The 57,671-nt window shown below is 65.1% G+C and carries 35 protein-coding genes (2 of these 35 running past the window's edge); 20 read left to right on the forward strand and 15 right to left on the reverse strand.

Going from position 1 to position 57,671, the window contains the following annotated elements:
• The 4 genes from kdpC to ABIC17_RS13685 all read left to right on the forward strand — a co-directional run.
• Nucleotides 1-375, forward strand: partial view of a potassium-transporting ATPase subunit KdpC gene (gene kdpC, locus ABIC17_RS13670; RefSeq protein WP_354282582.1) — the 3' portion only. Its footprint begins 216 nt before the window's first position; only the last 375 of its 591 coding nucleotides appear in the window; its start codon lies beyond the left edge, outside the window; the stop codon is at nucleotides 373-375.
• A complete protein-coding gene (locus tag ABIC17_RS13675; RefSeq protein WP_354282584.1) occupies nucleotides 375-3,050 on the forward strand; it encodes a DUF4118 domain-containing protein in 2,676 nt (891 codons plus the stop codon). Before kdpC ends, ABIC17_RS13675 begins: the two co-directional genes overlap by 1 nt.
• Complete coding sequence (locus ABIC17_RS13680; RefSeq protein ID WP_354282586.1) at nucleotides 3,051-3,737, forward strand: response regulator transcription factor; 687 nt, start codon at nucleotides 3,051-3,053, stop codon at nucleotides 3,735-3,737.
• A gap of 102 nt (nucleotides 3,738-3,839) precedes the next feature.
• On the forward strand, nucleotides 3,840-5,648 hold the full coding sequence (locus tag ABIC17_RS13685) for a DUF885 domain-containing protein (RefSeq protein ID WP_354282588.1): 1,809 nt from the start codon (nucleotides 3,840-3,842) through the stop codon (nucleotides 5,646-5,648).
• A 27-nt stretch (nucleotides 5,649-5,675) separates the two neighbouring features.
• On the opposite strand, the gene ABIC17_RS13690 is transcribed toward ABIC17_RS13685, so the two are convergent.
• Both ABIC17_RS13690 and ABIC17_RS13695 read right to left on the reverse strand, forming a co-directional pair.
• The gene (locus ABIC17_RS13690; protein ID WP_502958464.1) at nucleotides 5,676-7,202 is read right to left on the reverse strand and encodes a S10 family peptidase; all 1,527 of its coding nucleotides are present in this window, start codon (nucleotides 7,200-7,202) and stop codon (nucleotides 5,676-5,678) included.
• Nucleotides 7,202-9,022, reverse strand: coding sequence for a DUF885 domain-containing protein (locus ABIC17_RS13695; RefSeq protein ID WP_354282837.1), 1,821 nt, complete (start codon nucleotides 9,020-9,022; stop codon nucleotides 7,202-7,204). The genes ABIC17_RS13690 and ABIC17_RS13695 overlap by 1 nt, the downstream gene beginning before the upstream one ends.
• A 169-nt stretch (nucleotides 9,023-9,191) precedes the next feature.
• On the opposite strand from ABIC17_RS13695, the gene ABIC17_RS13700 reads away from it, so the two are divergent.
• On the forward strand, nucleotides 9,192-9,638 hold the full coding sequence (locus ABIC17_RS13700) for a VOC family protein (protein WP_354282591.1): 447 nt from the start codon (nucleotides 9,192-9,194) through the stop codon (nucleotides 9,636-9,638).
• 96 nt (nucleotides 9,639-9,734) lie between these two features.
• On the opposite strand, the gene ABIC17_RS13705 is transcribed toward ABIC17_RS13700, so the two are convergent.
• The gene (locus tag ABIC17_RS13705) at nucleotides 9,735-11,912 is read right to left on the reverse strand and encodes a beta-galactosidase trimerization domain-containing protein (RefSeq protein ID WP_354282593.1); all 2,178 of its coding nucleotides are present in this window, start codon (nucleotides 11,910-11,912) and stop codon (nucleotides 9,735-9,737) included.
• A gap of 260 nt (nucleotides 11,913-12,172) precedes the next feature.
• On the opposite strand from ABIC17_RS13705, the gene ABIC17_RS13710 reads away from it, so the two are divergent.
• From ABIC17_RS13710 to ABIC17_RS13735, 6 genes are all read left to right on the forward strand, one after another.
• Complete coding sequence (locus ABIC17_RS13710) at nucleotides 12,173-13,303, forward strand: FIST signal transduction protein (RefSeq protein ID WP_354282594.1); 1,131 nt, start codon at nucleotides 12,173-12,175, stop codon at nucleotides 13,301-13,303.
• Between the two features lie 134 nt (nucleotides 13,304-13,437).
• Nucleotides 13,438-15,207 (forward strand): putative bifunctional diguanylate cyclase/phosphodiesterase, encoded by a 1,770-nt coding sequence (locus tag ABIC17_RS13715; RefSeq protein WP_354282596.1) that lies wholly within the window; start codon nucleotides 13,438-13,440, stop codon nucleotides 15,205-15,207.
• 114 nt (nucleotides 15,208-15,321) lie between these two features.
• Entirely contained in the window at nucleotides 15,322-16,044 is a 723-nt protein-coding gene (locus tag ABIC17_RS13720; RefSeq protein ID WP_354282598.1) for a Crp/Fnr family transcriptional regulator, read from the forward strand.
• Nucleotides 16,045-16,574: 530 nt separating this feature from the next.
• A complete protein-coding gene (locus ABIC17_RS13725; protein ID WP_354282599.1) occupies nucleotides 16,575-19,571 on the forward strand; it encodes a TonB-dependent receptor domain-containing protein in 2,997 nt (998 codons plus the stop codon).
• A 401-nt stretch (nucleotides 19,572-19,972) separates the two neighbouring features.
• Entirely contained in the window at nucleotides 19,973-20,533 is a 561-nt protein-coding gene (locus tag ABIC17_RS13730; RefSeq protein ID WP_354282601.1) for a gluconate 2-dehydrogenase subunit 3 family protein, read from the forward strand.
• A 56-nt stretch (nucleotides 20,534-20,589) separates the two neighbouring features.
• On the forward strand, nucleotides 20,590-22,266 hold the full coding sequence (locus ABIC17_RS13735; RefSeq protein WP_354282603.1) for a GMC oxidoreductase: 1,677 nt from the start codon (nucleotides 20,590-20,592) through the stop codon (nucleotides 22,264-22,266).
• Nucleotides 22,267-22,387: 121 nt separating this feature from the next.
• Here the strand turns inward: ABIC17_RS13735 and pcaF are convergent, their stop codons facing one another.
• The 5 genes from pcaF to ABIC17_RS13760 form a co-directional block, all read right to left on the reverse strand.
• A complete protein-coding gene (gene pcaF / locus ABIC17_RS13740) occupies nucleotides 22,388-23,590 on the reverse strand; it encodes a 3-oxoadipyl-CoA thiolase (RefSeq protein WP_354282605.1) in 1,203 nt (400 codons plus the stop codon).
• Nucleotides 23,587-24,234 carry a 3-oxoacid CoA-transferase subunit B gene (locus ABIC17_RS13745; protein WP_354282607.1) on the reverse strand — a complete coding sequence of 216 codons (648 nt, stop codon included), beginning with the start codon at nucleotides 24,232-24,234 and terminating at the stop codon, nucleotides 23,587-23,589. The genes pcaF and ABIC17_RS13745 overlap by 4 nt, the downstream gene beginning before the upstream one ends.
• Nucleotides 24,234-24,944: a CoA transferase subunit A gene (locus ABIC17_RS13750; protein ID WP_354282609.1), complete on the reverse strand. Its 711-nt coding sequence runs from the start codon at nucleotides 24,942-24,944 to the stop codon at nucleotides 24,234-24,236. The genes ABIC17_RS13745 and ABIC17_RS13750 overlap by 1 nt, the downstream gene beginning before the upstream one ends.
• A 170-nt stretch (nucleotides 24,945-25,114) precedes the next feature.
• Entirely contained in the window at nucleotides 25,115-26,176 is a 1,062-nt protein-coding gene (locus tag ABIC17_RS13755) for a HAMP domain-containing sensor histidine kinase (protein WP_354282611.1), read from the reverse strand.
• Nucleotides 26,176-26,862, reverse strand: a complete 687-nt coding sequence (locus ABIC17_RS13760) for a response regulator (protein WP_354282613.1) — start codon at nucleotides 26,860-26,862, stop codon at nucleotides 26,176-26,178. Before ABIC17_RS13760 ends, ABIC17_RS13755 begins: the two co-directional genes overlap by 1 nt.
• A 149-nt stretch (nucleotides 26,863-27,011) precedes the next feature.
• On the opposite strand from ABIC17_RS13760, the gene ABIC17_RS13765 reads away from it, so the two are divergent.
• From ABIC17_RS13765 to ABIC17_RS13790, 6 genes are all read left to right on the forward strand, one after another.
• Nucleotides 27,012-28,439 carry an efflux transporter outer membrane subunit gene (locus ABIC17_RS13765; protein WP_354282615.1) on the forward strand — a complete coding sequence of 476 codons (1,428 nt, stop codon included), beginning with the start codon at nucleotides 27,012-27,014 and terminating at the stop codon, nucleotides 28,437-28,439.
• The gene (locus ABIC17_RS13770) at nucleotides 28,436-29,512 is read left to right on the forward strand and encodes an efflux RND transporter periplasmic adaptor subunit (RefSeq protein ID WP_354282617.1); all 1,077 of its coding nucleotides are present in this window, start codon (nucleotides 28,436-28,438) and stop codon (nucleotides 29,510-29,512) included. Before ABIC17_RS13765 ends, ABIC17_RS13770 begins: the two co-directional genes overlap by 4 nt.
• A complete protein-coding gene (locus ABIC17_RS13775) occupies nucleotides 29,509-32,604 on the forward strand; it encodes an efflux RND transporter permease subunit (RefSeq protein WP_354282619.1) in 3,096 nt (1,031 codons plus the stop codon). The genes ABIC17_RS13770 and ABIC17_RS13775 overlap by 4 nt, the downstream gene beginning before the upstream one ends.
• Before the next feature lie 335 nt (nucleotides 32,605-32,939).
• Nucleotides 32,940-36,149, forward strand: coding sequence for a TonB-dependent receptor (locus ABIC17_RS13780; protein WP_354282621.1), 3,210 nt, complete (start codon nucleotides 32,940-32,942; stop codon nucleotides 36,147-36,149).
• A 118-nt stretch (nucleotides 36,150-36,267) separates the two neighbouring features.
• The gene (locus ABIC17_RS13785; RefSeq protein ID WP_354282623.1) at nucleotides 36,268-38,658 is read left to right on the forward strand and encodes a glycoside hydrolase family 95 protein; all 2,391 of its coding nucleotides are present in this window, start codon (nucleotides 36,268-36,270) and stop codon (nucleotides 38,656-38,658) included.
• A 39-nt stretch (nucleotides 38,659-38,697) separates the two neighbouring features.
• On the forward strand, nucleotides 38,698-40,626 hold the full coding sequence (locus ABIC17_RS13790) for an alpha-L-fucosidase (protein WP_354282625.1): 1,929 nt from the start codon (nucleotides 38,698-38,700) through the stop codon (nucleotides 40,624-40,626).
• A gap of 134 nt (nucleotides 40,627-40,760) precedes the next feature.
• Here the strand turns inward: ABIC17_RS13790 and lysA are convergent, their stop codons facing one another.
• From lysA to ABIC17_RS13825, 7 genes are all read right to left on the reverse strand, one after another.
• The gene (gene lysA / locus ABIC17_RS13795) at nucleotides 40,761-41,993 is read right to left on the reverse strand and encodes a diaminopimelate decarboxylase (protein WP_354282627.1); all 1,233 of its coding nucleotides are present in this window, start codon (nucleotides 41,991-41,993) and stop codon (nucleotides 40,761-40,763) included.
• Between the two features lie 17 nt (nucleotides 41,994-42,010).
• Nucleotides 42,011-42,274 carry a hypothetical protein gene (locus ABIC17_RS13800; protein WP_354282629.1) on the reverse strand — a complete coding sequence of 88 codons (264 nt, stop codon included), beginning with the start codon at nucleotides 42,272-42,274 and terminating at the stop codon, nucleotides 42,011-42,013.
• On the reverse strand, nucleotides 42,271-42,792 hold the full coding sequence (locus tag ABIC17_RS13805; RefSeq protein WP_354282631.1) for an SAM-dependent methyltransferase: 522 nt from the start codon (nucleotides 42,790-42,792) through the stop codon (nucleotides 42,271-42,273). The genes ABIC17_RS13800 and ABIC17_RS13805 overlap by 4 nt, the downstream gene beginning before the upstream one ends.
• Nucleotides 42,793-42,805: 13 nt before the next feature.
• Nucleotides 42,806-43,069, reverse strand: coding sequence for a hypothetical protein (locus tag ABIC17_RS13810; protein WP_354282633.1), 264 nt, complete (start codon nucleotides 43,067-43,069; stop codon nucleotides 42,806-42,808).
• 390 nt (nucleotides 43,070-43,459) lie between these two features.
• Nucleotides 43,460-50,683, reverse strand: coding sequence for an autotransporter outer membrane beta-barrel domain-containing protein (locus ABIC17_RS13815; protein ID WP_354282635.1), 7,224 nt, complete (start codon nucleotides 50,681-50,683; stop codon nucleotides 43,460-43,462).
• A gap of 110 nt (nucleotides 50,684-50,793) precedes the next feature.
• Nucleotides 50,794-53,964, reverse strand: coding sequence for an efflux RND transporter permease subunit (locus tag ABIC17_RS13820; RefSeq protein WP_354282637.1), 3,171 nt, complete (start codon nucleotides 53,962-53,964; stop codon nucleotides 50,794-50,796).
• Nucleotides 53,961-55,226 carry a TolC family protein gene (locus ABIC17_RS13825; RefSeq protein ID WP_354282639.1) on the reverse strand — a complete coding sequence of 422 codons (1,266 nt, stop codon included), beginning with the start codon at nucleotides 55,224-55,226 and terminating at the stop codon, nucleotides 53,961-53,963. Before ABIC17_RS13825 ends, ABIC17_RS13820 begins: the two co-directional genes overlap by 4 nt.
• 124 nt (nucleotides 55,227-55,350) lie before the next feature.
• Here ABIC17_RS13825 and ABIC17_RS13830 point away from each other — a divergent pair, with 124 nt between their 5' ends.
• The 3 genes from ABIC17_RS13830 to ABIC17_RS13840 form a co-directional block, all read left to right on the forward strand.
• Nucleotides 55,351-56,028, forward strand: a complete 678-nt coding sequence (locus tag ABIC17_RS13830; RefSeq protein WP_354282641.1) for a response regulator transcription factor — start codon at nucleotides 55,351-55,353, stop codon at nucleotides 56,026-56,028.
• Nucleotides 56,006-57,370: an ATP-binding protein gene (locus ABIC17_RS13835; protein ID WP_354282643.1), complete on the forward strand. Its 1,365-nt coding sequence runs from the start codon at nucleotides 56,006-56,008 to the stop codon at nucleotides 57,368-57,370. Before ABIC17_RS13830 ends, ABIC17_RS13835 begins: the two co-directional genes overlap by 23 nt.
• A gap of 70 nt (nucleotides 57,371-57,440) precedes the next feature.
• Nucleotides 57,441-57,671, forward strand: the beginning of a protein-coding gene (locus tag ABIC17_RS13840; RefSeq protein ID WP_354282644.1) for a polysaccharide deacetylase family protein. Its footprint extends 651 nt past the window's final position; the window shows 231 of its 882 coding nt (coding positions 1-231); its start codon is at nucleotides 57,441-57,443; its stop codon lies off the right edge, out of view.

Here is a 57,671-nt window from a genome sequence, read left to right on the forward strand (position 1 = left end):
ACCCGGCCATCGGCGGCGGGCAAGGGCTATGACGGTCTTGCGTCGTCGGGGTCCAACCTCGGCCCGGCGAGCCAGGCGCTGGTCGATCGCGTGAAACCCGACATCGCCAAGCGCCGTGCCGAGGGCGTGACCGGTCCGATGCCCGCCGATCTGGTCACCGCCAGCGGTTCGGGGCTCGACCCCGACCTCTCTCCCGCCGCCGCTTTGGCGCAGGCGCCGCGGATCGCGCGCGTCCGCAGCGTGCCGGTCGAGCGGGTTCGCACTTTGGTCACCGATGCGACGGATGCGTCGATCCTGGGTGAGCCGCGCGTCAATGTCCTCGCGCTCAACCGCGCGCTCGACGCTCTGCCAGCCTCCGGCGAGCCTGCGCGCTGATGCCGGTCTCGGGCGACGGCAGACCTGATCCCGACGCCCTCCTGCGCGCCGCCGCGCAGGAGGGCCGAGGGCGTCTCAAGGTCTTCCTCGGTGCCGCGCCCGGAGTCGGCAAGACCTTCGAAATGCTATCCGAAGGCGCGGCGCGCCGGCGCGACGGGGCGGATGTCGTCGTCGGCGTCGTCGAAACGCACGGGCGCACGGAGACCGAGGCGCTCACTCGCGGGCACGAAATCATGCCGCGTCTTCCGATCCCCTATGAAGGGCGGACGCTGTACGAGATGGATCTCGACGCGATCCTTGCGCGCGCGCCGGGCCTCGTCCTCGTCGACGAACTCGCGCACACCAATGCAAGCGGTAGCCGTCACCCCAAACGCTATCAGGACGTCGAGGAACTGCTCGCCGCGGGGATCGACGTCTATTCCACCGTCAATATCCAGCACGTCGAGAGCCTCAACGACGTGGTCGCCAGCTTCACCCGAGTCCGCGTCCGCGAAACGGTGCCCGACAGCGTGCTGGAAATGGCCGAGATCGAGGTCGTCGACATCCCGCCCGACGAGCTGATCGATCGGCTGAAGGCGGGCAAGGTCTATCTGCCGCAGGAAGCGACGCGCGCGCTGTCACATTTCTTCTCCAAATCCAACTTGTCGGCGTTGCGCGAACTCGCGCTGCGGCGCGCGGCACAGGCGGTCGACGCGCGGATGCTCGACGACGTCCGCGCGCTCGGGCTCGGCGGCACCTGGGCGGGCGGCGACCGGATCGTCGTCGCGATCAACGAACTGCCCGGTGCCGACACGCTGGTGCGCGCGGGCAAGCGCGTCGCGGACGGCCTGCGGGGGCCGTGGACCGCGGTGTTCATCGAAACCCCGCGCGCGGCGCATTTCACCGACGCGCAGCACCAGCGCGTCGCCGCGGCGATGACGCTCGCGACGCAGCTCGGCGCGGCGGTCGCCACCGTGCCCGCGACCGATGTTGTCGCCGGACTCCAGAGTTTCCTGATCGACGCGCGCGCGACGCAGCTCGTTATGGGCAAGTCGCGCCGGTCGCGCTGGTTCGAATGGCTCCACGGCTCGGTCGTCGACCGCGTGATCCGCGATACGCCGGGGGTGACGGTTCACGTGCTGCCGATGGTGGCCGAAGGGGCGGCACGCGAACGTGGCCGCCGCCGTCCCGCGCGCTGGGGCACGCCCGGTGGCTATGCGGTGACCACCGCGATGATCGCGGGCATCACCGGCATCGCCAGCGCGCTGCTCCACATCCTCGATCTCGGCAATGTCGCGTTGCTGTATCTGCTGCCGGTAATGACCGCGGCGAGCCTGTATGGCCTGCGCACCGGCCTGTTCGCGGGGATCGCCTCCAGCCTTGCCTATAACTTCTTCTTCCTGCCGCCGGTCGGCACGCTGAGCATCAGCAACCCCGAGAACCTGGTCTCGGTCGTCGTCCTGCTCGGCATCGCGATCGCGACGAGCCAGCTGACCTCGCGCGTCCGCGCGCAGGCCGATCTTGCCGCGGCGAGCGCGCGGACCAATGCGACGCTCGCCGGTTTCCTGCGGCAGATCACCAGCGTCAACGATATCGACGTCGCCGCGCAGATGATCTGCGACGACGTCGGCGGGCTGCTCGACGTACAGGTCATCCTGCTCGTCGCCGGGACGGGCACCAACCTCGAGATCCTCGCGGCGAGCGATGCGGCTTACCATCTCGACACGATGGATACCGCCGCCGCCACCTGGGCGCTCGACACCGGAATGGCGGCGGGAAAGGGCTCGGGCACGCTCGCGGCATCGGAATGGCTGTTTCAGCCGCTGAAAGCCGGTGGCCGCGTGCTCGGTGTGCTCGGCGTCGCCAAGGAGACGACTGCCGACCCGGTCCGCGCGGACCAGCTGCCGTTGCTCAGCAGTTTGCTCGACCAGTCCGCACTGGTGCTCGAGCGGTTGCGGCTCGAAGTCGAGATGCGCGATGTCGAGACCGTGCGGACGCGCGACCGGTTGCGCGCGGCGCTGCTGTCCTCGGTCAGCCACGACCTGCGCACCCCGCTCACCGCGGTCATCGCCGCGGCGGACCAGCTCGAACATGGCGCGACGCCAGAGCTGATCGGGACGATCAAGGCCGAGGCCGCGCGGCTCAACCGCTTCGTCGCCAATCTGCTCGACATGGCGCGAGTCGAGGCGGGGGCATTGAAGCTCAACGTCGAGCCGACCGACCTCAGCGATGCGGTGACCGGCGCGGCGCACGATGCGCGGCGTGCGCTGGAAGGCCATGCGGTCCGGCTCGACGTCCCGCCCGATTTGCCGTTGGTCTATACCGACCCGCAGCTGCTCCACCATTGCCTGCTCAACCTGCTCGACAATGCGGGGCGCTACGGCGATCCCGGCACCGAGATCGTGATCGAGGGGCGGCACCGCTTCGGCGAGCTTCGCCTCGCGGTGAAGGATCATGGCCCCGGCTTGCCGCCCGGCAGGGAAACCGAAGTGTTCGAGACGTTCCGCCGCCTCGAAGGGTCCGATCGCGCGATCGGGGGAACGGGGCTCGGCCTCGCGATCGTCAAGGCGTTCGCCGAGGCGATGGACATGACGGTCGAGGCCGGGAACCGCGACGACGGTCCGGGCGCTGCCTTCACGCTGATCTTTCCGCCCAAGCTCATCGTCCGCGATCCCAAACCCGAAAGCCTTGCCTGAATGCCCGCAAAGATCCTCGTGGTGGACGACGAAGCCGCCATCCGTCGCCTGCTCCGCAATACGCTCACCCGCGCGGGCTATGCCGTGGTCGAGGCGGAGGACGGGCGGCAAGCGCTGCACCAGGCGGCGGTCGAGCATCCGAGCGCGGTGCTGCTCGACCTCGGTTTGCCCGATCGCGACGGGCTGAGCCTGATTCCGCTGCTGCGCACGCACGGCGATGCGGTGATCCTGGTCGTGTCGGCGCGCGATGCGGTCGACGAGAAGGTCACCGCGCTCGATCTGGGGGCGGACGATTTCATCACCAAGCCGTTCGACAGCGAGGAACTGCTGGCCCGCCTGCGCGTGGCGCTGCGGCATCGCGGACTGTCCGAAACCACGCCCAAGATCGTGCGCACCGGCGACGTCAGCATCGATCTCGATCGCCGTGTCGTGTTCCGTGGCGAAGAGGAACTGCATCTGACGCGCAAGGAGCATGACGTGCTCGCGGTGCTCGCGCGGCATGTCGGTCGCGTGGTCACGCACCAGCGCGTGCTCGCTGCGGCATGGGGCGGCGAGGAGGACCCGCGCGTCGAATATCTCCGCATCGTGATCCGCAACCTGCGGCAGAAACTGGAACATCCGGGGCCGGTCGGCAGCGTCATCGCCAATGAACTGGGCGTTGGTTACCGCCTGCGTTCCGACGCCTGACGTTCCGCAAAACGCCCGTCACAATCCTTAAATGCAAACAAATCGCTTAAATTCCAGCGACAGAATACAGTAAGCCGGTCGCCATCATCATCGGGAGCGATCATGCACCGCCGTCAATTCCTTGCCTCTACCAGCCTGCTGTCTGCAGCTGCGGCAACACTGCCTCAGGCGGTTTTCGCAGCCTCGCGCAATCAGGACGCAGACTTCCGCGCGATGCTCGATCGTTTCTTTTACGCCCGCCTCGAGGACAGCCCCGAACAGGCAACGTCGCTCGGCCTGGATACCGGCACGCGCACGCAGTTGAAGACGAAACTGGACGACACATCGCGCGCTGCGCAAACACGACAGTTCGCGCGGGCCAGGCAGGAACTCGCCGCCTTGAAGACAGTACGGCGCGACGCGCTGAGCGAAGCAGCACGCCTCGACTACGATGTCGTCCGCTATGGCGTAGAGCGGGTGCTAGACGGCGAGCGCTATGCCTATGGGGCCAGTGCCAGTCGATACGCGCCCTATGTCCTGTCGCAGCTGACGGGCGCGTACCGGAATGTCCCTGACTTCCTGGCCAACCAGCACAGGGTTCAAAACGCTTCCGACGCCGACGCCTATGTCGCGCGGGTGGAGGCATTCGCCGGCGCGATCGATGCGGAAACCGAACGGCAGCAGGAAGACGCTGCCAAGGGCGTGTTTGCCCCGGATTTCATCCTCGACACCACGCTCAAACAGCTGGCGGCGGTACGCGACAAGACACCCGGCGCGAGCGGTCTCGTGGCGGACCTTTCTGCCAAGCTCAAGGCGGCCAACCTGCCGCCGCAACGCGCGATGCTCGTCGAGAAGCTGATTGGGGATCGGGTCTACCCTGCGCTGGACCGGCAACGCGCGCTGGTGACCGAGCTTCGCGGACGTGCACGCCATGATGCCGGCGTCTGGCGCCTGCCCGATGGCGACGCCTATTACGCTGCGGCGGCCAGCGCAGCGACCACGGTGGACATGACCGGCGACGAGATCCACAGGCTCGGCCTCGCACAAGTGGCGGAGATTGGAGCGCGGATCGACACCATCCTCCGGTCACAGGGACTGACCCAGGGTAGCGTCGGCGACCGATTGGTGGCCCTCAACAAGCGCCCCGATCAACTCTATCCCAATACCGATCCGGGGCGCGAACAGCTTCTCCTGCAACTGCGCGGGCAGATCTCGGCGATGACGAAGCGCCTTCCCGAGCAATTTGCCGTTCTCCCGCGGGCGCCGGTCGAAGTCCGTCGGGTGCCCGAGGCCATTCAGGCAGGTGCTCCCGGAGGATATTACCAATCCGCCTCACTGGACGGCACGCGACCGGCGATTTACTTCATCAACCTCCGCGATACGTTCGACCGTCCGAAATTCGGACTGGCGACGCTCAGCTATCACGAGGCAGTACCGGGTCATCATCTCCAGGTCATGTCCGCGCTGGAGAGCCAGGACATCCCGCTGATCCGCCGCCGCGAGTTCTATTCGGGCTATTCCGAAGGGTGGGCGCTCTATGCCGAGCAGCTTGCCGACGAGATGGGCCTGTATGAGGGCGATCCGCTAGGCCAAGTCGGTTATCTGCAGTCGCTGCTCTTCCGCGCGACGCGCCTCGTGGTGGACTCGGGGATGCACGCCAAACGGTGGAGCCGCGAGAAGGCGACCGACTATCTGATCGCCACCACCGGCATCGCGCGTGGCCGTAGTCAGGGCGAGATCGACCGCTACACCGTCTGGCCGGGCCAGGCGTGCAGTTACAAGATCGGCCACACCGTCTGGGTCCGCTTGCGTGACGAGGCCAAGCGGAAGGCGGGCGCGCAATGGGATCCGAAGGCGTTCCACAAGATTCTGACGATGGGCGCCATGCCGCTCACCGTTCTGGAGGAAGTCGCCCGCCAGCAAATGACGTGATGCGCAACCGGGCGACGGTGCCATTGCCTAATTGGCTGGCAAGGCACCGCCTCCATAGATCGTGCGGGCATCGCGTTTGAAGGCCGCGCCGCTGTCTTCGCGGCTGTAGAACATGTGGCCGCCGGGATAGACGGTGAGCTTTACCCGTTCCACCGCACCGAAACTCGGCAGTTGGTCGACGATCAGCCGCGAGGCGAAGAACGGACAGGACAAATCGTCCCAGCCGTGCACGATCATCACGGCCATTCTGGGATCGTTGGCGATCGCCTTGCGCAGGTCGGTGACCGGCGTGTCGTCCGGCTTGCCACGGTCCCATGCCGCATTCACCTCGTACGACAGCGCATGATACCTGGCGTCGGTCTTCCACCCCACTTCGCGCGTCATGAAATCGACCACCGCGCTGGTCGTCGGCGCGATCAGCGCGTCAAGGATCGGATCGCTCGACTGGCGTGCGGCAGACCAGGGAAACGGATCGAACGCGGTCACGTTGGAATCGTAGATGCTGCCGATGGTCCCGTCTGCACGGTGGATTTCACGGAGGAACGTCGCGGAGTCGACCCGCCCGCCCAATTTCTGGACCAGCCCCGGATCGAGCCCCGTCAACCGGCTGACATTGGCCACAAGCCGCGACACCGCCTGCGGATCGGTCCGCCCGCGCAGCAGGTCCGTTGCGAATGCTCCGCGGGTGTACGCTTCGACGTCGGCCATCGCCGCAGGCGTCAATAGCTTCTGTTGCTCGAGATGCGCGGCGGCCATCGACGGTAAGGCGATCATCCACGGCAACGGCGACAGCGCCGTCGCGCCGTCGCCCGACGCGGGGTCGAGATACGGCGAGACCATCACGATCCCGTTGACCCCGACCCCGATCTGAGACTGGAGTTCATAGGCGATGCGCGGCGCGCGGTAGCCGCCGTAGCTCTCGCCCATCACGTACTTCGGCGACCGCAACCGGCCCGCCGTAACGAGCCAGTCGTAGATCACCTTGGACAGATATTTGATGTCGGGGTCATTGGCGTAGAACGCCTTCTTGGTTTTCTCTTCGTCGACCAGACTGCGGCTGAACCCCGTGCCGACGGGATCGATGAACACCAGATCGGTAAAATCGAGCCAGCTGTTGGGGTTGTCGGTCGTGATCGGCGCATCGGACGGTGCGTTGCCCTGGGCGCCGAACTGGACCCGCTTGGGGCCTACCGCGCCAAGGTTCAGGAACACCGACGACGCGCCGGGACCACCGTTGAACGCGAACGTCACCGGCCGATTGGGTGCGGCACCCCCCTTCCCCGAACCGGCCGCGACATAGGAGGTGTAGACGACCTGACCGATTTCCTTACCCTTGTCGTCCCGCACGGAGATCTTGCCGACGGTAGCGTCGTACGCGATGCGGCGACCACCGATCATCGCCGACTGACGCACCGTCTTGTCGGCGGGCAGCGGCGGCAGCTTGACCTCGTCGTCGACCTTCTTCTCGACGGTCGAGGTTTCCTTCTTGTCCTGCGCCGCGATCGGCGTTGCGACCAGGCTTGCCACAGCGAGCAAAGGGATCAGGCGCAGCATCATTTCGCGGGGCCCCCGCCGATGGCAATCCAGGCGTCGATCTTGCGTTCGAGGACCGGCATCGGCAACGATCCCGTGTCGAGCACCTGCGCATGAAAATTGCGCGGGTCGAACTTCGCACCCAGCGCCGCCTGCGCTTTCGCCTTGGTCCGCGAGATCGTCAGCTGCCCGATCTTGTAGGCAAGCGCCTGACCTGGAATTGCGATATACCGTTCGACCTCGGCGGTCGCATCGGTGCGCGACATCGGCGAATTGGCGAGCATGTAATCGATCGCCTGATCGCGCGTCCAACCCTTGGCATGGAGGCCGCTGTCGACCACCAGCCGCATCGCACGCAGCATCTCGTCGTTCAGCCCGCCCATCCGCTGATACGGATCGCTCTCCACCCCAAGTTCTTTCCACAGGGTCTCGGCATAGAGCGCCCAACCCTCGACATAAGCGGTGTTCCCGCCGAACCGCATGAAGGCGGGCAGCGCGGTGTTTTCCTGCGCAAGGCTGATCTGGAAATGATGCCCCGGCACGCCTTCGTGGAGGAACAGCGTCTCCATCTCCCACATGTAGCGCGAAGGCAGGTCGTAGCTGTTGTAGTAGAACACGCCCGGCCGCGACCCGTCGGGCGTGCCGCCGTTGTAGGAGCCCCCCGCCTCGGTCTTTTCCTTGAACGCGGGGACCGGACGGATGTCGAGCGCGGTCTTTGGCGTCAGCGAGAATTGCTCGGGAATGCGCTGGTAGATGCGCTTTTCGATCGCCTTGTAACCGTCGCGAAGCTGGTCGACCGAACACGGCTGGAACTGTTTGTCGGTGCGCAGAAAGGTAAAGAAGGCGGGCAGATCCCCGGTGAAGCCGACCGCCTGTTTCTGCGCTTCCATCCCCTTCAGGACCCGCGCAACCTCCGACAGCCCAAGCTGGTGCACCTCCTCCGCAGTCATCGGCAGCGTCGTATTCTGCCGGATCAGATACGCGTAATAGGCGTCGCCGCCGGGCAGCGCGGACAGCCCCACCGTGTCGCGCGCGACCGGCAGATACGTCTTCGCAAGGAAGTCGCGCATCCGCTGATGCGCGGGCGTGATGACGTCGCGGATCTGCGCCGCATAGGCCGCCTTCAGGCGCGCCTGGTCGGCGGCGGCAATCGTCCCGGGAAAGGTCTTCACCGGGGCGTAGAAGGTAGACCCCTCGACGCCTTCGGCGATGAGATTGTCGAACTCCTGAATCATGTTGGTGACGATCAGCTTCGGATGGACGATCCGGTCCGCCATGCCCTGACGAAACAAGCCGATCGCGCGGTCGAGCACCGCGGCATATTGCGCGTTGCGCTTGAGGTTGTTCTCGTAGTCCGCAAGCGTCTTGAACGGTGCCGCGCCCTTTCCCGAGGCGAAGTCCGGGTAGAATGTCTGGAACCCGTTGAAATGGTCGATCGGCAGGACGCGCTGGACCTTGAGGATCCCGGGCGCGTATCCGGCGAGATCGGTCTCGTTGCTGGTCTTGAACACGTCATAGGCGATCTGGTCGATCGGGGTCAGCCGGTTCCGATCGATCGTCTTGAGCGCAGCGAGATTGCCCTCGATCGCGGCGCGTTCGCCCGCCAGATACGCATCGGTCAGATAGTCGCCGAGCCGGTCCGCATAGCGCAGGTCGCCGCGAAAGATCGCCGTGATCGGGTTGCGTTTCAGGCTCGCCTCATCGCTGTCGTAGAAAAGCCGTTTGAGGCGGGTGTCGTCTGCGCCCTCCCCTGGCTGTGCGACCGGCGGGGGCAGTGCCTGCGCCGTGGCTACGGTCGCGCCGAGCGTGGTGGACAGTAAGGCGGCAATCAGCAGTTTCAGCGACACCAGGCGTTCCTTCAGGTGGGACGGAACGACGTAGAATAGCGCAAGTGCCCTCGCAAGCTCGGGCGGTCCTGTCGGCGCAGGCCAACCAATCTGCGATCGCAACGCTGGCGGTTAACCGCGAATAGGCTAGCGTGCGCATCCCCTGTCGCGGAGCGAGTCATCCATGATCCTATACCCAGTTCTGCTCACCCTCGCCGCGGCCCAACAGACCGAGGTCGCGGCGCCGGCGCAGGCCGAGCACGTTGCAATCCAGGCCACGGACATCGATCGCAGTGCGGCCTTTTATCACGAAGCGTTCGGACTGCGGATTATTCCCACACCCCTGAAGAACCGCCGGTGGCTCGACCTCGGCAATGGGCTGGCACTGCACATCCTCGACGGACGCGTCGCTCCCAAGCCGTCAAACCGGAACGAACACCTCGCGCTCCACGTCAACGACCTCGCGACGGTCACGGCATGGCTGGACCGGCACAAGCTTGTCTGGACCGACCTCGCTGGTACGCCGAGCACGATGCAGAACCGTTTTGACGGCGTCCGGCAAATCTACGTGCAGGATCCCGACGGCTACTGGCTGGAAATCGGGGACTCCCGGGGCGTTCGGACGCAGTGATGCAGCGGCCGCAAAGCGGCTGACGATTGCGCATTCGGGGTGATCAGGCTTTCCAACCTTGTGGCAAAACCCCGCTGTGTTTGAGACCTGAGTGCGTCAGATTTCGAAGGCTGCGACTTCGTATTCCATCAGCCCGGGGACCGTAAAGCTCAGCCTACGTCCGTCCTGTCTGAACACCAGATCGGTATCGGAGCGCAGCAAGCGAGCACGCCGGATCCTGGTATCGGTGGGCAAGGTCATGCGGACAGTCTGCGGCCCCAGGGGGTAATGTTTGCGCACCGTGTACGCGAGCGCATTGGGGTTCGTGTAATTCAGCAGGTGAACTGCGTAGCCCGGTTCGGTTTGCCACGCGAAAACCTCGATCAATCCATCGCCATCCACTACCGGCCCGATGTCGTCCCGCATGATCCACCGCACCGTATTTGCGACAAGCGTGGCAAGATCATTGTCACCGGTGCGCCAGAAACTGCCCTCTACGTCGCCCGCAAAGTGCGCCAAACGCGATTTACCCCGTTCGCGCAGGACAATGGCGGGCTTGCTGGTCCGGTCTGCGCGACTGTAGGTCTGCTCCGTCGGGTAGATCGGCCACGGATCGATCAGCGTCAGAATGGGGTCCCCACCCGCTTCGATCGGGATCGTCCAGTTCGGACCCGCAAGCCAGTTCGTATCGTCGAAACCCTTGAGGATCGCGTGGGTCGCTTCGATCCGGTGGTAGCTGGCAAAGGTCGGCGGATATGGCACCGTGTTGCCCGGCAGCGGCTCATGGGAAGAGGCCCGGTCGCCCACCCGGCGCATCCGCAGCAAGGGGCCGAGCGCGAAATCGGGTCGCATGATCCCTTTCGTATCGTAAAGCCCCGTCTCGAAGCTCGACATTAGCGAGCCCCCGTTCTCGACGAAGGCGCTGATCATCCCCAGTTGCGCGTCCGTGAGGATCGCAACGTTGGGCAGGAGGACGGCACTGTATTGCACCAGCTTGTCGCGCGTCAGGTTTTCGGCCGTCAGAACGTCAAACGGAATGCGTGCTTCCAGCAGGATCGAATACAGTCCCTGAACCGAATCCGTTGCCTCGCTGCCATCGGGTTTGGGATAGACCCGGTTCGTCAGCGGGGAGACGATCATCGCCACCTTGTGCAAAGATCGCACTGTATGGAAATGCGCGTCGTTTCTTGCCTGCCAGGCGAGGTATTCGCGACCGATCGCCTGCCAGCGGCGATCCTCCTTGAATCCCTGATGCGCGCCAAGCCAATGATAGTGGATCGCCCCGCCAGCGGCTGCAGTTTGCGCCATGCGGGTCTGGAGCTCCGCAGGGTTCTGGGTCGCGTTGCGCCACCAGATGCTGTTCCCGCGCGCCCATCCCCCGGTCAGGTTCAAGACGGTACGCTGGCCCATGACATCGCGGGCAATGCGCGCCTGCTGTGCCGAATCCCACACCGGAAGGTTGGCCCCGCGGTTCTGGTTATCGCACAGCAGGACTTCCGCGTTCTTGGTAAGCGAGGTCAGATCGAGTTCCCCGCCGCGCAGGCCACCGGTGATATTGCCGGTGTAGAAGCGGTCGCTCCGGCCGGTCTTGGCGATGCCGGTGTATAGGTTCCACAGCTTGATCGCGCGGGCCTGATAGGCACCGACATAGGCCGTGCTGTCGGCGTCCGCGACTTTCTGACAGGCAGCACACCAGCATTTGCGAACTTCGGTGTTCGGCCAGCCGTTCGTGTAAAGTCCATCGACGTCGTATCGCGTGACCAGCTCGCGCATGATCGCGGGAATCTGCTGGTCGTAATACGCCGTGAACTGGCATGTCTCGCCGTAAGTGGGCGGCAGCACGCCGCCGCCTGCGCCGTGCCGGGCAATCGTGCCGTCGCGTTCGCGCCGAAACCAATCCGGGTGCTTTTGCGCGGCCCTCAGCTGAACGATGTCGGGGCTGAACCGCCCCACGACCCGGATGTTGCGCTTGCGCAGCGCACTGACGCATTCTCCGAAGAGATCGCGGCCATTCAGGCCCGCCGCCGGGTAGAAATCCGGGACCGCAGAGGGATAGAAGGACACCGAACCGGTCACGCTCAAGAAAGTAACTTGTGCCTGCGCAGCCGCCAACACGTCGGCATAAGCTTCCACATCCATGTCGAGCGGATCAAGTTCATTGAAGTTGATGTGGAGAACGCGCTTGATGCGTTGATGCCAAGGGGCCTTCACAGCGGCAGCCTGACCAGCCGCGGGTAGCGCTAACAGCGCGGTCGCTGCTGTTCTGGTCGCGAACTCGCGACGGTTGATCGCCATGCCATCCCTCCAGGAACTTCGTTATGCCCTCAGCCTAGCTGGCTTTTCTGCACGCGGAAGACCAAATGTTTCCGCGTGTCGGTAGCGTCATCACAACGGCGCGTCTGATCGCAAACGTCGTACCGCCAACCACCTGCCATGCCAGCAGCACTATCCCGACAAACGCTCGGACTAGGGGTTTGCCCGTAATCGCCAAATAAAGCGGCCGTAACGAATATCCCGATACGACGGAGGCTACCGCGTTCTGGGGGTCGTGAGTCATGTGGTCGAAGCGTATTAACGGAGAAGATCCCGCCGAGACGTTCCCGGCAATCCCCGATCTGGTCGTTGTCTTCGGCCCGACCGATCGTCTGGCCGACCGGGGCTTGACAGACCGGCTGATGTCCAGCTGCGGCGACGCAATCGTGATCGGCTGCAGTTCGGGAACGATGGTCGATGGCGACGGTCTGGACGATGATGCCGTCGTCTTGCTCGGCATGGGGTTTGAACGAACCAAACTCGCCCTCGCGGTCCAGCCGCTGCCTTCGGCGGATGGTTCGTTTGCAGCGGGCGCGGCCATCGGCATGGACCTGGCCGACGATAGCCTGTCCGCGATATTCGTGTTGTCCAACGGGTTGAACGTCAACGGCAGTGCGCTGGTCGCCGGCATTCGGAGCGGGACGGGTGACGCCGTTTTGCTGAGCGGCGGGCTTGCGGGCGATGGAGCACGCTTTGGCGACACGCGGATTCTGGCGGGCGGGGACTGTCTGTCTAACGCGGTGGCTGCCATCGGTTTTTACGGGGAACATGTCCGCCTTGCCCATGGCAGCGCGGGTGAATGGCAGCCGTTCGGACCGGTACGCACGATCAGCGATGCGAACGGCGCGGAATTGTGCCGCCTCGATCATGAACCGGCGCTCGCGCTCTACGAGCGCTATCTGGGGGACGAAGCGGCGGACCTGCCGGCGTCCGGACTGTTGTATCCGCTCGAGATCTGGGATCCCGCAAAGCCCGACGACCGCGTCGTTCGGACGTTGCTCGCGATCGACCGCGACCGGGGCACGCTGACCTTTGCAGGAGACATGCCCCAGGGATGGAAAGCACGGCTGATGCGCGGCATCTTCGACGACCTGGTCGACGGGGCATCGACCGCGGCGCAGCATGCGCTCCACCAGGCCTCGACTTGGGGCGTCGCCCCCTCAGCCTGCCTGGCGATCAGCTGTGTCGGCCGCCGGTTGCTCATGGGACAGCGTACGGAGGAGGAGATTGCAGCGGTTGCGGCAGCGCTGCATCCGGATATCGCTCTGGCGGGCTTCTATTCCTATGGCGAGATCGCACCCCAGAACGTCACCGGCGTCCCGTGCCTTCATAACCAGACGATGACGATCACGTTGATCGGCGAGCGCGTATGAGCCCCCCCACCTCGGTCGTATCCACAATCGGGCCCCCGATCGAACCGCCCCGGCTGCACCCGATCGCGCTACGACAGGCCCGCCGCGCCCGCATGCCGGACGGAAGCATTGACGTCGATCGCCTGTTAGCCCTGATGTCCGAAACCTACACCGAGACCGACGTCGATCGCCGACGCACCGATCATGCCAACCGGTTGATGGCGACGGAACTGGAAGCGGCCCTGTCGGAAAGCGCGTTGCAAAACCTGCGCTTCAAGGCTGCACTGGACAACATGAACCAGGGCCTTGCGCTGTTCGACGTCTTTGGGCGGCTGGTGCTGACCAATCAGCGGTTTCTCGACATTTACTGCCTCGACGACGCACCGCCGGGCAACACGGTGGATCAAGTGCTGGGCCGCAGCCCCTGCCTGTTGCTCGGAACGGCTGTCGAGCATTGTCGGCTGATCAACGAATATCGTGATGTTACATCGGTTGGCGGTGCCAAGATCGAACAACGCCTGCCGGATGGCCGGACCATCACGATCGAACGGACGCGACTGGCCGATGGCGGCTTTCTCGACACGGTTGCCGATGTGACCGAAGCGCGTAACGCATCTGCGCAGATTGCGCATCTTGCGCGACACGATGCCTTGACCAACTTGCCCAACCGAACGCTTCTGCATGAACGGCTAGCCGAGATGGTGCGTAACGCGCGCCGCGGCGACCGGTGCGCCATGCTGGGCCTGGACCTCGACCGGTTCAAGCTGGTCAACGACACGCTTGGCCATCCCGTTGGCGATGCCTTGCTGGTCGCGGTGGCCGAGCGGCTCGTCAAACTCGTGCGGCCGCATGATGTCGTCGCGCGGCTGGGGGGTGACGAATTCTCGATCCTCGTGCAGCACGTGACGTCGGACGACATGGTCGAGCAGCTGAGCCAGCGGATCATCGACACGCTGACGCAGCCATTCGAGATCGCCGGCAATCATATCCAGATCGGCGCGAGCATCGGCATCGCGCTGGTCGAGGTCGACACGATCGATCCCGATACGTTGCTGCGTGACGCCGACCTCGCGCTCTACCGTGCGAAGCGCGGAGGGCGCGGAAGCTATCGCTTCTACACCCCTGACATGCACGTCTTCGCGACCCGGCGACGCCAACTCGAGATCGAATTGCGCCAGGCGTTGTCGTCCAACCAATTCGAAGTCCATTACCAGCCACAGGTCGACATCACGACGCATACGGTCATCGGCTTCGAAGCCCTCGCGCGCTGGTATCATCCCGAACGCGGGGTCGTTCCGCCGGGCGACTTCATCGGGGTGTGCGAGGAAATCGGCCTCATCGGCGCCGTCGGCGAACTCGTCCTGAAACAATCGTGCCGCGATGCTGCGCTTTGGCCAAAAAGCATCAAGATCGCGGTGAACCTGTCCCCGCTCCAGTTCAAGTCGGGCACCCTGCCCGCAATCGTTTCGCAAGCCCTGTCCGAAAGCGGTCTTGATCCAAAGCGGCTCGAGCTCGAGATCACCGAAGGTGCCATGCTCGAGGACACGGCCAGTGTGATCGAGCAATTGCAGCGATTGAAAGAACAAGGCGTCCTTATCTCGCTCGATGATTTCGGCACCGGCTACTCGTCGCTGAGCCACATCCGCAATTTCCCGTTCGACCGCGTCAAGATCGACCAATCGTTCGTTCGCGACCTCGGCACCAACAACGACAGCCTTGCCATCGTTCGCGCGGTGACGGGATTGTGCGGCAGCCTCGGGATCATGTCGATCGCGGAAGGGGTCGAGACGCTCGACCAGTTGAACATCCTGATCGCCGAAAAATGCGACAGCGCGCAGGGGTATTTTTACAGCCGCCCCGTCCCGCTTGCCGAAACTCTCCCCTTCATCTCACGCATGCTCGAACCCCAGCCAAAGGCGGCCTAGCAAAAGGAGTGCGCGCAAACGGGGTGATGCCAGGTTCCGCCCGCACCGGTCGGTTCTATTTCGCGCAAACACCGGGTAGAGGACCCTCCCGCACGATGGCAAAGGGAGGGCGGCTTGCGCACTTTTATCGACCGATTACTGGTTCGTTCCGATTTGACGGAAGGTGAACAGCTCGCGTTGCTGGGGCTCCACACGCGCGAAGCGGTCATCCCCGCAGGCCGGGATCTGCGCCGATATGGCGAACAGTCCGACTATGCTGCGATCATCTCTGCAGGGGTGGTCGGTCGCTATCACCAGGCGAGGGACGGACGCCGGAATTTCGTTGCCATGCACCTTCCGGGCGACATGGCGGACCTGTGCACCACCGTTCTGAAGGACGTGTCGTTCGGGCTCGAGGCGATGACCGACGTCACGGTCGAACTGGTTTCCAAGGCGGACTTGCTCGCCCTTGCCCATCTCCATGCGGCAATATCCCAGGCCTTCTGGCGCGATTGCGTTTCTGACACGCTGTTGATCGCCCAGCACGTCGTCCGGGTCGCCGGGTTATCCGCCCGTCAGAAGATTGCCCATCTGCTGTGCGAGATGGCGTACCGGTTGAGCGTATCGGACCATCAACCCCGGCTGCAATTCAACCTGGGTCTGACGCAATCCCAGTTGGGGGACTTCCTCGGGCTGACTGCCGTTCACGTGAATCGCATGGTCAGGGAAATTCGCGACATCGGACTGGCGGTCGTCGACCGGAGGTCTGTCTCGATCGATGACTGGGCCGGCCTGAAGCGGCAGGGCGACTTCGATCCGAAATATCTTTCCATTCCGCACGCCAGCGAACAGATCTGACGGTCCAAGGCAGGCGCTCGTTTGCGACTAAGCCGCCGCCGTCGCTCTAACGCTTCACTCGAATCGCCGTCAGGCTTGGTGCCCGGGCAAACTAAAGAATAGCCCAAAGCTGAAATAGTCGCCCCGGCAGTTTCGCTCCAGGCATACCTTTAGAGAACCAACGCGGTACAGTCGGCGTCTCCCTTCCCGGTTTCCGCGCGCCGACGATAGAATGCCCGTCCCGCTGCCGTCGCAGTCCGACGCGTCTCAACTCGGTGGCCGAAAACGCTGCAAAGCAGGCGTTACTGCCGTGGAGGTGCGCTTCGCAAAATCCGCACGGCGCATCTTGCGGTCGTAGTGTGTAAACGTGCCTCCGGGGCATGCCGCCTTGAGCATCGTACGCCCGTTCCTACATTACAACATTTTGGTAATGTTTTGGTATTTCCAGTTCGCAATATTGCTGGTACCAGCCCGGTATGTTGCTGAGCGTGAGCGCACGCCATCTGGATGAGGTTGCTATGATTGTACGGAACGTTGCGTCGCAAGCTGTATTGGCTGCCGTTTTCCTGTTGAATGCGGCACCTGCCGCTGCGCAGGAAACACCCGAACAGGCCAAGACCGAGGCAGACGCCACCACGGCGACCGTCGCAGCAGAACCCGATCCGCAAGCGGATGCATCGATCGTCGTTACGGGGTCGCGGATCCAGCGCCCGAACACGACCTCCGCCGCCCCGATCACGTCGGTGACCGCACAGGACATCAAGGCGCAGGCCGCGATCAACGTCGAGGACGTGCTCAACCGGCTCCCGCAGGTCGCGCCGGATAGCCAGCAGACCTATAACGATTCGGATGGTCGCCAGCGGATCAAACTGCGCAGCCTCGGATTCGAGCGCACGCTGGTGCTGATCGACGGCAAGCGCATCGGCACGCAGAACGGCCAGGACGTCGGGATCATCCCGCCGTCGTTGCTCGAGCGGGTCGACGTCCTGACGGGTGGCGCCTCGTCGGTCTACGGCTCCGACGCGGTCGCGGGTGTCGTCAACTTCGTCCTGAAAAAGGATTTCGAAGGGATCCAGCTCGACGGCAACTACAATTTCTACAACCACAACAACAAGGACACGGTCGTGTCGTCGCTGGCGAATGGCGCCGGTTTCGGCAGCAAGCGCGGGCTGAGCAATGACGGTGGCCGCGCCGACGTGACGCTTACCGCGGGCAAGAAGTTCTTCGACGGCGCGCTGCGGCTCAACGGGTTCGTCAATTACAAGCACACCGACGCAATCCTGCTGTCGGATCGGTCGAACTCGGGCTGCTATCTGACGCAGACCAGCCTGAACGCGCCCTTGTCGTGCGGGCTGACGCCGAGCAGCTCGACCAGCGGGCTGGTCACGCCGCTCAGCGGCGCGAACGCCAACGCGCAATATGTGAACAACCCCAACGGCTCGCGGACCTTCGTTCCGTTCGGACCGGGTGCCGGAAACGCGTCGAACTATTTCAGCAATTATGCCTATCAGCGCCCCTCCGAGCGCGTGAACGCCGGTGGTTTCGCCAGCCTCGACATCTCGCCCAACGCGGAACTCTACGCATCGGGCATCTGGTTCCGCGACAAGTCGTACAACAATTACCCGGCGATCGCTGGCGGCAACGTCCAGGTGAATTGCAACAATCCGTTCCTGTCCGCGAGCCAGTCCACCGCGATCTGCGGTGCTGCCGCGGGAACCGCGGCAACCGCGCCGATCGATCTTCGCTATCGTCTGGGCGAAGGCAACGACCAGCCCGACGCTTACCTCAACACTGGCGTCCGCCTCACCGGCGGCGTGCGCGGCAAGGTCGGCGATGCGTGGACGTATGACGTCGGCGGCGTTTACGCGCGCAACCATCAGGATTATTCGCCAAGCTTCGTCGATCCGACGCGGTTGCAGAATGCGATCAACGTCGGCGGAACCCGCGCTGCGCCGACCTGCGCTGCGACGGCCGACGCGGCGTGCGTTCCCTTCGACGCCTTCAGCGCGGGCAACAGCGATCCGGCGCTGATCGACTATCTCTATAATCAGGGCACTGCGGTCACCGTCGGCACGCTGTACGACGTCCAGGCCAACGTGACCGGCGACCTCGGCAAGTACGGCATCACGTCGCCGTTCGCCGAGCAGGGTTTGGCGGTCGCACTGGGTGCGGAATATCGCAAGGATACGCTCAAATCGCGGGCGGACAGCGTGTATCGCGCCGGCCTTGGCGGGACCGACAACTTCCTCAGCCAGGATGTCTGGGAAGGCAATATCGAGGTCCAGGCACCGCTCGTTCAGCACGAGCCGTTCGTCGAGCAACTGCAAGTCAACGGCGGCTACCGCCTGTCGAAATACAGCAGCAACCCCAGCACCTTCAACACCTGGAAGGTCGAGGGCATCTACGCCCCGATCCGCGACCTGACGTTCCGCGCCTCGTTCAACAAGGCACAGCGCGCACCGACGGTGGTGGAAATCCGCCAGGCGACCAATGTCGAGTTCGCGCGCGGCGGATCGGGCACGTTCAACGATTTCTGCGCACCGACGGTTACCAGCAACCCCAATGGCGGCGTGACGTACGGGTCGCCGGTCGCATCGCGCGATGTCTGCCGCGCGACGGGCCTGTCGGACGCTCTGTACGGCAGCCCGACGCTGCTTTGCCCGGGTGACGCCTCTACCGGCGCAACCGGGTGCACCGTGCGCTCGGGCGGGTTCACCGCCGATCCCGAAACCGCCTACACCCAGACCTATGGCCTGATCATCAAGCCGCGCTTCGTGCCGGGGCTGTTCTTCTCGGTCGATCGCTACCGGATCAAGATCAACAACTCGCTCGGGTACAACGATTTCAGCTATTACACCGATGGCTGCCAGCGTTCGAACGGCGATGCGTTCTTCTGCCAGGGGATCGTGCGCAACCCGGGCACGGGTACGTTGTATTCGTCGGCGGCCAGCAACCCGACAACGGGCTTCATTCGCCAGGGCACGACCAACTTCTACACGTCGATCGCGCGCGGCTATGATTTCCAGACGCAATACACGCTCAACCTCGACAAGCTCGGCAAGATCGACTGGAATTTCAACGGCTCGCTGACGACCTTTGCCGGTGGCCAGGATTCGCCGGTGCAGCCGTCGCGCAATTGTGCGGGCTATTATGGCAATGGTTGCGGCCAGTTGATCCCGAAGTGGTCGCATGGCCTGCGTGCAACCTACACCACGATGAGCAAGGTGTTCAGCGCCTCGGCCAACTGGCGCTATGTCGGGTCGCTGACCAACGCCGACAATTCGGGCGATCCCGCGATCGGCGGCACGCCGGAGCGCGCGCGGACGGGCTATTTCCGGGTCGCGCCGCAGAATTATTTCGATCTGGCGCTTAACTTCGCGGTCAACAAGGCATTCTCGCTGCGGTTGATCGCGAACAATCTGCTCGATCGCAGCGCGCCGATCGTGCCGGACTCGTACAACGTCGCGCTCGCCCGCACGAACACGATCCCGCAGCGCTATGACTCCCTGGGCCGTAACCTGTCGGTGGGCGCGACCGTCCGGTTCTGATCCGCTCGCCGTATGTGTGCCGCTACGTCCCGACGTACGGCACATTCGGCCAAGCCCTTACCGCTCCCTGGACCGAGCGCACGCTCGGTCCACAGGCTCATCTAGCCGGCGGGAACGCAACCATAGCAGCGCAGTCTCGCTTTCAACTGCCCGCTCGTGCCTTTCCGCATAGCGCCCCGTAGCGGCAGGATCGAGCACCCCCGACGACCGGTCCGCATGTCATCCGCATTGACTATCGGGCGAACGCATGACTAACTCCCGCCATAAAAACAAAATGGCTAGGAGAGGCGAATGACCATTGGTCATCAGTTCGACACAGCATCGCATGGCAGAGTGTTAACGTTAACTGGACGCGAGCCGGCATTCGCCCGCGCGGTCCCCCTGACCGGCCGGGGTGACGCATGATGATCGACCGCAGGGCTGCGCTCGTCGGTCTGGTGGGAGTCTTCGGGACGAACCTGTTCGCGCCGCTCGCCCGCGCCGTCGGCTATCAGCCAAATCCCGCCATCAACACCGGCGCACCCGCCGTGGTCTTCACGCCGGCGCAACGCGCGCTGGTCGCCGCGCTCAGCGAGCGCGTGCTGCCGACCACCGACACGCCCGGCGCGATCGCGGCGGGGGTGCCCGAATATATCGAGCATATGCTTGGCGACTGGGCGGTCAATGACGACCGAGCGACGATCCTCGACGGCCTCGCCGCGATCGATGCCCGCAGTATCGCCGATTACGGCAAGCCTGCGCTCAAGGCCTCGGCGGCGCAGCAGGATGCGCTGCTGACGCTCTCGATGAAGGGTGCCCTGCCCGGCGCGCCGGCGTTCTTCGAGCCGTTCCGCCAGCTCGTGATCACCGGCTACTACACGTCCGAGGTCGGCATCACCCAGGAGAGGCATTACCTGCCCGTGCCCGGTGATTACGACGGCGCGTATCCCTACGCGAAGGTCAAGCGCATCTTCTCGGCCTGACCGCGCGGTTCGCGCACCCTCCCCTATCCCCCTCTTCGATCCGGTGGACAATCATCATGGCAGCAACAGATCGCTACGACGCAATCGTCATCGGCTCCGGCATCAGCGGCGGCTGGGCCGCGAAGGAACTGACCGAAAAAGGGCTGCGCGTCCTGATGGTCGATCGCGGCCGGATGGTCGAGCATGGCGAGGATTATCCGTATGACGGCAAGTCCGCCTACGACATCCCTGCACGCGACCGCATGCCCGCCGCGCTCGCCAAAAGCGACTATTTTGCGCTCAACGGCTGGGTCCAGCCGAGCACGCAACCGTTCTTCATCAACGACCGGCTCAATCCGTACGATTACGATGCCCCCAACAAGTTCAACTGGGTGCGCCCGTCGGTGGTCGGCGGCAAGTCGCTGACGTGGGGGCGGTGGAGCTTCCGCTGGGGCCCGAACGACTTCGAGGCGAACAAGCGCGAGGGCGTCGGCACCGACTGGCCGATCCGCTACGAGGACGTCGCGCCGTGGTACACCTATGTCGAGAAGTACATTGGCGTCTCGGGCGGGCGGGAGAACCTGCCCTATCTGCCCGACAGCGAATTCATGCCGCCGATGCCGATGAACATCGCCGAGAAATGGCTGAAGACCAGGCTCGAAGATGAATTCCCCGGCCGCAAGCTGATCAACGCGCGCCTCAGCAACATCACCGAGGACAAGCCCGAGCAGAACCGCTCGCGCTGCCAGAAGCGCGCGCAATGCCATCGCGGGTGCAGTTTCGGTGCCTATTTCTCGACGCAGGCAGTGACGCTGCCCGCCGCCCGCGCGACGGGGAAGCTGACGCTTCGTTCGGACAGTTGGGTGACCAATCTCGAATATGATCCGGCGCGCAAGCGTGTCACTGGGGTGCGACTGGTCGACGGCAATACCGGCGTGGCGGAAGTCATTCCGGCGCGGATCGTCTTCCTGTGCGCCTCGGCGATGAGTTCGCTCCACATCCTGCTCAACTCGCGGCCCGCCGACAGCCAGCGCAGCTACTTCCATTCCAACGGCGCGCTGGGCAGCGCGGTGATGGATCATATCTTCCGCGTGAACGTGTCGGGCGAGATCCCCGGCATGACCGACTATGTCGAATATGGCCGACGCCCCGGCGGGGTCTACGTCCCCCGCTTCCGGAACCTCGCCGACGAGGATCTGCCGTTCAAGCGCGGCTATGGCTATCAGGGCGGTGCGGGCCGGCAAGCCGCCGCCCCCGAGGGCTTTGGCGCAGCGATGAAGCACGGCATGCGCGAATATGGCCCGTGGCGCTTCCAGATGGGCGCGTTCGGCGAATGCCTGCCCTATGACGACAATCGCGTCACGCTCAACTATAACAAGGTCGACCGCTTCGGCACGCCGCTGCTGCGCTTCGACGTCCGGTTCCGTGACAACGAAATCAAGATGATGGACGATGCGCAGGAGCAGGGGATGATCATGCTGCGCAAGGCAGGCCTGACCAACGTCACCAGCTATCGCGGCAAGCATGTCCCCGGCGAGGCGATCCACGAGATGGGCGGCGCACGGATGGGCCACGACCCCGCGACGTCGGTGCTCAACAAGTGGAACCAGGCGCATGACGCACTCAACCTGTTCGTGACCGACGGATCGCAGATGGCCTCGGTGTCCTGCGTCAACCCATCGCTGACCTTCATGGCGATCACGGCGCGCGCCGCGGATCAGGCGTTCAAACAGATGCAGGCCGGCGTGATCTGACGGAATGATACAGCGAGCGCGGGCGACCCCAGGTCGCCCGTCGTCTCAACCGCGTCTTACGGAAAATTCATATGTTTCGTAGACTTGGTCGTCGTTGCTACCTGGCGATCCCAAGTCTGGGTCAGACACGTTCGACGAGCAATGCGATCCCCTGCCCAACCCCGATGCACATGAACGCCATCGCATAGCGCCCTTTGGTACGCTGCAGTTCCTCGACCGCCGACATCGTGATCCGCGCGCCCGACATGCCGAGCGGATGTCCCAAAGCGATCGCACCGCCGTTCGGATTGACGCGCGGGTCTGCCGGATCGACGCCAAGGTCACGCAGCGTCGCGATCGCCTGCGCGGCAAAGGCTTCGTTCAATTCGATGACGTCGATCTGATCGAGCCCGACGCCCGTGCGCGCCATCAGACGACGCGCAGCCCCGATCGGACCGATGCCCATCACGCGGGGCGCGACGCCATGCGCCGCCATGCCGATCACGCGCGCGCGGGGCACCAGTCCGTGCCGTGTTGCTGCCGCTTCGGACGCAACCAGCAGTGCGGCCGCGCCGTCGTTGAGCCCCGACGCGTTCCCCGCAGTAACGGTTCCGTCGGGACGGACGACCGGGCGCAATTTTGCCAACGCTTCCAGACTGGTAGCGCGCGGATGTTCGTCGGTTTCGAAGACGATCGGGTCGCCCTTGCGTTGCGCGATGGTAACCGGGACGATCTCCGCGGCAAGACGGCCGTTCTGCTGCGCGGCGGCCGTCTTCTGCTGACTGGCCAAAGCAAAAGCATCCTGATCCTCACGGCTCACGCGCCACTCAGCCGCGACGTTCTCCGCGGTCTGCGGCATCGTATCCACGCCGTACTTGGCCTGCATCGCCGGGTTGACGAAGCGCCAGCCCAGCGTCGTATCCTCGATCTTCTGCGATCGATCGAAACCGCTGCCTGCCTTGCCCATCACATAGGGCGCTCGCGTCATGCTCTCGACCCCGCCTGCGATCATCAGGTCGGCGTCGCCGCTGCGGATCGCCCGCGCCGCCGATCCTATCGCGTCTAGGCCGGAGCCACACAGCCGGTTGATCGTCGATGCCGAGACCTGTTCGGGAAGCCCCGCAAGCAGCACCGCCATCCGGGCGACGTTGCGATTGTCTTCCCCCGCCTGGTTCGCACAGCCGAGGATCGCGTCGTCGACCGCATGCCAGTCGACGTGCGGATTGCGCGCCATCAGCGCCCGGATCGGGATCGCGGCAAGATCGTCCGCCCGCACGCTCGACAAGGCACCGTTGAGCCGACCGATCGGGGTGCGGATCGCGTCGCAGATGAAGGCGTCGGTCATGCCATGAGCTCCTGTGCTACCGTGAGGGGTGCGCCCATCCTTACGCGAATGTCATCGATGCTCGTCCCGGGGGCGCATTCGATCAACCGAAGGCCGGGCTTGTCACAAGCGATGACCGCGAGATCGGTGATGATCAGGTCGACGCACGCCTTGCCGGTCAGCGGCAAGCTGCATTCGGGCAGGATCTTGGGCGTGCCGTTCTTGCTGACGTGATCCATCACCACGACCACCCGCTTCACCCCCGCGACCAGATCCATCGCGCCGCCCATTCCCTTCACCATCTTGCCGGGGATCGTCCAGTTGGCGATGTCGCCGCTCGCCGATACCTCCATTGCGCCGAGCACGGTCAGGTCGATATGGCCACCGCGGATCATCGCGAAGCTGTCGGCCGAGGAGAAGAAGCTCGACGTGGGAAGCTGGGTGATCGTCTGCTTGCCGGCGTTGATGAGATCGGGGTCCGCTTCCCCTTCAAACGGAAACGGCCCCATGCCGAGCATCCCGTTTTCCGATTGCAGCGTCACGTCAATCCCGTCGGGAATATAGTTTGCGACGAGCGTCGGAATACCGATCCCCAGATTGACGTAAAAGCCGTCCTCGAGTTCTGCCGCCGCGCGCGCGGCCATCTGTTCACGAGTCCAGGGCATCAGACAGTCTCCCTTGCGCGGGTCGTCAGTTTCTCGATCCGCTTCTCGTTGATGGTGCTGAGAACGACCCGGTCGACGTAGATGCCCGGCGTATGGATGCAGTCCGGGTCGAACGTGCCCGCGGGGACGATCTCCTCGACCTCGACGACCGTCACCTTTCCCGCCGTCGCCATAGTGGGGTTGAAGTTGCGCGCGGTCTTGCGGAACATCAGGTTGCCTGCCGGATCGGCGCGCCACGCCTTGATGATCGACAGATCCGCGCGCAGCCAGGTTTCACGGACATAGGCCTCCCCGTCGAACGTCTCCACGGGCTTGCCTTCGGCGACGACGGTGCCGACGCCCGTCTTGGTAAAGAAGGCAGGGATGCCCGCACCGCCCGCACGGATCCGTTCCGCCAGCGTGCCCTGCGGGGTCAGTTCGAGCGCGAGGTCACCCGACAGATATTGCTGCTCGAACAGCTTGTTCTCACCGACATAGCTTGAGATCATCTTGGCGATCTGCCGACTTTCCAGCAGCATCCACAGCCCGAACCCGTCTGCCCCGGCATTGTTCGAGATTACCGTCAGCCCGCCGACCCCGCTGGCGCGGATTTCGGGGATCAGGCTTTCCGGATTGCCGGACAGACCAAAGCCGCCCGACATGATCGTCATGCCATCGACCAGCAGTCCGTCCAGCGCAGCCGCTGGCGTCTCGAAAATCTTGCCAGACATACCGTCTCCCTTGTTCATTGATCGAACTGAACGTTCGTCCCGTGAATTGCGTTTCGGGTCTATACGGGCAAGCCGTTTCGGTGGCGTTGCACGCTCAATCCACCCGCCATCGCGCCAGACGGTGCCTGATCGGCTGGATGTGCGAGCTTACCGATCGCGCAGATTTTGCTTCACGCGCTTGGCATGCCCCGTGGCAACGAGATCACCACCCTCAGCCCGCCACCGACACCAGCCATTGCCCGGATCGACCCGCCGTGCCGTTCGACCGCATACTTCGCGATGGCAAGCCCAAGCCCGAAACCAGTGACTTCGACACCGTCGGTATCGACGCGTTTGAACGGTTCGAAGATGTCGGCTTCCATTCCGACCGGAACACCCGCGCCGCGGTCCTGGATCGACACGACGGCGCATTCGCCGTTCACGTCTGCCGTCACGTCGACAGACGTATTGGGCGGCGAAAACTTGATGGCATTCCGGATCACGTTTTCAAACGCCCGGTAGAGGAGATCGCCGTTACCCAGAGTGACGAACGGTGCCGCGGGAGAATATCGTATCGTGCACCCCTTCGCCCGGCCCTCGAAATTGGCATCGTCGACGATCGCGGTCAGCAGGTCGATGAGGTCGACCGGGCTGACGCCGAAGTCCGCCGAACTCGATTTGAGACGTGCCAACGTCAGCAGTTCCTCGATCAGGCTGTTCAGTCGCTCCGCCTCGCGCTCCACGCGCAACAGCATGTCCGGGATCTTCTCCGGGGATTGGCGCAACAGGCCGATCGCCAGTTGCAGCCGCGACAAGGGCGATCGCAACTCATGCGAAACGTCGTGAAACAGCCGCTCCTGCGTCTGGAGCAGGTGCTGAAGTTGCGCGGCCATCCCGTCGAAGTCGCGGGTCAGATCGGCGATCTCGTCACGGCGCGTACCGACCAAGGGATGGACCCGGGTCGCCAGCTGGCCGTCCGCGATTGCGCGGAAGCCGCGGCTGAGATGCGTGATCGGGCGGGCGAGATACCATGCCAGTCCGGCACTGAAGAACAGGCTGACGACCGTGCCGATCATCAGCGGCATGGTGCGGTTGAACGGCAGCGCGTCGAACACGGCCCGCTCCGCTGCATCCGGCCGGGTGAACGCGAACAGACCCGCACCGATCAGGAACGACGTGCCGCTCGCAAGCAGGAACGCGACGAACAGCTTCCAGAACAGCCGACCAGGGCGGCGCGGGGCGAACGATGTCATTACTCGCACGCCAGCTGATAGCCCTGGCCACGGATCCCGAGGATCCACGGCTGGCCATCGGGACGCGGCCCGAGCTTCTGGCGGATGCTGCTGATATGGACGTCGATCCGCCGGTCATAGGCGGTAAGCGCCCGCCCCAGCGCGTTGCGCGACAATTGCTCCTTGCCGACGATATGCCCTGCGTTGCGCGCCAGTTCCTCGAGCAGGCTGAACTCGGTACCCGTCAGATCCAGTGCAGCGCCATACCACTCCGCGCGCCGCTTGCCGGGCAACACGGCAAGCGGGCCAGCGACGATCGGATCAGCCGGGCCATTGTCGCGGTTACTGGTGACTCGCCGCAGGATTGCGCGCATCCGTGCCACCAGTTCTCCCGCCGAACACGGCTTGGGCACATAATCGTCCGCACCGAGATCGAGCCCGGAGATGCGATCGATATCGTCGCCGCGCGCGGTCAGCAACAGCACCGGGACATCGCTGGTCCGCCGGATCCGCCGCAGGACCTCGATCCCCGACAGGCGCGGCAACATCACGTCGAGCACCACCAGATCGTAGCGCCCCGACAGCGCTTCGGTCTCGCCGCTCTGTCCGTCGTGCACGGCGAACGCGCCGAGGCCCTCGCCTGCGAGATATTCGGCCAGCATCGCGGTCAGTTCGCGATCGTCGTCTATGAGCAGGATCTTTGTCATTTTCTCCGGTCGGCGCGTGTCGGGTTACACTGGCATGCTCGGTAAAGCAGCGTCAGGCGTGCACCTTTACAAAACTAAACGCACCTTTTTCCTAACTTTACACCCGCCACGAACACCCGGACATGGCGCTCGGCTAAGCGAGGGGGACCATGATCCCCCTGCCCTCCCTTGCCCGCACACGCCGGTCGCTTTGCTGGACGCCGCTGTTGACGGCGGCGTTGCTCGCGGGCTGCACCGTCGGACCCGAGTATCGCCGCCCGCAGGTCGCGATGCCCGCCGCATGGGTAGCCCCGCTGCCCCACGACGCCAGCGCGACTGCGCTGAAAAGCTGGTGGCAGCGGTTCGATGATCCCGTCCTGCTCCGCCTTCAGGAACAGGCGGAAGCGTCGAGCCCCACGCTCGACCAGGCGGTCGCGCGGATCCAGCAGGCGCGCGCCACGCTCGACACCAACCGCGCGCAGGGGCGCCCGCTGGCGAACGTCGGGGCATCCTACACCGAGAGCGGCCAGCGGACGAGCTCCGGCGGCCAGAGCTTTCAGTTCGTCACCGGCGGCTTCCAGCCAAGCGCTGACGCCAGCTGGGCGCTTGACCTGTTCGGCAAGATCCGCCGCAACAGCCAGGCCGCGCGCGCACGGATCGAAGCGCGTGGGAATGATCTCGCCGACGCACGCATCGCGCTCGCGGCCGAGGTGGCGGACAATTACGTCCAGTATCGCGGGTGCGAACAACTGGCGGCGCTCTACGATCAACAAGCCACGTCGCAATCCGAGACCGCGCGGCTGACCCGGATCAGCCAGCGCGCCGGCTTCACCGCCCCCGCCGACGCCGAACTGACCGATGCCAGCGCAGCCAGCGTGCGCGCCAGCGCGACCGATCAGGTGGCGCAATGCGACCTGCTGGTGAAAAGCCTGACCTCGCTCACCGGATCGGGCGAAGCGACGCTGCGCGCGACGTTGCTGCCCGGCAAAGGCCGCTTGCCGATGCCCGCGATGCTATCCGTGACGACGCTTCCCGCGGATCTGGTGCGGCAGCGCCCTGACATCGCGTCGAGCGAACGCGAACTGGCGGCGTCCAGCGCCGAAATCGGCGCGGCGACCGCGGAACTCTATCCCAGCCTGTCGCTTTCGGGCTCGATTTCCACCGGCGGCGGGCTGTCGCAATGGTCGTTCGGTCCCTCGCTCAGCCTGCCGATCCTCGACGGCGGTAAGGCGCGCGCCGGGGTGCGGAGCGCACGCGCTGCGTATCAGCTGCAATTCGCCACTTACCGCGAGAGTGTTCGCACCGGGATCCTCGAGGTCGAACAGGCACTTGTCCGGCTTCAGTCGGCACGTGCCCGCGACGCCGATCTTGCGCGCGCAGCGCAGGGCTATGCAGCGAACTACGCGGCGATCGACCGCCAGCGGCAGGTCGGTTCGGTCAGCATGATAGACCGCGAAAGCGCCCGCCGCAACGCGCTCGAGGCAGAGCGGACGCTGGTCAACCTGCGCCAGACCCAGGTTCAATCGCTGATCGCGCTCTACAAGGCGCTCGGCGGTGGATGGGATGCCGGCGTAGTCTCCATTGGAATGACAAGATGATGCGATCCCCCTCTTCCGCCGCGCTGCTCGCCGGTGCGCTGCTGCTGGCAAGCTGTAGCGCCAAGGACACCGCGGTGAAGGAAACCCCGACCAGCCTGACGGTCTCGGTCGTGCGCCCGCAGCAACTGTCCTGGCCGCGACTGCTCAGCGCCAACGGCAATCTGCAACCCTGGCAGGAAGTGGTGATCAGTGCCGAGACCGGCCCCTATCGGGTCGCGACGCTCGACGCCGACGTCGGCGCGCAAGTGCGCAAGGGGCAAGTGCTGGCGACGCTCGCACGCGAAACGCTGCTCGCCGAGCGTGCCCGGCTGCAGGCGGCGGTGGCGGAGGCGCAGGCCAATCTCGCCAAGGCGGATAGCGACGTCTCGCGGGCACGGCAGATCGGCGACAGCGGCGCGCTCTCGGCCCAGCAGATCCAGGGCTATTGCGTCACGCAGCAGACCTCGCAGGCGTCGCTCGCCGCGGCGCGCGCGCAGGTGCGCGGCACCGACGTTCAACTCGGCCAAACCAATGTGCGCGCGGCGGAAGACGGCGTGGTCTCGTCCCGCACGGCGCTGCTCGGCAAGGTCGTCAATTCCGGGGACGAGCTGTTCCGCCTCGTGCGCCAGGGGATCATCGAGTGGCAAGCCGAACTCGATGCGCGCCAGATCGCAGCGGTGCGCGCCGGCCAGTCCGCGCGGGTTACCCTGCCCGACGGGCAGACCGTCGCGGGGGTCGTCCGTCTGGTTTCGCCGACGCTGACCAGCACGACCAGCCGCGGGATCGTCTATGTCCGGTTGCCCGCAGGATCGCCGGCGCGGGCGGGCATGTATGGCAGCGGGGTGATCGCGGTCGGTGCCGGGCCGGTGCTGACCGTCCCCGACGCCGCCGTCGTGCTGCGGGACGGCAAATCCTACGTCTATCGCGTCGGCAAGGACAATCGCGTCAGCGAAACCACGGTCACCGCAGGCCAGCGCCGCGACGGTCGCGTCGAAGTGCGCGGACTTGCGGCCGACGCGCAGGTGGTCGCCGCGGGCGGCGCGTTCCTCAGCGACGGGGTCGCGGTGCGCGTCGTGCGGAGTACAGCCAAGTGAACATTTCCGCGCTGTCGATCCGGCATCCCGTACCCGCCGTGCTGCTGTTCATCATGCTGACGATCTTCGGGATCATCGGTTTCAACCGGCTGCAGGTCCAGAATTTCCCCGACATGGACTTGCCGACCGTCACGATCACCGCCTCGCTGGAAGGGGCAGCCCCCGAACAGCTCGAGACCGAGGTCGCCCGCAAGATCGAGGATCGGCTGACCTCGCTGCGGCTGCTCGACCATGTTACCACGACGATCACCGAAGGCACGGTCAGCATCGCGGTGCAGTTCACGATCGACAAGGACGGCAACGAAGCGGTGCAGGAAGTCCGCAACGCAGTCGACGGCGCGCGGCAGGACCTGCCTTCTGCGCTGCAGACGCCGACCGTATCGAAGCAGACCGCCAACGCTTCGTCGATGCTGACCTATACGATCCAGGCGAAGAACATGACCGAGGAGGCCCTGTCCTGGTACGTCGACAACGATGTGACCAAGGCGCTGCAGGCGGTCCAGGGCGTGGCCAGTGTCGCGCGGGTCGGCGGCGTCTCGCGCGCGGTCAACGTCAACCTCGATCCCGCCGCGATGGCCGGGCTCGGCGTCGCGCCCGCCGACGTCAGCACCAAGCTCAAGGCGATGCAGACCGATCAGTCGGGCGGGCGCGGCGACGTAGGCACGCAACGCCAGTCGCTCCGCACGCTGGCGGCGGTGCACGATCCACAGGCGCTGGCCGCGATCAGCATCCCGGCGAGCACCGGCCAGGGCATCACGCTCGGCCAGATCGCGACGATCGACGATGGCCACGCCGAGCGCAGCACGCTCGCTTATCGCGACGGCAAGCCGGTCATTGGCTTCACCGTGACGCGCTCGCTCGGCTTCGGCGACGCCGCGGTGGCGGAGAAGGTCCGTGCCGCGGTCGAAAGCTTCTCGGAGCAGCATCCCGAAGTCCGCATCACGGAAGCCAGCAACGCGATCACGCCGATCGTCGACAATTACGAAGGCTCGATGCACCTGCTGATCGAAGGCGCGCTACTGGCGGTGCTGGTGGTGTGGTGGTTCCTGCGCGACTGGCGCGCGACGCTGATCTCCGCCACTGCGTTGCCGCTGTCGATCATCCCGACGTTCGGGGTGATGTATCTGTGCGGCTTTACGCTCAACATGATCTCGCTGCTGTCGATCGCGCTGGTGATCGGCATCCTCGTCGACGATGCGATCGTCGAGGTCGAGAATATCGAACGCCATATGCGCATGGGCAAGGGCCCGATCGAGGCCGCCACCGAGGCCGCTGCCGAAATCGGGCTGGCGGTGGTCGCGACGACCTTCACGCTGGTCGCGGTGTTCCTGCCGACCGCGTTCATGGGCGGCATCCCGGGGAAGTTGTTCCGCGAATTCGGCGTGACCGCTTCGGTAGCGGTGCTGTGCTCGCTGCTCGTCGCCCGTCTGCTGACGCCGATGATGGCCGCCTATTTCCTCCGACCGACCGATCATGAGGACAAGGACGGCCGGTTGATGCAGCGCTACATGCGCGCGATCCGGGCCACGCTCAAACATCGGCGGACGACGGTGATCCTGGCCGCCGTGTTCCTGCTCGTTTCCTGCTCGATGATCCCGCTGCTGCCCTCGGGGTTCATCCCGGCGCAGGACAATGCGCAGTCGAGCGTCTCGCTCGAATTGCCGCCCGGCAGCACGCTCGACGAGACCGCCGCGATCACGCGGCAAGCAAGTGCGATCCTTCGGAAGATCCCGGAAGTGACGCACGTCTTCGCGGCCGTCGGCACCGCCACCACCGGCGGCGGCATGGCATCGACCGAGACTGCCGCGGTCAACAGCGCGACGTTGACGGTCGACCTCGCCGAGCGCGGCGACCGGCACGCCAAGCAATCGGCGGTAGAGGCGAAGATGCGCGACGCACTTCGCGCCCTCCCCGGTACGCGCGTCAGCGTCGGCGGATCGGGCAATGGTGAAGTGCTGCAGATCGTGCTCGCGGGTGACGACGGCGCATTGCTCGAACGCACGGCCGACACCGTCGAGGCGGCGGTGCGCAGCGGCGTTCCCGGCATCGGCAACGTCACCTCCAGCGCCGCGCAGCAGCGCCCCGAAATCCAGTTGCGACCAGACTATGCGCGCGCCGCCGCGCTGGGCGTGACCAGCCAGACGATCGGCGATACCGTTCGCGTCGCGACCTCGGGCGATTATGCCGCGTCGCTGCCCAAGCTCAACCTGTCCGACCGGCAAGTCGATATCCTCGTCCGGCTCGACCCCGCGGCACGCAGCGATCCGCAGGCCTTCGGGCTGCTGCGCGTCAACGGCACCAACGGGCAGGTCGCGCTGGGCTCGATCGCAGAGATCGGCTTCGGCAGCAGCCCTGCGCAGATCGACCGGCTCGATCGCCACCGCAACGTCACGATCTCGGTCGAACTCAACGGCCGCCCGCTCAGCGACGTGATGGCCGAGGCAAAGTTGCTGCCGTCGATGAAGACCCTGCCCGCCGGGGTAAGCCTTGTCGAACAGGGCGAATTGCAACGCACATCCGAACTGTTCGGCAGCTTCGGTCTGGCGATGGCGATCGGGATCTTCTGTATCTGGGCGGTGCTGGTGCTGCTGTTCCACGATTTCCTGCAGCCGGCGACGATCCTGTCGGCCCTCCCTTTGTCGCTCGGCGGGGCGCTGTTCGCGCTGCTGATCTGCAACATGAGCTTTTCGATGCCCTCGGTGATCGGACTGCTGATGCTGATGGGCGTGGTGACCAAGAATTCGATCCTTCTGGTCGAATATGCGATCATGGCGCGCCGCGAGCACGGCATGTCACGCTACGACGCGCTGATCGATGCGTGCCACAAGCGCGTCCGGCCGATCATCATGACGACGATCGCGATGGCGGCGGGGATGCTGCCCACCGCACTCGGCTTCGGTGCCGATCCGAGCTTCCGGCAGCCCATGGCCGTGGTGGTGATCGGCGGTCTGGTGACCTCGACCGTGCTGAGCTTGCTCGTGGTGCCGGTGATCTTCACCTATGTCGACGATTTCGAGCAGTGGTTGCGAGGAAAGACTCGGCATCTTGGCGCGCAGCATGGTCCGCAATCCGTCCTGACCCATGCACGATGATACAGCGGACGATCGCACGCTACGCGTCTTGCCCCGTGATCTGTCACGCCAGCCCGGCGCTGCGCCGGCGTAGCGAACTGGGTGATACAGGGCCGAAATACCAGGCGAACGTTGATCCCTGGGTACGCCGGGACGGCAGATTGCGATGGCAGCCCCTTCCCTTGACGGGGTTAGGCCAGACAAAGGGGAAAGACCGAAAATGACAACCCTCTATTGCCAATATGATGCCATCTTGCGCGAGAGGTAATAAAAAAGTTTCAAGCGTGCTGTGGGTTTGCTCAAGTCGAACGTCTTTGAACGGTAACACTTCGAAAAAGGGGCGGAAGATGGGGGCGATGCAGCGGGTGATTGTGGGCGCGAGCGCGTTGGCGATGGCAGCAGGGACATCGGTCATCGCACCACCGGCCTATGCCCAGCAACGACAGCTTTCGTTCGATATCAAAGCGCAGCCGCTTGGCCAGGCGCTCCGAGCGCTGGGGCGGCAGGCGCGGATCGAGTTGGTGTTCGACGAAGCGGCGTTCGGAAGCCGGCACTCGTCCGCCCTCACCGGTAGCATGACGATCGACGCGGCGCTGGACCGGATCCTGCAAGGCACAGAGCTGAAGGTCACCCGTACATCCAACGGCGTCTATGCGATTTCGGGGGCAGCGGCCACCGCGCCGGTTGCGACGATCGCCTCCCCGCTTCCGGTGGACGCTCCGCGAGCCGAACCGGATGGCGGCGACCTGATCGTGACGGGTTCGCGGATCCGATCGAAGAATTTGGTCGAGACGGCGCCGGTCACCAGCGTCGGTCAGGCCGAGATCAAGCTGCAATCCGCGTTCAGCGTTCAGGAGGTGTTGAACAGGGTCCCGGCGATCAAGAACAACGATACCAATCTGTCGAACGGCAACGGTCGCCAGCAGTTCGACTTCCACGGGCTTGGCACGAACCGCACCCTGACGTTGATCGACGGGCAGCGGATCGGCGTGACCGAGGGTATCGATGCGTCGGTGGTCCCGGTCGGCCTGATCGAACGGGTCGATCTGCTGACCGGCGGCGCGTCCGCGGTCTACGGTTCGGACGCGATCGGTGGCGTCGTCAACTTCGTCCTCCGCAAGGACTTCGAAGGCATCAATGCCAATGCCAATTACGGTTTCTACAACACCAGAAACCGCGACAATATCGCCGCACAGGCAGCGCGCAACGCTGGCTTTAGCGTGCCGGAGGGGTCGGTTAACGACGGTGGTCGCTTCGACGCCAATATCAGCGTCGGTCACAACTTCGACGAAGGGCGCGGCAACATTTCGGTGTTCGGCGCCTATAGCAAGGTCAATCCCGTCCTCGCATCGGACCGGTCCTTCTCGGTCTGCCCGATCACCCTGTCAGGGCAAAGCGTGGTTTGCGCGTCCCCGTCATCGGCAACGCCGTCCGGCTATTTCCAGGCGCTATCCGGTCCCAACCAGAACGGGACGATTCTCAGCAATGCCCCGAACGGTAGTCGCGAGTTCGTGCCCTACAGTGGGGCGAACGGGTATAACTACAACCAGACCTTCTACTTCCAGCGCGAAAACACGCGGTACAACGGTGCCGTCTTCCTGAACTACAAGGTATCCCCCGGGCTGCAGCTGTACGCCAACGGCCTGTACCTGAAGTCCGAAGCGGTAAGCCAGTCGGACCCCGCGACGATCCAGCCCGGGTCCGTTGCGTATGCCATCAACTGCGACAATCCTTTGCTGTCCGGGCAACAGGCACAGGCCCTGTGCGGCAGCGCGGCGGGCACCGCGACCAATGTCACCACAGACGTCCGGTACCGGTTCAGCGACGCACGAACGACCCGCTCGTCGAACGAAATCTACCGGGGCGTTGCGGGCTTCCGCGGCGATCTTGGCAGTGCCTGGCATTATGACGTGGGCGGCGTCTACTCGACGACGCTTTATCAGCAGCGCCAGAACAATCGCGTCGATCCGACCAAGGTCGCGGCTGCCTTGCAGGTCGTCGACGTGAATGGCGTGGCAACCTGTGCCTCGGCGGCAACCAACCCCGCTTGCGTCCCGCTCGACATCTTCTCGAGCGCTGGCCCAAGCGCCGCGGCGGTTGAAGCGCTGGCCTTTGGCGGCGGCGGGGGCTTGTTTCGCGAACGGTATCAACAATGGGTCGGCAACGCGAACGTAACCGGTGATCTGGGCGAATACGGCATCCGCAGCCCGTTCTCTAGCAAGGGGATCAACGTTGCGATCGGTGCGGAATATCGCACCAGCAGCTACCGATCCAATCCCGACGCCGCGTATCAGGCGGCGTTCGGCTCGACCCCGTCAAGCCTCTCGAACAACGCCAAGGACATCTACGGCGAAATCAATGTCCCTCTGGTCAGCGACCGGCCGTTCATTCGCGATCTGAGCGTTGGCGCGGCGATCCGTGGGTCAAGCTATTCGGGGGTCGACAAGATGCGGTCGACCTACAAGTTCGACGGCAGCTGGCGGCCGATCCAGGACCTGCTGTTCCGCGCGAGCTACAACAAGGCGACACGGGCACCGAGCATCTACGAACTCTCGTCGAATGCCGCGATCAGCTACGGGACGCTCGACACCAACACGCTGGGCGATCCCTGTGCCGGCGCCAATCCGGTCGCAAGCCTCGCTGCGTGTCAACGTTCGGGGGTGACGGCGGCGCAATATGGTTCGATAGCGCAATGCCCGGATTTCCTGTGCACGGTACGCAATGGCTCGCAAGGGCTGGTTACCCCGGAGATCGCACATACCTACACCTACGGCCTGGTGCTGACGCCGCGGATGCTGCGCGGTTTCTCGGCGACGGCCGACTATTACAACATCCAGATCGAGAACGGGATCGGCTATTACCGCGCGATCGATTTCACGCAGACCTGCGCCAATACGGGCTATGATTTCTTCTGCGGGCAACTGGTTCGAAATTCCGACGGCACCCTGTTCAGCAATGCCGGGGCGTCGAGCGGATACATCAACCAAGGCTACTCAAACCTCGGCAAGACACGCGCAGCCGGATTCAATTTCTCCGCCAATTACGAGACCCGGCTTGGCCGCTGGGCCCAATTCTCGACCAGCTACGTCGCCACGCTCCAGACCGACAAGGGCGGCGATCTCGGCTTGCCGGATACGGATTTCAACGTCGTCGGGTTGTTTGGTCCCTATGCCGGTCAGGGGTATCGCCGGTATCAGCACAACCTGCGGACCACGTTCTCGTCACCCAGATCTGCCAAGAACCCCGCGCTGGTCTCGCTCAACTGGCGGCACAATTCCGGGCTGAAGAACTCCCGGCTTGCCGGCAACCCGATTTTCGGATCGGACGATGCAAGCGTTCCGGACCAGTATAAGTATCTGCCGTCCTACGACCTGTTTGATCTGAGTGCCAGCATCACGATCGCACAGAAGCTGACGCTTCGGGTCGTGTTGAACAACCTGTTCGATGCATCCGCGCCGATCCGGCCAAGCCCCCCGCTCGAGGCAGCGGAACGCGTCAACACGTCGCCGTCGGTCTATGACGCGCTTGGTCGGTCGATCAACGTCGGGGCGTCGATCAATTTCTGAAACGCGCACCATTTCGAGCGACGCTGTCCTGGCAGCACCCGGCTTTTGGGATGCCCCTTCCCGCCGGGAGATTCTCGCGGCGGGGGGTGGCGCGATGCTGTTGGGGGTTGCCGCTCACGTGGATGCCGCTGCTGGCGGAGAATGGTCTCAGGCGGACCGGCATCGCATCACGTCAACCTCGCCGGCAAGCGAGTGGCTGCTTGGGCATCCGGTCGGCAACGGAACCCTCGGCGCAATGATGGGCGGCGGCATCGGCGAGGACACGATCTCGCTGAACCACGACACGCTCTGGACCGGGCAGCCGGACCGGGCAGCGGATCATGACGGCCGGGCGGTGCTGACCGCGGTGCGCGATGCTGCCTTTGCCGGGGATGGCGTCGAGGCCGATCGGCGGAGCAAGCCGCTACAGGGAGCATTCAGCCAAAGCTTCGCTCCGATGGCCGATTTGAAGCTCGTCATGGACCATAGCGACGTCCCCACAGCCTATCGGCGAGAGCTCGATCTTGACCGGGCGATCGCATCGGTCGCGTATCGCATCGGCAGCGTCGGGTTCCGTCGGGAGCTGTTTGCCTCGCATCCCGATCGGATGATCGTCCTCAGGCTGAGTGCGGACCAGGGCTCCGCCATTTCCTGCCGAATCGGACTGAGCACCCAACTCCGCGGAAGTGCCACCGCGGCAGGCAACGCCATCACGCTGATCGGCAAGGCGCCCACCCGATGCGAACCCGAGTATCGCAAGGTGCCCGAACCGATTGCCTATTCCGACAGGCCCGGTCTGGGCATGCACTTTGCGACGATCCTCAGCATCGAGACGACTGGCGGCGCGGTTGTCGCTGCCAAGGACGGAGTGCAGATCACCGGGGCGAGCGAAGTCATCGTCCGCGTCACGGCAGCGACTTGCTTCCGCCGGTTCGATTGCGCACCCGATCTGGCGCCAGCAGTGATCCTCGCCAATGCGCGCCGAGATCTCGTGGCGGGTATACGCCGTTCGTATCGTGCCTTGCAGGATCGCCATGTGACGGATCACCGTGCGCTTTACCGGCGCACGGCGTTGGAGCTTCACGCCACGGGGGGCGACCCGGACGTCGCTCGTTCGGAACGCCTGTTCCATCTGGGCCGCTACCTCCTGATCGCAAGCTCACGCGCGGGAACCATGCCGGCCAACCTGCAGGGCATCTGGAATGCGACCGTCCGGCCGCCGTGGAGTTCGAACTACACCACGAACATCAACCTGCAGATGAACTATTGGCCCGCGGAAAGCTGCGATCTGGCGGAATGCCACTTGCCGTTGATCGACCATATCGAACGAATGGCAGTGAACGGCGCGCGCACCGCCAGCATCCTGTACGGCATGCCGGGCTGGTGCGTGCATCACAATTCCGACATCTGGGCGATGAGCAATCCGGTCGGCGGCGGGGACGGCGACCCGAACTGGGCAAACTGGCCAATGGCGGGGCCGTGGCTCGCGCATCATGTCTGGGAGCACTACAGCTTCAGCGGGGATCTCGGTTTCCTCAAACGACGGGGATTCGCGATCCTTCGCGGCGCGGCGGAATTCTGTGCCGCCTGGCTGGTCCGCGATCCACGCGACGGCCGGATGACCACCGCTCCGTCGATCTCACCGGAAAACCTGTACCTCGATGCGTCCGGCAAAGCCGCGGCGATCGGTACCGGGTGCACGATGGATCTGGCGATGATCCGCGAACTGTTCGCCAACTGCATCGCAGCCGCGAGGCTGGTGGGCGACACCAGTGCGCTTGCCGGGCGGCTCACCAGGCTGCGTGATCAGCTCGAGCCCTATCGGATCGGGCGCTACGGACAGCTGCAGGAATGGTCGCACGATGTCCCCGAACAGGACCCGGGCCATCGTCACATCTCCCATCTTTACCCGAGCTATCCGGGAACCGAGATCGATCCGCACAACACCCCGCAGCTCGCCCAAGCTGTTCGGGCGGCATTGACGCGGCGAGAGGCCCACGGAGGATCGAGCACCGGCTGGAGCCGCGCATGGGCGACCGCAGTCTGGGCGCGGCTGGGGAGCCGCTCGGATGCGGGCCGGTCGCTGTCCGCTTTCCTGGCGCACAGTGTGGCGGGCAACCTTCTCGACACACACCCGGCGCAGCCGCGGCCGGTGTTCCAGATCGACGGGAACCTCGGCATCACCGCCGCGATCGCCGAGATGCTGGTGCAAAGCCATGGAGGCGCGATCGCGCTGCTTCCGGCCCTTCCGCCAGCATGGGCAGCGGGAAGAATTACCGGTCTGCGTGCGCGGGGCGGGCACCGTGTTGCGGTCGAGTGGACGGCAGCAAGCGTCACCGCAACGATCACGGCTGGTGCCGATACGATCACGATCCGGCCGCCGAGCGCGTTCGACACGATAGCCGTGCAGCACGCGGGCCGCGCGATCCCGCACACCCTCGACCGGGGTCTCGTGGCGTTCAAGGCAACGCCTGGCAGGACCTATCGCATCACGCTGCAGAACCGATCCGCGGCACAGGTTTCGGCCTAGGCATCGTCGATGCGCCACGCCCAGATACGAGGAATACCCATGTCCGAGATGTCCCGCCGTACCGTCCTTGTTTCCAGCATCGCCGCATCCGGGCTGGCGATGATCGGAACGTCGAGTGCTGCTGCACCGCGCTCCGGCAAAGCCGGGGCACCCGCACCCTGGGGTGCCGCCCCCTCCCCGCGCCAGCTGGCGTGGCACAAGCGCGAACAATATGCCTTCGTCCACTTCTCGATCAACACGTTCACCGATCGCGAATGGGGCTATGGCGACGAAAGCCCGAAGCTGTTCGATCCCAGCGACTTTTCCGCGGACCAGATTGTCGGTGCCGCGAAGGCTGGCGGATTACGGGGGATCGTCCTGACCGCGAAACACCATGATGGTTTTTGCCTTTGGCCGACGACCCTGACCGAGCATTGCATCCGCAACAGTCCTTTCCGGCAGGGCAAGGGCGATATTGTCCGCGAGTTCGAACAGGCCTGTCGGCGGGCCGGTCTCGCGTTCGGGCTCTATCTGTCACCCTGGGACCGAAACCATGCCGATTATGGCAAGGCGGCCTATATCGATTACTACCGCAAGCAGATCGTCGAGCTCTGCACGCGGTATGGCGAACTGTTTGAATTCTGGTTCGACGGTGCCAACGGCGGCGACGGCTATTACGGCGGCGCACGGGAGACGCGGAAGATCGACGCCGAAGCCTATTACAACTGGCCGTCGATCGTTTCGCTGGTCCATCGGCATCAGCCGATGGCCTGCACGTTCGAACCGCTCGGCTCCGATCTGCGCTGGGTCGGGAACGAAGACGGCGTCGCGGGCGACCCGTGCTGGCCGACCATGGCCGACCACAAGCCCAGCCAAGCCGAGGGCAATAGCGGCCTGCGGAATGGCCCCTTGTGGTGGCCGGCGGAAACCAACACCTCGATCCGACCCGGTTGGTTTTATCATGCGGACGAGGATTCCAAGATCAAGACGCCCCAGCGGCTCGTCCGGTTATACGATGAGTCGGTGGCGCGTGGAACAAACCTGATCCTCAACCTCCCACCCGATCGACGCGGACGGCTCGCTGACCCGGATGTCGCGGTCCTGCAGTCGTTTGGAAAAGCCCAGCAAGCGACTTTCTCCACCAACCTGGCGGAAGGTGCACGGGCCACCGCCGATCACGAACGCGGCGTCGCCTTCGCAGCGACGAAGGTCCTCGACGGCGACCCCGACAGTTACTGGTCGAGCCCGGATGCAATCCACACCCCGCAGATCGTGCTCGATCTGCGTCCAGGACGTCCCTTCGATCTCATCAGGATGCGGGAATATCTGCCTCTGGGAACCCGCGTCACGCGCTTCGCGATCGATCTGGATACAGGTTCGGGATGGCAGGAAGCAGCAACGGGCGCCTGCATCTCGGCGCAGCGCGTTGTTCGTTTGCCGGCTCCGGTCGACGCCAGACGGCTGCGTTTGCGGATCGTCGACGCGCCGGTATGCCCCGCCATCTCCGAGATTGCGCTGTTCCGCCAGGTTGATCCGGCGGGGGTAGAGCTTCCTGCGGCACGACCGAACGATGTCCTGCCGCCCGAAGCGTGGTCGATCATTGCAGCACCGGCACCGGGTGCCGAGGCGCTGACCGACGATGACTCCGGCACCGTCTGGCGCGTCCCCGTCACCGACCCGACACAGGAGGTGTCCATCACGATGAAACTCGCGGTGCCTGTTCGCCTGCGGGGGTTCGTCCTGATCCCGTCACGGGCGGTGATGACCGATGCAGCGCCACCGAAACGCTATCGTGTCGAAGCAAGCATGGACGGAAAGACATGGACCGCTGCGCGTACGGACGAGTTCTCTAACATCGCGAACGCGTTGACACCGCAGAGGATCGTATTTCCATCCTCGCCCACGGCTGCTTTTGTCCGGCTCAGCCTTATCGGCTTGGCCGCTCCAGCCCGCAATATGGCAATCGCGGGGGTTCAGCTGCTACGATGAACGGCACCCGTTCCAGGGCGACGGTCGGTCCATAATCGCACCGATCAGCCCAACGATCGCCGATGGTGTCGAGAAAAGGCTCGGGCGGATCACTTTCCTCCTGAGCATCACAGGCGGTCCCGGGGACACGTGGATCAAGCCGCCAGCTCTGCCGGCAAGATACGATCGCCCACCACCGCAAAGGTATCGCCATCGACCAGCACCTGTGGGCTCAGCGGGCGGCAATTATAGCTCGACGCCATCGCTGCACCATAAGCACCGGTGGCATGGAATACCGCCAGGTCCCCGCGACGTACCAGATCGACGGTCTGCGCCATGCCGAACGTGTCGCCGGTCTCGCAGACCGGACCCGCGATGTTGGCCACCATGGTATCTCCGTTTGGGGTCACCGCAGCAAAACGGTGAAACGCGTCGTAAAGAGCTGGCCGCGCAAGGTCGTTCATCCCGGCATCGACAATAACGAACGGATGCGCAACGCCCGGCTTCACCCATATCACGCGAGTCATCAGCAGCCCGGCGAGACCCGCAATAACCCGGCCTGGCTCGAACGTGAGGCCAACACTCCACTGCTCGGTCACCCGGGAAACCATCGCGCCATAGTCATCGAACGACGGCATTGCGTCGCCAGACCGGTACGGAATGCCCAGCCCGCCGCCAAGATCGACACGCGTTATCGCGTGCCCGCGCGACCGCAGCGCGAACACCAGTTCCCCGACGCGGCGATACGCGGCTTCAAGCGGTTTGAGGTCGGCAAGCTGGCTGCCGATGTGCAAGGCGATGCCGTGGAGATCCAGCCCGTCCAACCGCGCGAGGCGGTCGAACATGTCGGGCGCCTCGGTGATGGCAACCCCGAACTTGTTCTCGCGCTTGCCGGTCGAAATCTTGGCGTGCGTGCCCCCGTCGATGTCCGGATTGACCCGCAGAACCGCAGGCGCACGCACGCCGCGCGATTCGGCGAGACGCGCCAGCACGTGCCCCTCCTCTTCCAACTCGAGGTTGAACTGACCGATCCCGGCGTCCAGTGCGTCCGTAAGCTCGCGGTCGGTCTTGCCGACGCCCGAAAACACGATTCCGGAAGGCGCCATCCCTGCATCCAGCGCACGCCGCAATTCGCCCCCCGACACGATATCCGCACCATAGCCGCAATCCGCCAGAAGCCGGAGCACGGCCGTATTGGGGTTGGCCTTGACGGCAAAGGCGAACCGCGCCGCCGGAAGATGGCGGAGCGCAGCCATGAAGCGGTTGGCAGTGTGTCGCAGGGCACCGGCTGAATAGACATGGACGGGCGTACCCACCGCGTCTGCGATAACCGGCAGCGGTACGCGTTCGGCATGCAGGATGCCGTTGTGATATTTGAAGAAGGTCATGATGATTCCTCAGCGCTTCAATGACCGAAGCCGTCCGTACCCTGCCCGCGTCGACGCACACGCGCGGCATGGACGACGTCGACGGTGTGTCCGTGACCTCGCCGTTCCGCACGGAACATCTGCCCCACACGTTTGCCGTGCAGCATCAGCGGCAGGCCGAGCAGCGCCAACGGAAAGAAGGCGATCGTGAACGGCGCCCCGTCAACCGCCACGCACAGCGCACAGGAGATCGCCGTCAGCGCAAAGCCTCCGCCTTTCCATTGCAAGTCGCGCCGCGTCATGCTGCCTGCCTGCGAACCGAGGTCGCTACCGGATCGCCAATTACGACCTTACCGGCGGCAGCGAGCAGCGCCGCAGCGGCGCGGTGATCGCTTCCCTCGTGACGGCAATGGAACAGTACGATGTCGGCGGGAAAGTCTGCCTCCCGTACCAACGCCTCCACCATGTCGGCGCATTCGAAGGTAAGGCCGATCGCGGGTTCCTGCAGCCTAGCTGCGGACGCCCGCGCGCGACCGATCAACGTGGGCGCACCATCGATGCCATGTCCCTCGATCGCGGTGAACCCGAGCCCGCGCGCATAGCGTGCCGTCTCGATCAGCAGCGTTCCGCAAGCGCAATCCGCATCGACGATCCGCACCGCGTGGCGATGCTGCTCCCGCAGTTCGGCAAGTGCAGCAGCGACAGACGGCCAGCGCGGATCGCTCTGCGCCGCGCGACCGCCCGCCGCCACGGACGTAGCAAGCCGCAGACGACCGGCCGCACCTGAGGGCACGCCGACCCTGTTCTGTATGGGTTCCATGTCGAAATGTCCTTCAGGCAGCGCGGGCGAGCGCGTAATCCGCTGCGGCAATCGGGCCGAAGGGGATCATCGGGACCAGCGGCATTGCCGCAATTTCCAGGCTCGCGTGGTAGATCTGGCATTCGCCCCTGGCGAAGCTCAGCGCCGCGCTGCGTGATACGAAACGGCCTTCCAGCTTTTTGCCGTTATCCTGGACGAGCCAGTGGCCCGCCTTGTCCTGACCGACGTAGATGACGAGCCCGTGTTCGTCGGGCTCCGGATTAGTTTCAGACGACATGTTCGCCTTCGTGCCTCCATGATCGGGCGTCCAAGCACCCGCAGACCGGAATTACGAACCCAAGCATAGGGATTCGAGATCGATTCCCGGAAACACCATAGTGCAGCCGTAGCATTGGTAACGGCTCATCGCATTTGCGGCCGTCACCAGAGACGAGAAGCCCATTCGCGATCCGATTTCATGCTCAAGTAGGTTACATCCGAGATGCCGTGGGCATCGTGAGCATGTGTCCGCTAACACTAGTTTCGATGTGTAGTCGGTCGGATAGATACCCGCGAGCGAACGGCTCCGACGCACGGCAATCCGTCGAGCAACCTACGATGTTATGATCGATCCGGTCGGGGCAACCGCACGCCCGAGATGACGCGCAATATGCCCCAACCGCCGACATCAGAACCGCAGACGCAACCCCGCGGTCACGCTCTCCTGGTGATCGTCGCGGCCGGTCTGCGACCCGACCGAGCTGAACAGGTCGAGTCCGCTCTGCAGGCGATAGGCGATGCCCGCCGCCGCCGTGCCGACCACCCGCGCCCGTTGCGCGCCGAACGCTTCAAGGCCCGGGCTGCCGCCAGCATAACCGGCGACCGCGTCGGTCCGTGTTCCCTCGATCTGGTACCGCGCGCCGAGCGACACGAACGGACGGAACGGGTTGGTCGATGTTTCCGGTCGTGCAAACGACAGCCCGGCATCGGCGAAGCCCGCGACATGGCGGTCGCGTGCGACGGTCAGTGCGAACGGACTGCCGCCCGTTTCCGCCATGCCGTCACGCGTGGTGCGGACATAGGTGACGCCCGCACGCGGGCGAAGCGTCCAGTCCGAGGCCATCGCGAACTCGTAGCTGACCGAGACGTCGCTGACCCAGCTGTGGAGGTCGTAGCGCCCGTTCGCGGACGCCTCCCCCGGCAAGGCGCGGTCGGTCCGGGCCTTGCCACCATCGTAGAGGACCGATGCGGTCACGCCTAACCCACCGGGGGTGAGATAGCGGCCATGGACACCCGCGACGACGCCGTCGAGCGTTGTCCGCGCACCCAATGCGTCGATCTGTTGGCGATCGTTGAGATAACCCGCGAACCCGCCGACGCTCCAGCGTGCGTTGCCGACACCGACGCCGCCCACGAAGCCGTAGCTGCGGCTCTGCGCCATCGCGGTACCCGTGGCCGGATCTCTGCCCAGCCGGTGCCACCCGCCCAGCGTCTGCGCGAAGGTGAAGGCGTGCGTCTCGTCTCCCGCCGTGCCGAACGCCGCGCCCCGCGCGACACCCGACAGGGCAAGCGCGTTGTCGACACCGATCTGTGTTGCCGAGGCATAGGCCTCGGGCGTGATCTGCGCGAAGGCTAGCGGGTTTGATGCGCCACTGGCAGTCAGCAGCGACGGCAGCGCGTCGAACAACGCGCTCGTGGCCGGCACCGCCGCGAGCGTCGCATTGGCATAGGCGATGCTGCGCGAGACCTGCGGCGAGAAGGCGGGATCGCCGAGGAACTGGCCGAGCAGCTGGATCCGGTCTGCGCGCTGGACGACGAACCCGAACAGCGTGTCCGGCTTGACGATCGTCGAATAGCTGCCGGTGACCCCGCCGCTCGCGAGGATAAGGTCATAAGACGTACCGGGGCGCAGCGTCCCGCTCGGCGCAAGCTGCAGCGTCGCACCCGATTCAATCGTCAGCGTACCGTTGACGAGCAGCGTGTCCGACACCGTCGGGGTGATCTCGAACAGTGACACGGACCCCGACTGGAGCGCGACATTGCCGTTCACCGTCATCGTGCCAGGCGACGCGCCGGGACTGAGCGTGCCCGCGACAGTCAGGTTGGCGTTGACCGTCCCGGCCGACCCGAAGGTCGCGCCCTGACGGACGAGGATCTGCGACGCGCCGATCGTCGAACCGGCAAGGCCGACAAGCCGCCCTCCGGTCAGGTCGACGGCGCCGAACGCCGCCGTACCCGACACCGTCGCAAACCCGCCCGACATCGTGAAGGCATCGACATTGGCGACCGAGCCGAACGCGACCGGGGCAGTCTGGCTGCCCCCCGACACGGCGATCGTGTCGCTGCCCGCACCGCCGTCGACCGACCCTGCGAAGGTACCGGCGATCGTGAAGCGGTTGTTACCCTCGGCGAACACGAGCTGCGGTGCGACCAGCGACGCGCCTGCCGCAATCGTCAGGTCGCCGCTTGCGAGCACACGGTCATAGGCGTGCGTGCCGGCCAGCGACAACGTGCCGGCGCCTTCGGTGGCGAGCGTCTCGAACCCGATCAGCACCGCGCCGAGCGTGCGATTGCCAGCCAGCTCGATCGTCGCAGTGTCGGTTCCGGCTCCGCCGGCAACGGTCCCGTTGAGAGTCCCGGCCGCGGCGAGGCGGAAACCGTCATTGCCCGCGCCAAGATCGATCGTGCCGGCAAGCGTGCCACCGTTTGCGACGGTTATCCGCTGGTCGCCGACGCCGAACGCCAGCGTAGCGGCTGCGGTGCCGAGCGTCCCCGTCACGGTCAGTGCACCGCCATCCAGCACGACCTGCTCGAAGCCCGTCGCGGTCCCCGCGAGCGTGACCGGCACCGACGCGCCGAAGCGCAGCGTGTCGGTACCCGCGCCGCCGTCGTAGCGGCCCGCGGCGCGCGTCGTGCCCAGCGTAAGGCTATCGTCGCCGGCATCAAGCGAGACGCTGGCGATATCGCCGTCGACGCTCAGCGTTTCAGCCGCCGCCGATCCGGTCACGGCGCCGACGGTGTAGCCGGCGAGGCCGAGGTTCAGCCCTGTTCCGGTCAGCGCGATCTGGTTGAAGTTCTGGTCGAGCGTGAGCGACAAAGCACCCGAGCCGATGACGCCCAGCCGCTCGAACCCGGTCCGCGCGCCAAGGCCCGCATGATCGCCGGCAAGGGCGATCGTGTAGAGATCGTTGCCCGCGCCACCATCGACGCCGCCGACAACACGGCTGCCAGCCTGTTCGACGAAGGCATCGTCGCCATCACCGAGCGACACGGCACCGCCGACCTGCCCTGCGTTGACGAAGCGGTCATTGCCGCCGAGCAGCAGCACCGACCCCGCGATCGTGCCGTTGTTGTTCACCGTCTCGGCCGAGTCCGACCCCGTCAGCGTGACGGGTCCGTTGCTGGCGAGCGTTTCGCCCGCGGCGACCGTGACGGTCCCCAGCGATACGCCGATCGTATCGAAGCGGAAAATGCCCGAATAGGCGACGCTGCCCTGCCCGATCTGACCGAAGCGTTCGAAGTTGATGAACTGGTCACCATTGAAGGCACCACCGCCGGTCGCGTCGACGATCAGGCTGTCGGTCCCGGTGCCGCCGTCGACCGTGCCAAGCAGCGTCGCGCTCGCCAGTTGCAGGAAGCTGTCGTCGCCGGATCCGAGGAACACGTCGCCTTCGATCCGGCCGCGGTTCTCGATGGTATCGTTGCCGGCACCCAGCGCGACCGAGCCAATGATTGAACCGGTATTGACGATCCGGTCGTCGGCGCTGTCGATCGTCTGGATCGCGCCGGCGACGTCGCCGGGCATGTCTGCCCACGCGCCTTCGCTCCCCATCCCGCCACGGATTGTGCCAGCGTTGGTGAGATCGAGGCCTGCCTCATAGGAAAGGATTGCGATTGACCCCGTGCCAGCCGCTTCGATCAGCCCGCTGCTAGCGTTGACGAGCGTCGCCGTGGCGGACGTGCTGCTGTTGAGCAGCAGCGCGATGCTCGTATCGCCGTTGGCGCGGATCGTGCCTGCGTTGACGACGTTGATCGTCTGGGTGGACGCATTCGACAGGCCCGCTGCATAGACCAGCGCACCGATGCTATTGCTACCGGTTGCCTCTATGGTGCCCGAATTGTCGAGCGACGCGGTGCCGCTATCGACCTGCAGATCGACGACAGCCCCTGACGTACGGGTAATCGTGCCGCTGTTGACGAGCGAAACCGATGCGGATGATGGCGCGCTGTCTGACGGTCCGTAATCGGCATAGGACAACGCCAAGAGCCCCCCGACGAGTGTCCCACTGTTAGTCGCCGCGACCGAACCATTGGAATAGTTCAGCAGCGACACCGCTTTATTGCCGATGCCCGCCGAAATCCGTCCGCTGTTGGCAAAGTTTATTGCCGAGGCATACACGGAGACGGTATCCGTGCTGCCGTCGTTCTCGAGCGTTCCGCTATTGTCGAAGCGCAACGCGGACGACTGATTGATCGATACCGCAGTGTCCGCCAGCGCAGCGGTTCCGATCGTACCGGTGTTGGTGAAGGATGCCGTCCGGAGCGAGGCACCTCCCACGATCGAGCCGGCATTAGTGATCGATACGAGCGTCCGGTCGGCAGGAAACAGCGGGTTGGCATTGAACGGATTGGACAGTGGATAGGGCAAGTCGGTAGTCAACCGGCCCGCGATCGCAGCCTGGTTCGCGACAGTACCGTTACCTACCAGATACAGATTGCCCGCGAACGGGACCGATGCCGTTACCGTGGCGACCGTGTCCGCGCCCACTGCCCCGATCAGCGCATCCTCGAAGTTGCGAACTCCGGCGAAGTCGATCGCCATGGTATCGCTGGTGGTGAGCACGCGACCGTAAAGGTCATAACCCGCACCACCATCAACGATGCCCGAGACCCCAAGCGAGTCCCCGGTCTGGAGGAGCAAGTCGGTGCCGTCACCGAATAGCAGGTCACCTGCGATGGTGCCGCCGGCGGCGACGAAGGTGCTGCCGGCATTGGACCGCGTCGGCGCGCCAGCGTAGTACGGAAAACCATATCCCATATCGACGGTGCCGTTCACCGCGCCCGCGTTGGTGAAGGTGCCGTAATAGAGGCGCACCGCGGTTCCACCGGTGCCGGTAATCGTGCCGCCTGATTCGTTGGTGATATTGGCAGAAGCAGAGGTGTCGTTGCCGGAAATGGCGATGCCAGCGGTGCTCGACAGCGTGCCCGAATTGACGATCTGCCCGCTGTTATACGCGCTTACCGCGACACCGCCGACACGGATGGTCCCGCGGTTGTCGAGCGTTCCGTCGACGACGCCACGCGCGACCGCACCACCGTCGATCTGCGCGATGATACCGGTGTTGACGACCTTGGCGTTCGATATGCCGATACCACCATCGAGCAGGATCAAGCCGGCGTTTGTAACGGTCCCGCTGCCACTGCTGATGCTGCCGACAATGCCGGCCGAGCCGCCGTTCGCGTTGCGATCGGCGACGGCGATCGTGCCGAAATTGGTGAAGCTGTCGTCGTAGCCGAGCCTCACGCCCGCACCCCAGCCATCGGAACTCCCGGTCGCGCGCGTCACCGTGATGGTGCCGTGGCTGCTGATCGCGAGCACGCCTGTCGGGCTGCCGTACAACGCCTGAGTCGCCAGGATGCTGTCCACGGCTAGCGCGGACGTCGCCGTGGTGGTCGCCAGGTCGGCGTAGAGGTCGATGCTGCCGGTACCGGCGACCAGCACCTGCTGCGTGACCGTCGCTGGTGCGGTCAGGCTCAGCGCTGCGCCCTCGGTCAATTCATAGGCGGCATTGGCAAACGGACCGACCGGACCCAGGACGGCGGATTGCGCGCCGGTCACACGGTAGCGCAGCTTCGCACCGCTCGCAGCGGTAACAGAGCCCGTGATCCCCGCGAACATCCCGGGGCCGGTGTTGACCAGATCGGTGAACAGGAGGCCGCCTGAGCCTAGCACGAGATTGCCGTTCAGCACGCCTCCGGCCTGCGATATATATCGCTGGCTGCTGCGACCTTCATCGGCATAGGTCAGCGAAACCTGGCCGTTGATCGTGCCAGCGTTGACGACAGTTTCGTTGAACAGCGTGCCGGTAATCGCTTGGCCGCCATTGCCGATGACTCCGCCTGCATTGTTGAACACCACGCCGTACGCGTCGAGTACCACAGCGGTACCGTCGCTGTTGGTCGCCGTGATCGATCCCGTGTTGGCCAGATACGCGCTAGTCTGCACGCCGGTCTTGGCACCCTGGATCGTCCCGCTGTTGGTCGAAAGGGTACCAACATTGCCGCTGAGCCGTGCGCCGATGCCTGCGGTCGACCGGATCGTCCCGCTGTTGGTCAGGCCGTTACCGAAAATCTCGACGCCGGTGCCCGCGACGGTGAGCGTGCCGGCATTGATGACGCTCGCCTGCGAACTGATGATGCCGCCGCCGGCCGACACGACCGTACCAGCGTTGACGATCTGAGAAAAATACCCGGATCCTCCGGTGATCGCATAGGCCGATCCGCTGCCGGTCTGGATGCTGCCCTCGTTTACGAAGCGTTGCACGCCGGGCGACGAAACCCCGTTCAGGACGAACGCCGAGCCGGTGGTCGCAATCGCCGCACGATTGATGAGGGACCCTGCACCGATGACCTGGATCGTCGTGGGCGCAACGAATCCCGCACCGAGCGTCGTCGTCACGCCCGTGTCGGTGGCGATCGCGAACTGCTGGAATCCGGTCAGCAAGGCGACCGGGGTAGCGATCGTCGTATCGGTGCCGATGGCGATCCGCTGCGTATTGACGCCACCGCCGGCATCGATCGTGCCGGTGATCCCCGTCACCGGGGTAGCGGTGCCGTCATAGCGAACCACCAATGTGTCGGAGCCTGCGCCGAACACGACCGAACCGTTGATCAGGCCCTGCGATGAATCGATCAGGCTGTTGCCGTCCCCCGTCACGACGTTACCGGTGATCGTCCCGCGGTTGACCAGATTGAGATAGCCGGTGCCGACAATGGCGGTCGCGCCGCCGCTGCCGATCTGCCCGCCCGCCTGGTTCTCGACGACCAGCGACGAGGATGACAATGCCGCGCCGGCGCCCGCATTGACGATCGTTCCGCCATTGACCAGCGTACCGATGGTCGAACTCACGATTGTCGCGGCGGTGCCGCTTGATCGGATCGTCCCATTGTTGGTCCATGTGCCGGGATAGATCGTGTAGGGATAGCGCGTTCCAGCGTTGCCGCTGGTCAACGCGCTGCCGCTGCCGCCGTCGATGACCCCGGCGTTGTTCAGCGCCGCGACCGGGCCGACGATGCTGCCCGAGATCGTACCGGTCGCGCGGTTGGTGATCGAACCGAACGCGGACCAGGAAGTCGTGAACCCGTTGGTCGTCGTGGCAACGTCGCCGCGAAGCGCCACGCCGCTGGATCCGGCAATCATGCCGGCATTGTCAACCGTAGCGAGAAGCTGGCCGTAGAGGCTGCCGGCAGTCTGCGCCATGTCAAGGCCCGTAGACCCCGACAAGGTCGCGCCTTCCGTCAGGGTCAGCGCCAACCGTGTCGTGCTGCCGTTATACGTCGACGCCGCCCCGGTCAGAAGCATGATCCCGCTTTGCGTTCCACCGGTCACCTTCCCGGATAGGATGACGGTTTCGGCGATCGTCGGAACGGTGTTTGGCACCTCGATCGCGATCGCCGCTCCGCCCGCATTGGTCACGGTCGCATCGCTGGCGACGGTGACGGTCGTGCCTGGCGTCGTCACCCGGATGCCGTCGACGTCGGTACCGGTGCAGGTATTGATGCCATCCACCAGCGTCGGATCGGGCGCGCATTGCGCGAAAGCGGGGGCTGCCAGCGCCAGCGTCATTACCAGAGCGCTCGTCTGCAACGCGCGCGCGCGCACGCGCTGCGCCGACGACATACCTTCAGCCATGTAGCATCCCCCCAATTCGCTCAAAAGCTTACTGGAAGAGGAATGCTTTTGTCTAGCAAAGTCGATGGCCGGACGCGCTTGACCGCAGAACCTGTAGGCGGTCGGTCGGCTCACTTGCCTGACGTCTTCGCCGTCGATCCTGACATCCGGACACTCAAGCGATACAGGCTCGGCAACAGCAGCAGCGTCAGGATGGTCGAGGTGACGATCCCCCCGATCACCACCGTTGCCAGCGGACGCTGGACTTCCGCCCCTGCCCCGCTCGCGATCGCCATCGGAACGAAGCCGATCGCGGCGACGAGCGCGGTGGACAGGACCGGGCGCAACCGGTCGCGCGCACCCTGCCGCACCGCCTCGTCGACCGGCAGCGGATCGCTGTCGCGACCATCGCGAAGGCTGTTGATGTGATCCACCAGCACCAGCCCGTTGAGCATCGCGATACCCGACAAGGCAATGAACCCGATCGCCGCGGTGATCGAGAACGGCATGCCGCGCAGCCACAAGGCAAGCACCCCGCCGGTCACCGCGAACGGGATGCCGGTATAGACGATCACCGCCTCCTTGATGCTGCCGAGCGCCGCATAAACCAGCAGGAAGATCAGCAGCAGCGCGGCGGGAACGACGATCGACAGGCGCTTCTGCGCGGCCTCGAGCTGGTGGAACTGGCCGCCGAATTCGATCCGATAGCCGGGTGGCAACTTGACCTGCCCGTCGACCGCGGCGCGCGCACGCGCGACATAGCCCGCAAGGTCGCTGGTCTTGAGATTAACCATGAGCGCCGCGCGGCGATTGCCGCTGTCGTGCAGGATCGGCTCGACCGTCCGCGTTTCACGCAGCCGTGCGACGCGTGACAACGGCACCATCCCATAGTCGCCGACCCGCAGCGGCAGCGCGAGGATCGCGGACGGATTTGCGCGCAGACCTTCGGCCATGCGGATCACGATCGCGTGGCGCGCCTCGTTGTGCGGGATGAAGCCGACCTCTGCCCCCGCCACCGCATCGGTGATTGCCTGATTAACCTCCGCCGTGCTCAGGCCAAGCCGAGACAGCGCGGCGTGATCGAGTTCGACGACGATGCTCTTGGGCCGCCCCGCGGTCTCGAACTCGACACTCTCCGTGCCGTCCTGCTTTTCAAGGATTGCCTTGGCCTGTTTGGCGGCGCGTTCGAGCACGTCGTAATCGTCGCCGAAGATCTTGACCGAAACGTCCGCGCGCACGCCCTCCAGCATCTCGTTGAAGCGCATCTCGATCGGCTGCGCGAACTCGAACGTCTGGCCGCGATAGACCTGCTCGCCGACCTTGCGGATCCCCTCCACAAGCGCGTCCTTGGTCGTGGGCGCGCCGTTCCCGGTCGGCCAGTCCTTCTGCGGCGCATAGAAAATGTAGAGGTCGTTCTCGTTGGGCGGCATCGGATCGGTCGCCACCTCGCTGGTGCCGATGCGCGAGAAGGTATGCGTCACCTGCGGGAAGTGCCGCTTGATCTGCCGCTCGGTTTCCTGCTCGATCGCGAGACTGCGTTCGAGCGACATGCCGACGGGTCGATAGACCATCGCGGTGATCGCGCCCTCGTCGAGCTGCGGGGCGAATTGCGAGCCGAGCGCCCGGAACACCCCGAACGTCACCGCCAGCAGCGCGACGGCACCGATTACGAGCAACCACGGATGTGCGATCGCGCGCTCCAGTGCCGGCGCATAACCGCGCTCCGCATAGCCGATCAGCCCCGTGTTCCGCCCGTCTTCCTGCTCGCTCGCGGGTGCGCGCAGCAGCCAGGCGGACAGCATGGGGACGATCGTGAAGGTCCAGGCCAGCCCCGCGACGATCGCTAGCATCACCGCCTGCGCCATCGGCTGGAACAGCTTGCCCTCGACCCCGCCGAGGCTGAGGACGGGGACATAGACCAAAGCGATGATTGCGATCCCGAACATCGTCGGGCGTGCGACCATCCGCGCGGCGTCCGCCACGGTCGTGCGACGTTCCTCGGCTGTCAGATCCTCACCCTTGGCGCGGCGGCGTTCGGCGAGCAGCCGCAGGCTGTTCTCGACGACCACGATCGACCCGTCGACGATCAGCCCGAAATCGAGCGCGCCGAGGCTCATCAAATTGCCCGACACACCAATAGCGTTCATCCCCGTCACCGTGACGAGGAACGCGAGCGGGATAACCAGCGTCACGATCAGCGCCGCGCGCCAGTTGCCCATCACGAACAACAGCACCAGCGCGACGAGCAGCGCCCCCTCCCCCAGGTTATGCTCGACCGTCGAGATGGTCCGGTCGACCAGCTCGGCGCGGCTATATTGCTGGTCGATCACCATGCCCTTGGGCAGCGCCGCGCGGATATCGGGGAGCGCCTGCGCGGCGCGTAAAGCGACCTCGCGGCTGTTCTGGCCGACGAGCATCATCACCGTGCCGAGGACGGTCTCGCGCCCGTTCTGCGTCGCCGCCCCCTGTCGCGGTGCCGCGCCGATGACAACATTGGCGACATCGCGCACCTGCAGCGGCAGGATGCCGCCTGCGAACTTGACCGGGATCGCCCCGATATCGGTCGCATTCCTGACGCGCCCGTTGGTCAGCACCGTGAAGCGTTCCGCCCCACGCGCGATGATGCCGCCGCCCGCATTCTCGACATTCTTGCCGACCGCCGCAGCGAGTTCGGCAGCGGTGACGCCGTGCATCGTCAGCCGCACCGGGTCAGGCTCGACGACGAACTGCTGCTCGAGCCCGCCATTGGTGTTGACGTCGGCGACCCCCGTCACCGCGCGCAGCATCGGGCGGACGGTATATTCCTGCGCCTCGTACAGCTCCATCAACTGGCGCTGCGGGTCCATCCCCGGCGGCGGGCGCTTCCATTCGAGCGTGTAATAATAGATCTCACCGAGCCCGGTGGTGATCGGCGCGAGCTGTGGCGAGGCGCCCGGCGGCAACTGGTCGCGGACCGCGTTCAGCCGCTCGGTGACGAGCTGGCGCGCGCGCATCTGGTCGGTCCCGTCCTCATAGATCAGCGTGACCTGCGACAGCCCGGTCTTGGTCAGTGCGCGCGTTTCCTTGAGTCCGGGCTGCCCCGCCATCGCGCGTTCGATCGGCAGCGTCGCCAGCCGCTCGATTTCCTCGGGCGCGAGCGACGGGACCATCGTGTTGACCTGGACCTGGACCCCGGTGATGTCCGGGATCGCGTCGATCCGGAGCGTCGCGAACGCCCAGATGCCGATCACGGCAATCACCGCGGTGACGGCCGCGACGACCAGCCGGTACCGCGTGACGAGATCGAGCAGCCGGCCGATCATCGGACGAGCGCGGTGCCGCCGTTGAGCGCGCGCAACGACAGCAACGCCTCGAGCGCCTCGCGCCGGGTCGACAGCAGCGCGTTGGTCGCCTCGACATAGGATTGCTGCATCTGCATGTACGTCGTCAGCGGGATTGCGCCGAGCCGATAGTTGCGGTCCGCATCCTCCGCCGCGCTGGCAAAGCTTTGCGACGACGTGCCGTCCCATTTGGTCAGCGCCTGGCGCTTGGCCTCATATTGCGCCACCTGGTCGAACACGTCGCGCGCGATCCGCCGTTCGGCGTTGATCAGCGTCGCATTCGCCTGCGCTTGGCGCCCTTGCTCCACCGCGACATCGCCCGCCTGGCGGTTCCACAAGGGGATCGTCGTCGACAATCGCACGCCGTAATTGGTCTCGCGAATGTCCGAGCGCGCGCGGTCGTAATAAGGCCCCACCCCCAGGATCGGGATCCGCGCCTTGCGCGCAAGGTCGACGCGCAGTCCCTGCTGCTCGAACTGCGCGCGCAAAGCCTTGAGCTCGAAATTATTGGCACTCGCGCGTTCCGCGAGCAGCTCGCTCGAACCGAGCGCGGGCAGGCTCATGTCGGGGCGTACGATCCGGATGCGCACCGCAAAGGCGGCACCGCGCAACTGGTTGAGTTCGTAAAGCGCCGAATTCGCCTCGGCATCCGCCAGCGCTGCGGAGCGCTCTGCGCTGATCGCGCCTGCCTGCAACGATGCTGCCTCCAGCCGCGGCGCGGGGCCTGCGGGATCGCGTGCGACGATGATCCGCGCAAGCCCGCGCATCCGCTCCGCGACGGTCCGCGCGACGTTCGCCTTTTCGTCTGCGGCGAACAGTGCATAGCCAAGCGTCCGCGCGCGCGCCGCGAGCGTCGCGTCGAACTGCTGCAGACCCATTTTGGCAAGGTCGACCTGTCGTTCCGCGATCGCGCGCCGCAAGGCGATGCGCCCGCCGAACTCGACCGGCTGGACGATCGACACCGCATAGGTCGTCCCCTCGCCCAGCGCCGCGCCGCTGGTGCGGTCGTTCGCGCTGCGCTGGCCGAATTCGACCACCGCCTCGGGGTCTGCCCACCGCCCGGCGGCGGCGCGCTCGACCCCTGCGGTCTCGATCTGGCGCTGGTAGAATTGCCGTTCCGGATTGTTCGCGACGACATCCTGCGCCAGGCGGTCGAGCGACATCGCGGTGGTTTGACCCGACACCTGCGCGCCACTGACGGTAGGCAGCGCGACGATCGCCAGTCCGATAAGCAAATTTCGCATTGGTGATCCCATGACTTCGGGTCGGCGTTACGCAGCCGCCTCGTCATCCGTCGACTAAATCCTGGTTCAGAGTCTGAACTGCTATTCAGTTGACGGTGCCGTCCATAACCGGCGAAGCGGACGTGTGACGCACATTCTGCTCATCGAGGACGACGCTGGCACCGCCAACGAGATTGCGCTCGAGCTTGGCGCAAGCGGCTATGACGTCACGCATTGTGCGCTCGTGGCCGAGGGGCTTCGGGCCGCGCGGAGCGACGGCATCGATCTCCTTATCGTCGATCGACAGCTCCCCGATGGTGAGGGGCTCGACCTGATCCAGCAGTTGCGCGGCGAAGGCCGGCGCACGCCTGCGCTCGTGCTGAGCGCGCTCGGCAGCCTCGACGATCGGGTACGGGGCTTGCGTGCGGGCGGCGACGATTATCTGCCCAAGCCGTTCGCGTTGATCGAACTCGTCGCGCGGGTGCAGGCGCTGTTGCGCCGCCCCAACGACTCGCGCGACACGCGGCTGATCGTCGGTCCACTCGATCTCGACCTGCTGGGGGGCACCGCCACGCGCGCTGGCCGCGCACTGGATTTGCTCCCGCGCGAACTCAAGCTGCTCGACTATCTCGTCCGTCGGCCGGGGCGGATCATTACCCGGTCGATGCTGTTGCAGGATGTCTGGGGGTATAGTTTCGAGCCCAACAGCAATGTCGTCGATGTTCATAAGGGGCGCCTGCGCCGCAAGGTGGATGCCGAGGGTGAACCGCAACTGATCCGCAACGTCCGGGGGCAAGGCTATGTCTTCGACACCCTCGGCTGACCCCCGGCGGCGCGCGACCTGGCGGTGGGGCGGCGCGATCGCGTTCCTGCTCGTCGCCCAGTCGATCGTGGTGGCAGGCCTGTTCTGGTTGCTCGCCTCGGGTGCGCATCGCCGTGATTCCGAGCGCAGTTTCGAGCAGGATTGCCGCGCGTTCGCGCAGCTTGCCGGTACGCTGCGGCGGTCGGAACTGCGCGAGGCACTGACCCGCGACGTCCACCGCAATCGTTTCCTCGCGCTGTTCGCGCGCGATGGGTCGCTGATCGCGGGCAATGTCGCGGCGTTGCCGGCGGCAACCGCGGTCGGCGCGGTGTCGTTCGTCGCACCACTGCGGCCGACCGAGTTGCCGGGGAAGGACAGCGACGTCGCGCGGCTCGCGGTCTGCGCGATGCCCGACGGAACTCGCCTGCTCACCGGCGTCGACCTCGACGATTCGGAGGAAGCGCTGCGCGTCGTCGAACAGTCGTTGCTGTTCGGCTTGCTGCCTGGTCTGCTGTTCGCGATCGGGATCGGGCTGTTCGCGGGACGCCGCGCCGCACAGCAGGTCGACGCGGTTCGTTCGCTGACCGAGCGGATCGTCGCGGGCGATCTCGAGCGCCGGCTTCCGGTCGGGGAGAACCCCGACAGTTTCGGGCTGCTGTGCGCCCATATCAACGCGATGCTCGACCGGCTCGAAACGCTAGTGCTCGACGTGCGCGGGGTCGGCGACGATATTGCGCACCAGCTGCGCACCCCCCTCACACGCCTGCGCGCGCGGATCGAGCGCGGGTTGCGCGATCCCGGCGACCGCGCTTCGGTCGAGGCCACCGCCGACGCAGCCCTCGCCGAGATCGACCAGTTGCTCGGGATCGTCGCCGCGCTGTTGCGGATCCGCGAACTCGAGGACCATGCGCGCCGCAGCCGCTTCGCCACGGTCGACCTCGCCAGACTGGTGCGGGATGCGTGCGACCTCCACCGCCCGACCGCGGAGGACCGTGGCATCCACCTCACCTGTGATGTCCGCTCGGACGGCGTGGTCGAGGGCGATGCGAGCCTGTTGATCGAGGCGCTGTCCAACCTGATCGACAATGCGATGAAGTTCGGCCCCCCGGGCGGTCGCGTGACGGTGACGCTGGACCGGGAGCGGGGCTGTATGGGGGTCGCGGTGGCCGACGACGGGCGCGGGGTCCCGGTGGGCGAACGCGCGCTGGTCACGCAACGCTTCTACCGCGGCCAGCATGATTGTGAGGGTGCCGGGCTTGGCCTCAGCCTGGTCAAGGCGATCGCCGAACTGCATGGATTCACGCTGCGCTTTGCCGACACCGGCAGCGTGGTGTCGCTGATCGGTCCAGCCCGCGCGGTCTGAACGCGCATTATGACAAGCTGTGCTGTCGAAGCATGTGGAGGCGTTCGGCCAGTTCGTGCGTTGCGGCGGAATGAGCACATCTTCCCATGACCGCTACGCCTATCGCCCCATCATCGGACGTCCCGACTATGACTGGCCGGATGGCCGCCGCCTCGCCATCTACCTCGGCGTCAACCACGAGGTGTTCGATTTCGCGGGCGGGCTCGGGCCGGAACTGGCGCCCGCACAGACCGAGCCCGACGTGATGAACTACGCCTGGCGTGACTATGGCAATCGCGTCGGGGTGTGGCGGCTATTCGAC

Source organism: Sphingomonas sp. PvP056 (assembly GCF_040549155.1).
GTDB lineage: Bacteria > Pseudomonadota > Alphaproteobacteria > Sphingomonadales > Sphingomonadaceae > Sphingomonas.

Bases quoted from the DNA above. Each gene is read 5' to 3' on its own strand.
- ABIC17_RS13675 (WP_354282584.1), top strand. From the start codon at position 375: ATGCCGGTCTCGGGCGACGGCAGACCTGATCCCGACGCCCTCCTGCGC.
- ABIC17_RS13680 (WP_354282586.1), top strand. From the start codon at position 3,051: ATGCCCGCAAAGATCCTCGTGGTGGACGACGAAGCCGCCATCCGTCGC.
- ABIC17_RS13685 (WP_354282588.1), top strand. From the start codon at position 3,840: ATGCACCGCCGTCAATTCCTTGCCTCTACCAGCCTGCTGTCTGCAGCT.
- ABIC17_RS13690 (WP_502958464.1), bottom strand. From the start codon at position 7,202: ATGCTGCGCCTGATCCCTTTGCTCGCTGTGGCAAGCCTGGTCGCAACG.
- ABIC17_RS13700 (WP_354282591.1), top strand. From the start codon at position 9,192: ATGATCCTATACCCAGTTCTGCTCACCCTCGCCGCGGCCCAACAGACC.
- ABIC17_RS13705 (WP_354282593.1), bottom strand. From the start codon at position 11,912: ATGGCGATCAACCGTCGCGAGTTCGCGACCAGAACAGCAGCGACCGCG.
- ABIC17_RS13710 (WP_354282594.1), top strand. From the start codon at position 12,173: ATGTGGTCGAAGCGTATTAACGGAGAAGATCCCGCCGAGACGTTCCCG.
- ABIC17_RS13715 (WP_354282596.1), top strand. From the start codon at position 13,438: ATGTCCGAAACCTACACCGAGACCGACGTCGATCGCCGACGCACCGAT.
- ABIC17_RS13730 (WP_354282601.1), top strand. From the start codon at position 19,973: ATGATGATCGACCGCAGGGCTGCGCTCGTCGGTCTGGTGGGAGTCTTC.
- ABIC17_RS13735 (WP_354282603.1), top strand. From the start codon at position 20,590: ATGGCAGCAACAGATCGCTACGACGCAATCGTCATCGGCTCCGGCATC.
- pcaF (WP_354282605.1), bottom strand. From the start codon at position 23,590: ATGACCGACGCCTTCATCTGCGACGCGATCCGCACCCCGATCGGTCGG.
- ABIC17_RS13745 (WP_354282607.1), bottom strand. From the start codon at position 24,234: ATGCCCTGGACTCGTGAACAGATGGCCGCGCGCGCGGCGGCAGAACTC.
- ABIC17_RS13750 (WP_354282609.1), bottom strand. From the start codon at position 24,944: ATGTCTGGCAAGATTTTCGAGACGCCAGCGGCTGCGCTGGACGGACTG.
- ABIC17_RS13755 (WP_354282611.1), bottom strand. From the start codon at position 26,176: ATGACATCGTTCGCCCCGCGCCGCCCTGGTCGGCTGTTCTGGAAGCTG.
- ABIC17_RS13760 (WP_354282613.1), bottom strand. From the start codon at position 26,862: ATGACAAAGATCCTGCTCATAGACGACGATCGCGAACTGACCGCGATG.
- ABIC17_RS13765 (WP_354282615.1), top strand. From the start codon at position 27,012: ATGATCCCCCTGCCCTCCCTTGCCCGCACACGCCGGTCGCTTTGCTGG.
- ABIC17_RS13770 (WP_354282617.1), top strand. From the start codon at position 28,436: ATGATGCGATCCCCCTCTTCCGCCGCGCTGCTCGCCGGTGCGCTGCTG.
- ABIC17_RS13780 (WP_354282621.1), top strand. From the start codon at position 32,940: ATGCAGCGGGTGATTGTGGGCGCGAGCGCGTTGGCGATGGCAGCAGGG.
- ABIC17_RS13790 (WP_354282625.1), top strand. From the start codon at position 38,698: ATGTCCGAGATGTCCCGCCGTACCGTCCTTGTTTCCAGCATCGCCGCA.
- lysA (WP_354282627.1), bottom strand. From the start codon at position 41,993: ATGACCTTCTTCAAATATCACAACGGCATCCTGCATGCCGAACGCGTA.
- ABIC17_RS13800 (WP_354282629.1), bottom strand. From the start codon at position 42,274: ATGACGCGGCGCGACTTGCAATGGAAAGGCGGAGGCTTTGCGCTGACG.
- ABIC17_RS13805 (WP_354282631.1), bottom strand. From the start codon at position 42,792: ATGGAACCCATACAGAACAGGGTCGGCGTGCCCTCAGGTGCGGCCGGT.
- ABIC17_RS13810 (WP_354282633.1), bottom strand. From the start codon at position 43,069: ATGTCGTCTGAAACTAATCCGGAGCCCGACGAACACGGGCTCGTCATC.
- ABIC17_RS13815 (WP_354282635.1), bottom strand. From the start codon at position 50,683: ATGGCTGAAGGTATGTCGTCGGCGCAGCGCGTGCGCGCGCGCGCGTTG.
- ABIC17_RS13820 (WP_354282637.1), bottom strand. From the start codon at position 53,964: ATGATCGGCCGGCTGCTCGATCTCGTCACGCGGTACCGGCTGGTCGTC.
- ABIC17_RS13825 (WP_354282639.1), bottom strand. From the start codon at position 55,226: ATGCGAAATTTGCTTATCGGACTGGCGATCGTCGCGCTGCCTACCGTC.
- ABIC17_RS13835 (WP_354282643.1), top strand. From the start codon at position 56,006: ATGTCTTCGACACCCTCGGCTGACCCCCGGCGGCGCGCGACCTGGCGG.